This window comes from Enterobacter cloacae complex sp. 2024EL-00227 (assembly GCF_043945315.1).
In the GTDB taxonomy this organism is placed as follows: domain Bacteria; phylum Pseudomonadota; class Gammaproteobacteria; order Enterobacterales; family Enterobacteriaceae; genus Enterobacter; species Enterobacter roggenkampii.
Genome location: NZ_JBIMQP010000009.1, coordinates 167,145 through 222,605, shown reverse-complemented (window position 1 = coordinate 222,605; position 55,461 = coordinate 167,145). Strand labels below are relative to the sequence as shown.

Annotated in this window: 58 protein-coding genes (2 of these 58 running past the window's edge); 22 read left to right on the top strand and 36 right to left on the bottom strand. The window is 57.0% G+C overall.

Annotated elements, in window-relative coordinates:
* From ACHH0Z_RS17075 to sad, 6 genes are all read right to left on the bottom strand, one after another.
* A protein-coding gene (locus ACHH0Z_RS17075; RefSeq protein WP_021242497.1) for a sensor domain-containing diguanylate cyclase crosses the window boundary here: on the bottom strand, positions 1-336 show its beginning. The gene continues 630 nt to the left of window position 1, outside the view; 336 of the gene's 966 nt are visible here — the first part of the coding sequence; the start codon lies at positions 334-336; its stop codon lies beyond the left edge, outside the window.
* Positions 337-446: 110 nt separating this feature from the next.
* A complete protein-coding gene (locus tag ACHH0Z_RS17070) occupies positions 447-1,895 on the bottom strand; it encodes a GGDEF domain-containing protein (protein WP_045410166.1) in 1,449 nt (482 codons plus the stop codon).
* Positions 1,896-2,008: 113 nt separating this feature from the next.
* Entirely contained in the window at positions 2,009-2,365 is a 357-nt protein-coding gene (locus ACHH0Z_RS17065) for a DUF4186 domain-containing protein (RefSeq protein ID WP_047722627.1), read from the bottom strand.
* The gene (gene glsB, locus ACHH0Z_RS17060) at positions 2,365-3,291 is read right to left on the bottom strand and encodes a glutaminase B (RefSeq protein ID WP_008503201.1); all 927 of its coding nucleotides are present in this window, start codon (positions 3,289-3,291) and stop codon (positions 2,365-2,367) included. Before glsB ends, ACHH0Z_RS17065 begins: the two co-directional genes overlap by 1 nt.
* Positions 3,292-3,353: 62 nt before the next feature.
* On the bottom strand, positions 3,354-4,943 hold the full coding sequence (locus ACHH0Z_RS17055; RefSeq protein ID WP_045410161.1) for a methyl-accepting chemotaxis protein: 1,590 nt from the start codon (positions 4,941-4,943) through the stop codon (positions 3,354-3,356).
* A gap of 112 nt (positions 4,944-5,055) precedes the next feature.
* Positions 5,056-6,444: a succinate-semialdehyde dehydrogenase gene (gene sad / locus ACHH0Z_RS17050; RefSeq protein WP_045410160.1), complete on the bottom strand. Its 1,389-nt coding sequence runs from the start codon at positions 6,442-6,444 to the stop codon at positions 5,056-5,058.
* A gap of 98 nt (positions 6,445-6,542) precedes the next feature.
* Between sad and ACHH0Z_RS17045 the strand changes: the two genes are divergently transcribed.
* On the top strand, positions 6,543-7,421 hold the full coding sequence (locus ACHH0Z_RS17045; protein WP_021242502.1) for a LysR family transcriptional regulator: 879 nt from the start codon (positions 6,543-6,545) through the stop codon (positions 7,419-7,421).
* Here ACHH0Z_RS17045 and ACHH0Z_RS17040 read toward each other — a convergent pair.
* From ACHH0Z_RS17040 to ACHH0Z_RS17030, 3 genes are all read right to left on the bottom strand, one after another.
* On the bottom strand, positions 7,375-7,857 hold the full coding sequence (locus ACHH0Z_RS17040) for a GNAT family N-acetyltransferase (RefSeq protein WP_023292427.1): 483 nt from the start codon (positions 7,855-7,857) through the stop codon (positions 7,375-7,377). The two genes, ACHH0Z_RS17045 and ACHH0Z_RS17040, sit on opposite strands and share 47 nt — an antisense overlap.
* A 92-nt stretch (positions 7,858-7,949) precedes the next feature.
* Complete coding sequence (locus ACHH0Z_RS17035; protein ID WP_021242504.1) at positions 7,950-8,741, bottom strand: PhzF family phenazine biosynthesis protein; 792 nt, start codon at positions 8,739-8,741, stop codon at positions 7,950-7,952.
* 27 nt (positions 8,742-8,768) lie between these two features.
* On the bottom strand, positions 8,769-9,557 hold the full coding sequence (locus ACHH0Z_RS17030) for a PhzF family phenazine biosynthesis protein (RefSeq protein ID WP_023327464.1): 789 nt from the start codon (positions 9,555-9,557) through the stop codon (positions 8,769-8,771).
* Positions 9,558-9,734: 177 nt separating this feature from the next.
* Between ACHH0Z_RS17030 and ACHH0Z_RS17025 the strand changes: the two genes are divergently transcribed.
* Positions 9,735-10,931, top strand: coding sequence for a sugar transporter (locus ACHH0Z_RS17025; protein WP_023327463.1), 1,197 nt, complete (start codon positions 9,735-9,737; stop codon positions 10,929-10,931).
* 79 nt (positions 10,932-11,010) lie between these two features.
* On the opposite strand, the gene ACHH0Z_RS17020 is transcribed toward ACHH0Z_RS17025, so the two are convergent.
* Both ACHH0Z_RS17020 and ACHH0Z_RS17015 read right to left on the bottom strand, forming a co-directional pair.
* Entirely contained in the window at positions 11,011-11,853 is an 843-nt protein-coding gene (locus tag ACHH0Z_RS17020; protein ID WP_045410157.1) for a lysozyme inhibitor LprI family protein, read from the bottom strand.
* Between the two features lie 178 nt (positions 11,854-12,031).
* Positions 12,032-12,697: a MarC family NAAT transporter gene (locus tag ACHH0Z_RS17015; RefSeq protein WP_008502235.1), complete on the bottom strand. Its 666-nt coding sequence runs from the start codon at positions 12,695-12,697 to the stop codon at positions 12,032-12,034.
* A 255-nt stretch (positions 12,698-12,952) separates the two neighbouring features.
* Between ACHH0Z_RS17015 and marR the strand changes: the two genes are divergently transcribed.
* From marR to marB, 3 genes are read left to right on the top strand one after another with little or no spacing between them, the layout of a single operon-like run.
* The gene (gene marR, locus ACHH0Z_RS17010; protein ID WP_008502236.1) at positions 12,953-13,387 is read left to right on the top strand and encodes a multiple antibiotic resistance transcriptional regulator MarR; all 435 of its coding nucleotides are present in this window, start codon (positions 12,953-12,955) and stop codon (positions 13,385-13,387) included.
* Positions 13,388-13,408: 21 nt separating this feature from the next.
* Positions 13,409-13,789, top strand: coding sequence for an MDR efflux pump AcrAB transcriptional activator MarA (gene marA, locus ACHH0Z_RS17005; RefSeq protein ID WP_008502237.1), 381 nt, complete (start codon positions 13,409-13,411; stop codon positions 13,787-13,789).
* Between the two features lie 33 nt (positions 13,790-13,822).
* Positions 13,823-14,041: a multiple antibiotic resistance protein MarB gene (marB, locus tag ACHH0Z_RS17000; protein WP_008502238.1), complete on the top strand. Its 219-nt coding sequence runs from the start codon at positions 13,823-13,825 to the stop codon at positions 14,039-14,041.
* Positions 14,042-14,073: 32 nt separating this feature from the next.
* Here marB and eamA read toward each other — a convergent pair whose 3' ends face one another.
* Positions 14,074-14,979, bottom strand: a complete 906-nt coding sequence (gene eamA, locus ACHH0Z_RS16995; RefSeq protein WP_045410154.1) for an O-acetylserine/cysteine exporter — start codon at positions 14,977-14,979, stop codon at positions 14,074-14,076.
* A 194-nt stretch (positions 14,980-15,173) separates the two neighbouring features.
* Here eamA and ydeE point away from each other — a divergent pair, with 194 nt between their 5' ends.
* The gene (gene ydeE / locus ACHH0Z_RS16990; RefSeq protein ID WP_023292430.1) at positions 15,174-16,367 is read left to right on the top strand and encodes an efflux MFS transporter YdeE; all 1,194 of its coding nucleotides are present in this window, start codon (positions 15,174-15,176) and stop codon (positions 16,365-16,367) included.
* Between the two features lie 49 nt (positions 16,368-16,416).
* Here ydeE and zinT read toward each other — a convergent pair whose 3' ends face one another.
* From zinT to ACHH0Z_RS16950, 8 genes are all read right to left on the bottom strand, one after another.
* Positions 16,417-17,058, bottom strand: coding sequence for a metal-binding protein ZinT (zinT, locus tag ACHH0Z_RS16985; RefSeq protein WP_008502241.1), 642 nt, complete (start codon positions 17,056-17,058; stop codon positions 16,417-16,419).
* A 52-nt stretch (positions 17,059-17,110) separates the two neighbouring features.
* A complete protein-coding gene (urtE, locus tag ACHH0Z_RS16980; protein WP_045410151.1) occupies positions 17,111-17,809 on the bottom strand; it encodes an urea ABC transporter ATP-binding subunit UrtE in 699 nt (232 codons plus the stop codon).
* A gap of 9 nt (positions 17,810-17,818) precedes the next feature.
* Positions 17,819-18,616, bottom strand: a complete 798-nt coding sequence (gene urtD, locus ACHH0Z_RS16975) for an urea ABC transporter ATP-binding protein UrtD (RefSeq protein WP_045335791.1) — start codon at positions 18,614-18,616, stop codon at positions 17,819-17,821.
* Positions 18,616-19,689 (bottom strand): urea ABC transporter permease subunit UrtC, encoded by a 1,074-nt coding sequence (urtC, locus tag ACHH0Z_RS16970; RefSeq protein ID WP_023327457.1) that lies wholly within the window; start codon positions 19,687-19,689, stop codon positions 18,616-18,618. Before urtC ends, urtD begins: the two co-directional genes overlap by 1 nt.
* The gene (gene urtB / locus ACHH0Z_RS16965) at positions 19,689-21,263 is read right to left on the bottom strand and encodes an urea ABC transporter permease subunit UrtB (protein WP_045410147.1); all 1,575 of its coding nucleotides are present in this window, start codon (positions 21,261-21,263) and stop codon (positions 19,689-19,691) included. Before urtB ends, urtC begins: the two co-directional genes overlap by 1 nt.
* Positions 21,264-21,287: 24 nt before the next feature.
* Positions 21,288-22,559 (bottom strand): urea ABC transporter substrate-binding protein, encoded by a 1,272-nt coding sequence (urtA, locus tag ACHH0Z_RS16960; RefSeq protein ID WP_008502246.1) that lies wholly within the window; start codon positions 22,557-22,559, stop codon positions 21,288-21,290.
* Positions 22,560-22,759: 200 nt separating this feature from the next.
* A complete protein-coding gene (locus tag ACHH0Z_RS16955) occupies positions 22,760-23,863 on the bottom strand; it encodes a cobalamin-independent methionine synthase II family protein (RefSeq protein ID WP_023327455.1) in 1,104 nt (367 codons plus the stop codon).
* 156 nt (positions 23,864-24,019) lie between these two features.
* A complete protein-coding gene (locus ACHH0Z_RS16950) occupies positions 24,020-24,433 on the bottom strand; it encodes a rhodanese-like domain-containing protein (RefSeq protein WP_008502248.1) in 414 nt (137 codons plus the stop codon).
* 73 nt (positions 24,434-24,506) lie between these two features.
* Between ACHH0Z_RS16950 and ftrA the strand changes: the two genes are divergently transcribed.
* Positions 24,507-25,514: a transcriptional regulator FtrA gene (gene ftrA / locus ACHH0Z_RS16945; RefSeq protein WP_021242516.1), complete on the top strand. Its 1,008-nt coding sequence runs from the start codon at positions 24,507-24,509 to the stop codon at positions 25,512-25,514.
* A 40-nt stretch (positions 25,515-25,554) separates the two neighbouring features.
* Positions 25,555-26,091, top strand: a complete 537-nt coding sequence (locus tag ACHH0Z_RS16940) for a dihydrofolate reductase family protein (RefSeq protein WP_023344127.1) — start codon at positions 25,555-25,557, stop codon at positions 26,089-26,091.
* 172 nt (positions 26,092-26,263) lie between these two features.
* On the opposite strand, the gene ACHH0Z_RS16935 is transcribed toward ACHH0Z_RS16940, so the two are convergent.
* Positions 26,264-26,626, bottom strand: a complete 363-nt coding sequence (locus ACHH0Z_RS16935; protein WP_025911162.1) for a hypothetical protein — start codon at positions 26,624-26,626, stop codon at positions 26,264-26,266.
* A 245-nt stretch (positions 26,627-26,871) separates the two neighbouring features.
* Here ACHH0Z_RS16935 and ACHH0Z_RS16930 point away from each other — a divergent pair, with 245 nt between their 5' ends.
* Positions 26,872-27,102, top strand: coding sequence for a DUF2554 family protein (locus ACHH0Z_RS16930; protein ID WP_008502251.1), 231 nt, complete (start codon positions 26,872-26,874; stop codon positions 27,100-27,102).
* Here ACHH0Z_RS16930 and ACHH0Z_RS16925 read toward each other — a convergent pair whose 3' ends face one another.
* Together ACHH0Z_RS16925 and ACHH0Z_RS16920 are read right to left on the bottom strand one after the other, a co-directional pair.
* Positions 27,103-29,067 (bottom strand): U32 family peptidase, encoded by a 1,965-nt coding sequence (locus ACHH0Z_RS16925; protein WP_021242519.1) that lies wholly within the window; start codon positions 29,065-29,067, stop codon positions 27,103-27,105.
* Between the two features lie 80 nt (positions 29,068-29,147).
* Positions 29,148-29,675: a helix-turn-helix domain-containing protein gene (locus ACHH0Z_RS16920; protein ID WP_008502254.1), complete on the bottom strand. Its 528-nt coding sequence runs from the start codon at positions 29,673-29,675 to the stop codon at positions 29,148-29,150.
* A 68-nt stretch (positions 29,676-29,743) separates the two neighbouring features.
* Between ACHH0Z_RS16920 and ACHH0Z_RS16915 the strand changes: the two genes are divergently transcribed.
* Complete coding sequence (locus ACHH0Z_RS16915) at positions 29,744-30,931, top strand: benzoate/H(+) symporter BenE family transporter (RefSeq protein ID WP_261307758.1); 1,188 nt, start codon at positions 29,744-29,746, stop codon at positions 30,929-30,931.
* On the opposite strand, the gene ACHH0Z_RS16910 is transcribed toward ACHH0Z_RS16915, so the two are convergent.
* A complete protein-coding gene (locus ACHH0Z_RS16910; protein ID WP_045410141.1) occupies positions 30,911-31,783 on the bottom strand; it encodes a helix-turn-helix transcriptional regulator in 873 nt (290 codons plus the stop codon). The two genes, ACHH0Z_RS16915 and ACHH0Z_RS16910, sit on opposite strands and share 21 nt — an antisense overlap.
* A 173-nt stretch (positions 31,784-31,956) precedes the next feature.
* On the opposite strand from ACHH0Z_RS16910, the gene ACHH0Z_RS16905 reads away from it, so the two are divergent.
* Entirely contained in the window at positions 31,957-32,853 is an 897-nt protein-coding gene (locus ACHH0Z_RS16905) for a DMT family transporter (RefSeq protein WP_008502257.1), read from the top strand.
* Between the two features lie 34 nt (positions 32,854-32,887).
* On the opposite strand, the gene ACHH0Z_RS16900 is transcribed toward ACHH0Z_RS16905, so the two are convergent.
* A complete protein-coding gene (locus tag ACHH0Z_RS16900) occupies positions 32,888-33,562 on the bottom strand; it encodes a DUF3313 domain-containing protein (RefSeq protein WP_008502258.1) in 675 nt (224 codons plus the stop codon).
* A gap of 135 nt (positions 33,563-33,697) precedes the next feature.
* Entirely contained in the window at positions 33,698-35,293 is a 1,596-nt protein-coding gene (locus tag ACHH0Z_RS16895; RefSeq protein WP_045410138.1) for an ABC transporter substrate-binding protein, read from the bottom strand.
* Between the two features lie 111 nt (positions 35,294-35,404).
* On the opposite strand from ACHH0Z_RS16895, the gene pepT reads away from it, so the two are divergent.
* Entirely contained in the window at positions 35,405-36,634 is a 1,230-nt protein-coding gene (gene pepT / locus ACHH0Z_RS16890; RefSeq protein ID WP_045410135.1) for a peptidase T, read from the top strand.
* On the opposite strand, the gene tehB is transcribed toward pepT, so the two are convergent.
* On the bottom strand, positions 36,631-37,224 hold the full coding sequence (gene tehB, locus ACHH0Z_RS16885) for a tellurite resistance methyltransferase TehB (protein WP_045410132.1): 594 nt from the start codon (positions 37,222-37,224) through the stop codon (positions 36,631-36,633). The two genes, pepT and tehB, sit on opposite strands and share 4 nt — an antisense overlap.
* A gap of 135 nt (positions 37,225-37,359) precedes the next feature.
* On the opposite strand from tehB, the gene ydcK reads away from it, so the two are divergent.
* On the top strand, positions 37,360-38,340 hold the full coding sequence (ydcK, locus tag ACHH0Z_RS16880; protein WP_045410129.1) for a YdcK family protein: 981 nt from the start codon (positions 37,360-37,362) through the stop codon (positions 38,338-38,340).
* On the opposite strand, the gene rimL is transcribed toward ydcK, so the two are convergent.
* The 4 genes from rimL to ACHH0Z_RS16860 all read right to left on the bottom strand — a co-directional run bounded on the left by rimL (position 38,335) and on the right by ACHH0Z_RS16860 (position 42,974).
* A complete protein-coding gene (gene rimL / locus ACHH0Z_RS16875) occupies positions 38,335-38,874 on the bottom strand; it encodes a 50S ribosomal protein L7/L12-serine acetyltransferase (protein ID WP_045410126.1) in 540 nt (179 codons plus the stop codon). The two genes, ydcK and rimL, sit on opposite strands and share 6 nt — an antisense overlap.
* Before the next feature lie 103 nt (positions 38,875-38,977).
* Positions 38,978-40,633 carry a glucan biosynthesis protein D gene (locus ACHH0Z_RS16870; RefSeq protein ID WP_021242530.1) on the bottom strand — a complete coding sequence of 552 codons (1,656 nt, stop codon included), beginning with the start codon at positions 40,631-40,633 and terminating at the stop codon, positions 38,978-38,980.
* A 242-nt stretch (positions 40,634-40,875) separates the two neighbouring features.
* Positions 40,876-41,649 (bottom strand): transporter substrate-binding domain-containing protein, encoded by a 774-nt coding sequence (locus tag ACHH0Z_RS16865; RefSeq protein ID WP_045410124.1) that lies wholly within the window; start codon positions 41,647-41,649, stop codon positions 40,876-40,878.
* 155 nt (positions 41,650-41,804) lie between these two features.
* Positions 41,805-42,974, bottom strand: coding sequence for a pyridoxal phosphate-dependent aminotransferase (locus ACHH0Z_RS16860; RefSeq protein WP_045410121.1), 1,170 nt, complete (start codon positions 42,972-42,974; stop codon positions 41,805-41,807).
* A 114-nt stretch (positions 42,975-43,088) separates the two neighbouring features.
* Between ACHH0Z_RS16860 and ACHH0Z_RS16855 the strand changes: the two genes are divergently transcribed.
* A complete protein-coding gene (locus ACHH0Z_RS16855) occupies positions 43,089-43,931 on the top strand; it encodes a LysR family transcriptional regulator (protein ID WP_008502268.1) in 843 nt (280 codons plus the stop codon).
* Here ACHH0Z_RS16855 and ACHH0Z_RS16850 read toward each other — a convergent pair.
* Positions 43,918-45,423, bottom strand: a complete 1,506-nt coding sequence (locus tag ACHH0Z_RS16850; RefSeq protein WP_045410119.1) for a carboxylesterase/lipase family protein — start codon at positions 45,421-45,423, stop codon at positions 43,918-43,920. The two genes, ACHH0Z_RS16855 and ACHH0Z_RS16850, sit on opposite strands and share 14 nt — an antisense overlap.
* 43 nt (positions 45,424-45,466) lie before the next feature.
* Complete coding sequence (locus ACHH0Z_RS16845) at positions 45,467-46,810, bottom strand: VOC family protein (protein WP_045410116.1); 1,344 nt, start codon at positions 46,808-46,810, stop codon at positions 45,467-45,469.
* A gap of 528 nt (positions 46,811-47,338) precedes the next feature.
* Here ACHH0Z_RS16845 and ACHH0Z_RS16840 point away from each other — a divergent pair.
* The 8 genes from ACHH0Z_RS16840 to ACHH0Z_RS16805 all read left to right on the top strand — a co-directional run bounded on the left by ACHH0Z_RS16840 (position 47,339) and on the right by ACHH0Z_RS16805 (position 53,877).
* The gene (locus ACHH0Z_RS16840) at positions 47,339-47,524 is read left to right on the top strand and encodes a general stress protein (protein ID WP_004150795.1); all 186 of its coding nucleotides are present in this window, start codon (positions 47,339-47,341) and stop codon (positions 47,522-47,524) included.
* A 94-nt stretch (positions 47,525-47,618) separates the two neighbouring features.
* Complete coding sequence (locus tag ACHH0Z_RS16835) at positions 47,619-48,113, top strand: ferritin-like domain-containing protein (protein ID WP_008502272.1); 495 nt, start codon at positions 47,619-47,621, stop codon at positions 48,111-48,113.
* Between the two features lie 23 nt (positions 48,114-48,136).
* Positions 48,137-48,340, top strand: coding sequence for a hypothetical protein (locus ACHH0Z_RS16830; RefSeq protein WP_008502273.1), 204 nt, complete (start codon positions 48,137-48,139; stop codon positions 48,338-48,340).
* A 25-nt stretch (positions 48,341-48,365) separates the two neighbouring features.
* A complete protein-coding gene (locus tag ACHH0Z_RS16825; protein ID WP_014883791.1) occupies positions 48,366-48,872 on the top strand; it encodes a ferritin-like domain-containing protein in 507 nt (168 codons plus the stop codon).
* Between the two features lie 17 nt (positions 48,873-48,889).
* Positions 48,890-49,762: a manganese catalase family protein gene (locus tag ACHH0Z_RS16820; protein WP_008502274.1), complete on the top strand. Its 873-nt coding sequence runs from the start codon at positions 48,890-48,892 to the stop codon at positions 49,760-49,762.
* Between the two features lie 67 nt (positions 49,763-49,829).
* Entirely contained in the window at positions 49,830-51,233 is a 1,404-nt protein-coding gene (locus ACHH0Z_RS16815) for a cytochrome ubiquinol oxidase subunit I (RefSeq protein WP_021242535.1), read from the top strand.
* Positions 51,233-52,243 carry a cytochrome d ubiquinol oxidase subunit II gene (gene cydB, locus ACHH0Z_RS16810; protein WP_032651830.1) on the top strand — a complete coding sequence of 337 codons (1,011 nt, stop codon included), beginning with the start codon at positions 51,233-51,235 and terminating at the stop codon, positions 52,241-52,243. The genes ACHH0Z_RS16815 and cydB overlap by 1 nt, the downstream gene beginning before the upstream one ends.
* An 8-nt stretch (positions 52,244-52,251) precedes the next feature.
* A complete protein-coding gene (locus tag ACHH0Z_RS16805) occupies positions 52,252-53,877 on the top strand; it encodes an alpha-amylase family protein (RefSeq protein ID WP_045410114.1) in 1,626 nt (541 codons plus the stop codon).
* On the opposite strand, the gene ACHH0Z_RS16800 is transcribed toward ACHH0Z_RS16805, so the two are convergent.
* The 3 genes in view from ACHH0Z_RS16800 to ACHH0Z_RS16790 are tightly spaced (at most 17 nt apart) and all read right to left on the bottom strand, a layout consistent with a single transcriptional unit that may run on beyond the window.
* The gene (locus ACHH0Z_RS16800) at positions 53,878-54,864 is read right to left on the bottom strand and encodes an SDR family oxidoreductase (protein ID WP_023327440.1); all 987 of its coding nucleotides are present in this window, start codon (positions 54,862-54,864) and stop codon (positions 53,878-53,880) included. It abuts the gene before it with no gap.
* 17 nt (positions 54,865-54,881) lie between these two features.
* Entirely contained in the window at positions 54,882-55,400 is a 519-nt protein-coding gene (locus ACHH0Z_RS16795) for a 2-oxo-tetronate isomerase (protein ID WP_045410111.1), read from the bottom strand.
* 11 nt (positions 55,401-55,411) lie between these two features.
* Positions 55,412-55,461 carry the 3' end of a DUF421 domain-containing protein gene (locus ACHH0Z_RS16790; protein WP_023327438.1) on the bottom strand. Its footprint extends 397 nt past the window's final position, so 50 of the gene's 447 nt are visible here — the last part of the coding sequence; the start codon falls outside the window, past its right edge; its stop codon occupies positions 55,412-55,414.

The window sequence follows — 55,461 nt, the reverse complement described above, 5'->3', positions numbered from 1 at the left end:
AAAACGCACGCGAGGTTCACCCGCCACCAGCGGATTATCCGCAAAACGATCGTCCTGCAGCATATCCCCTACCACCAGCGGTGCTTCGGTGAGGATCGTATGGCCACAAAACGAGATATTACGCGGAACGGTGTCAGGCGCCTTGCCATCGGCCGACTTCACGATCAGCGAGTGCTCATCAATGAGGTTGACCATTGCCAGCGGCACCTGGAAGAAGCGCTTCGCCAGACGCGTAAGCCGGTCAAACGCCGGGGAACTGTCGATCTCAAGCAGACCTGATTCGCGCAGCGAGTTCAGTCTGTCTGTTTCATTTTCAGGGGTTGCAGGTGCTTTCATAATGTCTCCTGACGTAAAGCGTTACTCAAAGCGTAGCTTAAACAGTGACATTGTCAGTGTTCTGACAGTCTGTTAAGCCACTTGCTATTCACGTCAATGCCTTATGACGATTAACGCAGCTCTGTTTCATGCCCGGTGGCGGCAGTAATATGCTCGTCCGTGACCCGGGCGCTGGTACGATTTCGACCCGCTTTTTTTGAACGATAGAGGTGATCGTCCGCTTCGGTCATGAGTTTGTTGAAGACCTCGGTCAACTGCCATGCCTCCGCCTTCCCGCTTCCAAGGCCAATACTGACCGTCAGAGAGAGCGTTTGCTGACGCCATGTAAAAGGATGGTTAGCGACGGTAGTTCTGATACGTTCCGCCAGTTCATAACCGTGTCGAGCGTCGCCAGAGTTGACCACCACCGCGAACTCTTCCCCGCCCATACGCGCGACCATCCCGTCTTCACCGACCACCTGCTGAACCTGCCGGGCGAATGACGCCAGCACGCGGTCGCCACACTCGTGGCCGTAGTTATCGTTGATGCTTTTGAAGTAATCGATATCCAGCAGCATAACGGTCAGGAAACGCGAATGGCGGTGCGTCTCTTCGTGTTTTAACGCCTCATAAAGCCCGGAACGCGAATAAACCTGCGTTAAAAAGTCATAATCCGCCCGCAGGGAAACCTGACGGATCAGGGAATTAATGGCTGCCATGCTGACGGAGACCAGCACCGGACAGATCGCCATCGTGGCAATACCCAGCCGGGCAGAAAACATCATTGGGGTGGTCAGCGGTGTCGCCACGGCAATATTAATCACCGAGTTGGCGACCAGAATAATTTCAATGGCGCCCGTGACAAACGTCAGCAAGCAGGTCACAGGCAATGGGTAGCGTACCGCACACCAGATAAGCGCAGGCAGTGGAAAAGAGAGGCTCCCCGCGCCGCCAATCACGACTGACGCGACCACCGAGACGATCAGCGCAATAACCGGTAATAGCTGCTCCAGACGTAACCTGAATTCGCGCACGGGCATGCCTATCGTGAGCATACACGGCACAACAAGCACGCCGGTTGAGAACTGCTCGCTAAACCAGTCGGCAAAGAGCGGCCAGAAGGTGTGGCTGTCAATCCCGACCGACCCCACCGCGCCGAGCAGTGCGCACAGCAGCGCAGCAATCAGGCAGTAGTTGAACAGGCGTAATGCGTTAAGCGGATCCGGGGTTTTCTTCATCAGCCGCCTGTCACGCTGAATCAGCACGGCGACCACGACGATAAAGACCATGTTAGACAGGTTAATCACCACGGAGGCTATCCCCCAGTTGGTCGTCACCGCGTCGTACATCAGCATGGCGACATACGATACCGCGTAGTAATGCAGGCGATTCAGAAAAACATAGCGGGCAAAGATCCCTGCCATCACGCCGTTGAGGGGCCAGAACAGCGACAAGGCCTCCACGAGACGTAATTCCGCACCCACAAAATAGAACAAAGTGGTGAGGATAAAGATCGTCGATGCATTTCGCAGCGGCGTGTCAGGCTGGAACGGCCTGAAAGCGGTAAGAGCAGAACGCATTAAATTTCATTCCATATGAAAGCTTATGGCAGTTATTGCGGTCGTCAGCACGATCGGCGCTCACTTAGGATGAATCTATAACACAAATATAACGGGATCATAACTCGTCAAATTTAGGCGTTCATCTGGAGCACCAGCCAGTGGTGAATCACGCTGACGATATACTGCTGCTGCTGCGTGGTGAGCTGAACACCGTGAGGAATATTATGCCATTTCGCCAGACAGCCCCGGCAACAGGTGGCGGTGGCATGCTGGGCGATAAATACCGGGTGACCGCGCATGGGCGTCTGTTTGCCGTCATTCGCGGGTTGTGCAGGGGCAAGGCGCTTTTCGACAAAATCAGCGGCATGCTGATCAATGGTATCGGGGCCTTTGTCCCAGCAATACTGCCGTTCCTTATCGCCTAAGCGGAAGCGCGAGCGAAACGTCGATCGCGCCAGACGGGAAAAAAGGGGATCCAGGTCAGACATCAGTAAACGGAACGTCCCATACGCTGGGTCAGTTTCTCCAGAACCGCGACACCGGCAAGCGAATTTCCGGTTTCATCCAGCTCCGGGCTCCAGACCGCAATCGCCATTTCATGCGGTACAATCGCCACCACTCCGCCGCCCACGCCCGACTTGGCCGGGAGACCAACGCGCCAGGCAAACTCGCCGGCGTTTTGATACATCCCGCTGGTTGCCATCAGCGCGTTGACCTGGCGCGCCTGGAGAGGAGAAACCACCTCCTGGTCGAGGTGCGGCGCATGCCCCTGATGCGCAAGGAACAGGAACGTCTGAGCCAGCTCAACGCAGCTCATTTTCAGGGCGCAGTAGTGGAAATAGTTTTGCAGGACGGTCGCCACGTCGTTATGGAAGTTGCCGAAGGATTTCATCAGCCACGCGATGGCCGCGTTACGGGCAGAGTGTTCGAACTCCGAGCGGGCCACCACCGGATCGTAGGCAATGTCGTCAACCCCCGAGAGCTGGCGTACTATCTCCAGCATTCGCTGACGCGGCGCGCTGAGGCGGCTCTGCAGCATATCGCAGACCACCAGCGCCCCGGCGTTGATAAAGGGATTTCGCGGTTTACCCTGCTCGATTTCAAGCTGAAGCAGCGAGTTAAAAGGCTGGCCGGACGGATCTTTACCCACGCGCTGCCAGATTTCGTCTTCTTCATACTGGCGCATCGCCGCAACCAGACTGAGCACTTTCGAAATGGACTGAATGGAAAAACGTTCTGTTGCATCCCCTGCCTGGAATCGCTGTCCGTCAATGGTGCAGATAGCAATACCCAGCTTATTCCCGCTGACCGAGGCAAGGGCCGGAATATAGTCGGCAACCTTCCCCTTTCCAATTAACGGACGAACCTGCGCCAGAATCTCGTCCAACATCTCATTATGGATGACCGCAGCCACACTTTGCTCCTTGCCCTCAGGCTAAAACGGGCTGCGAGTATAACAGAGGCTTATGTATTGCGTCAGGCGCTAAGACGAAAACGCGAAACGGCCTGCAATAAAAGATCGGATTGCTTTTGCAGACGTTCAGAAGCATCCGAGGCGTCAGAGACCAGCAAATCCGTCTGACGGGAGACCTGGTTCAGCGCCTGAAGCTGACGCGTCATCTGGTGAATACGCTCTCCCTGACTGAGCGTGGCGCTGGAGATCTCATTCAGCAAACTGCTCAAATTGCCCACCAGACCGGTGACCTGCTGCAAATTCTCTTCCATCAGGGTGACGGCACGGGAACCGTCTTCGATACCCTGCAGTGAACGGTTGATCAGCTCCTGAATGGTCTGCGTCGAGTGGCTGCTCTTTCTGGCCAGCAGTCCAACCTCGCGGGCGACGACGGCAAACCCGCGCCCCTGATTTCCGGCATGGGCGGCCTCAATGGCGGCATTCAGCGCCAGGATGTTCGTCTGAAACGCCACGCTGTCGATCATCGCCACGATCCCGCGCATCTCAGACGATCGGTCGACGATCGCCTGCATAGACGCGTTTACGGTCGACATCATCTGGTCGCCGCCCACGGCTGCCTGGCGTGCTTCATCGGCCCGGGAGCTGGCGAGTCTGGCATAGCCGGTATTCCCTTCCACGTGGCTTTCCAGCGCCGCAATATGCGCCGTCACATCCTCAAGCTCTTTCGCCTGACGTGCCGACTGCTGATACAGCTTCTGGTTACCCTGTGCCAGAGAGTCAATGTTCTCCACCATGGTAGCCGTGGCGTGGCTGACCTGCGTCACCAGCTGCTGCAGGCCGTGCTGCATCGTGGCAATGCTGTCGCTAAGCTGCCCTATCTCCCGGTTGAAGCGCATGACGTTCGGCGGCGTGCCGGAGAGATCCCCTGCTGCCAGCCGGTTGATATGCGCGATGAGCCGACGCAGCGGCGTAATCACCCATCGGGACATACCGAACCAGACGACAGCGGCAATGGCGACTAACAGCAACGGGGCAAACAGGAATAACGTTTGCAGGTCAGAAAGCTGCGCCATGAGGCTCTGACGCCCCTGCATGGCCTGCTTCTCGCTTGCCTGCTGGTAGCGCGCATAGTTGTCGTTAAAATCAGTCTGAAAAGCCTGCGCCGGGACGGCAAAAAAAGCGTCGATGGTATTGGTTTTGACCAGACCTTCCGCCTGCTCTTTGATCGCGCCGTAGAAGAGCTGATAGCTGTTCACCAGGGCGTCGTCTTTCGGTGGATTCAGCGCCAGCCAGGCCTTCCACGCCTGCTGAGACACCGTCAGCGCCTTTTGCGCGTCATCCATCAGGCTGTGCCAGCTTCCGTCGGATCCGGTCTCTTTATCCTGCATAAACCACACCCCGGAGCGGTTAAGGAGATCGCTTGCCGCCAGCAGAGAGACGCGGGCCAGATCCAGCTTGCTCTGCTGCTGCCACGCCAGCAGGTTTTGCTGCTCGTTGCGCTGGGCTTCGTTCAGGGAGGCGTTAAGCAGGAATGACGAGGAGAGCTGCAGCGCGGAGAAAAGGCCAATAATGCAAAAGATCCCTGTCAGCAGGCCAAAGTGACGGGGAGTGAGACGCTGCGCAATACGGCGAAAAATTTGCGTTAGGTTCATAATTAGCTTCATTTACAAGGCGTTAGACGCGAGCGAGTCTACGAAATGAAAATGACAGAACCATTGCAGATTAATGACAACGGCCCTCGCGATGAGGGCCGACATCGCGGGATTACACGCGATCCTTCCACACCGTCTGCACGTTGCAGAACTCGTGCAACCCAAAGTGGGAAAGTTCGCGGCCAAAGCCACTTTTCTTCACGCCGCCAAAGGCCACGCGCGCATCGCTGGCGCTAAAGCCGTTGATAAACACCCCGCCGCACTCCAGCTCGCGGGAGAAGGTCTCTGCCAGCGCATCACTGGCGGTAAAGACCGTGGCAGACAGGCCAAAATCGCTGTCGTTGGCAAGCATCAGGGCATGCTCCGCGTCTTTCGCGATAGTAATGGCCGCGACCGGACCAAACAGCTCCTGCCGGAAGGCCGTCATCGCCGGGGTGACGTTCGCCAGCACGGTTGGGGCGTAATAATTCCCCTCACCGCTGATTTTCTCACCGCCCAGCAGCAGCGTTGCACCTTCCGCCAGCGTCGCCTGCACCTGCTGATGGAGTTCATCGCGCAGGTCAAAACGCGCCATCGGGCCAATATAGTTTTCTTCCTGATCCGGCGCGCCCAGCTTCAGCGCAGCAACCGCATCGACAAAGCGCTGGGTAAAGGTCTTCGCAATCCCCTCTTCCACAATGAAGCGTTTGGCCGCTGCGCACACCTGCCCGGTATTCTGGTAGCGGCCTGCTACCGCCGCCTTCACGGCAAGATCCAGGTCGGCATCGTTGAGGACGATGAACGGGTCAGAGCCGCCCAGCTCGAGAACACATTTTTTCAGCGCGGCCCCCGCCTGAGCACCAATGGCAGCCCCGGCACGCACGCTGCCGGTGACGGTCACCGCCGCAATACGTCGATCGTTAATCGCCTGGCTGACGCCGTCATTGGTGGCGTTTACCCAGCCGAACACGCCTTCAGGGAAACCGGCATCCGCAAAGATCTGCGCGATAAGCTCCGCCGAGCCGAGGACGTTGGGCGCGTGTTTGAGCAGATAGCTGTTACCTGCCAGCAGAATTGGCACCGCGCCGCGCAGCACCTGCCAGAGCGGGAAGTTCCACGGCATGACCGCGAGGATCGGCCCCAGCGGACGGTATTCAATGACCGCATTCTGGTTTTCGACCAGCGTCGGTTCCGCGTGCAGCATCGCCGGGCCGTGCTCGGCGTACCAGTCGCACAGGCCGGCGGATTTCGCCACTTCGGCCCGCGCCTGCTGAATGGGTTTGCCCATTTCACGGGAGATCGTCTGCGCCATCTCTTCAGCGCGATGACGCAGCGCGGCGCCAAGATCGCGCAGCTTGTGCGCCCGGTGGGAGACGCTTTCGCGACGCCACTGGCGATAGCCCGCGTCGGACTGAGAAATCGCGCGGTCAACCTGTTCCGACGTCGCCCACGGATACGCGGCGAGGGTTTCACCCGTGGCCGGGTTGACAGAGAAGGCATGTGTTGCAGAGGAATAAGTCATGGTGTTCTCCACGTTTTTCGGTTGATTAATTGTGGCTCACTCTGCTATTTCTTAAAAATGAATAATACTAACCACCTTATTCACGAAACGAGAACGCTATGGATTTAACCCAGCTTGAGATGTTTAACGCCGTCGCGCTGACGGGCAGTATCACCCAGGCGGCGCAAAAGGTGCATCGCGTGCCGTCTAACCTGACGACCCGCATCCGCCAGCTGGAAGCCGATCTGGGCGTTGAGCTGTTTATTCGTGAGAACCAGCGTTTGCGTTTATCCCCGGCCGGGCATAACTTCCTGCGCTACAGCAAGCAGATCCTCGCCCTGGTGGATGAAGCGCGCATGGTCGTCGCGGGGGATGAGCCGCAGGGGTTATTTGCCCTCGGCGCGCTGGAAAGTACCGCCGCCGTGCGCATTCCTGAAACGCTGGCACAGTTTAACCAGCGCTATCCGCGCATTCAGTTTGCCCTTTCTACCGGGCCATCCGGGACGATGATTGATGGCGTACTGGAGGGAACCCTGAGCGCCGCCTTTGTCGACGGGCCACTCTCGCACCCGGAGCTGGAAGGAATGCCGGTCTACCGGGAAGAGATGATGCTGGTCACGCCTGCCGGGCAGGCGGAAATCTCACGCGCCGCGCAGGTGAGCGGCAGCGACGTTTATGCCTTTCGCGCCAACTGCTCTTATCGCCGGCACCTGGAGAGCTGGTTTCACGCTGACCGCGCCGCGCCCGGCCGCATTCACGAGATGGAGTCCTATCACGGCATGCTCGCCTGCGTCATTGCGGGCGCGGGCATCGCGCTGATGCCGCGCTCGATGCTGGAGAGTATGCCCGGGCATCATCAGGTTGAAGCCTGGCCGCTGGCAGAAAACTGGCGCTGGCTCACCACCTGGCTGGTGTGGCGACGCGGGGCAATGACCCGCCAGCTGGAGGCCTTTATAGCGCTGCTAAACGAACGTCTTCAACCAGCGCCTTCTCCATAAACAGGCTGAGCGGATCGTCAACGTACGGGGGAAACGCCGGACGCAAATCGTATCCGCACTGTTCATAAAGACGCACCGCGGCGCGCTGCTTGATGCCCGTCTCCAGCCGTACCGTATGGCAATGACGGCTCAGGGCCTCATCTTCCAGGGCGGCCAATAGCGTCTCCCCAAGGTGCTGCCCACGATGGGCCGGATCGATATAGACCCGCTTCATCTCCCCCGTACCGTCGCCGTTGAGCACGATGGCGCCACAACCAACGGCCTGAAGCTGCTGGTCGCGAATGACCATCAGGATCAGCGACGTTTCCGGCAGCGCAGCCAGATCGATCAGATGATTGCTTTCGGCGGGATAGAGTTCGCTCTGATAGCGGTCCAGCGCCGCGATCAGGCTGAGAATGTCCGGGTGACGTGCAGATTCAGAGGTAATGGAATACATGGCAGGCTCCTTGCTTTTTTTGTGAGGCTAAATGTCAACATAGCGCAGGCCTGCCAGGGTGCTTCATACAATTAACTTATCGTACCGCTCCGTTAGCGCAAAAAGATTTTCCCTTTCAGGTACAGGGTGGCCTGACCGCCAATCAGCACGCGGTCGCCCTTCATTTCGCAGCGCAGATCCCCGCCACGGTGCGCCCCCTGGTGGGCATAAAGTGACGTTTTACCCAGCTTTTCGCTCCAGTATGGGATCAGCATGCTGTGGGCGGATCCGGTAACCGGATCTTCCGGCACCCCTTCCCCCGGGCAGAAGAAGCGGCTGACGAAGTCATATTTTTCGCCCGGCGCCGTCACGCAGACCATTTTATCCAGCGGGATCATCGCCCCAATATCCGGCGTTAACGCTTCCACCTGCTGCTGGCTCTCCAGCACCACCAGGTAATCACGTCCGACGCGCACCTCTTTTGCGTCTGGGATGCCCAGCGCGCTAAACAGCAGCGCAGGTGGGTTCTCGACCACCTCCGTTGACCACGCGGGGAAGTTCAGCGTCAGCCAGTCGCCGCTGCGTTTGACCGTCAGCTCGCCCACGAAGCGCGTGGTGAAGGTAATTTCAGTGTGCGGATAGTCAAGGTATTCGAAAATAACGTGCGATGCGGCAAGCGTAGCATGGCCGCACAGGTTAATTTCATCGAGCGTGGTAAACCAGCGCAGTTCAAACCCACCGTCGGTGCGTACAAAAAAGGCGGTCTCAGACTGGTTATGCTGCTGCGCCATTTTGAGCAGCGTCTCGTCCGGCAGCCACGCTTCCAGAGGACATACCGCTGCCGCGTTGCCGCCAAAGGTTTTGTCGCTGAAGGCATCCACCAGATAAAAATCAATTTCCTGCATTGTCTCTTCCTCTCTTGTTATGGGTATTTAGCGCAGAAAAACTGTGCCTTTCAGATAAAGTGAAGCCTGTCCGCTCATCAGCACGCGCGAGCCTTTCAGCTCACAGCGCACGTCGCCGCCGCGCGCGGAAACCTGACGGGCAAGCATGGCTGTTTTCCCCAACTGTTCACCCCAGTACGGGATCAGCATCGTGTGCGCGGAGCCGGTGACCGGGTCTTCCGGAACGGATACCCCGGGGGAGAAAAAGCGGCTGACAAAATCGTATTCCCCCTCACCCCGTGCCGTCACGCTCACCTTATGCTCGCCCGGCGTCATCGCCGAAAAGCGTGGCGCGAGTGCTTCAACCTGCTGGCGATTGTCCAGCACGATCAGCCAGGCGCGCCCTTTGCGTGCTGCAACGTAATGACGGATACCGAGCGCCGAGAGCATCTCCGGCGGCGGCGTCTCTTCATGGGTTGGACATGCCGGGAAGTCCAGCGTCATCCACTCCCCCTCCCGGCTGACCGTCAGGCGGCCAGAGGCGGTATCAAAGTGGATCCGCGAGTCGGGGTAATCCAGTTCATTAAACAGAACGTACGCGGCGGCAAGGGTGGCGTGGCCGCAGAGATTGACTTCGGTAAGCGTGGTAAACCAGCGTAGCTCAATGCCTCCTTTAGTGCAGACGAAAAAGGCCGTTTCCGACTGATTATGCTGCTGTGCCATTTTCAGCAAGGTCTCATCGGGTAACCATTCCTTGAGCGGACAAACGGCGGCCGGGTTGCCGCCAAACGTGGTATTGCTGAACGCATCGACCAGATAAAAATCAATCTCCTGCATTGTCTTACCGCCTGTTTTTATTGTGTTGTTCTTTTATATTCAATGAAAACAGCGCTCCCGGCTACCGCTTTCATAAGGTAAATATTGAGATCTGCGTCACATAATGGTTGAGTTTTCGCCATTCAACGTTTTAAGATCGTCTCCTCTTCTTTTCAGCAACGAATCTCCGACATCCCTATGACAACGAACACAGTTTCCCGCAGGGTTGCGTGGCTACGCGTGGTCACGCTGGCCATTGCCGCGTTTATTTTTAACACCACAGAATTTGTGCCGGTTGGGCTGTTGTCTGACATCGCCAACAGTTTCCAGATGGAAACGGCGCAGGTGGGCATTATGTTGACCATTTACGCCTGGGTGGTGGCGCTGATGTCCCTGCCGTTCATGCTGCTGACCAGCCAGATAGAGCGGCGCAGGCTGCTGATCGGTCTGTTTGTCTTATTCATCGCGAGCCACGTGCTGTCGTTTATGGCGTGGAATTTTACGGTGCTGGTCATCAGCCGCGTCGGTATCGCCTTTGCCCATGCGGTGTTCTGGTCGATCACCGCGTCGCTGGCGATTCGCCTCGCACCGGCGGGTAAACGCGCGCAGGCGCTAAGCCTGATTGCTACCGGTACCGCACTGGCGATGGTGCTGGGCCTGCCGATTGGCCGCATCGTGGGGCAATACTTCGGCTGGCGTACCACCTTCTTCGCCATCGGCATGGGCGCGCTGGTGACGCTGGTGTGTCTGATTAAGCTGCTGCCCGCGCTGCCGAGCGAGCATTCCGGCTCGCTGAAAAGCCTGCCGCTGCTGATGCGTCGCCCTGCGCTGCTGAGCATCTACCTGCTGACCGCCATCGTGGTAACGGCCCATTACACCGCATATAGCTACATTGAACCGTTTGTGCAGGTGGTAGCAGGCTTTAGCGCCAACTTTGCCACCGTCTTACTGCTGATCCTCGGCGGCGCGGGGATTATTGGCAGCGTGCTGTTCGGCAAGCTGGGTAACCGGCACGCCTCCTCGCTGGTAAGCAGCGCTATCGGCCTGCTGCTGGCCTGTCTGCTGTTGCTGATGTCCGCCGCGGGCAGTGAAAGCCATCTGGCGATCCTCAGCCTGTTCTGGGGCGTGGCGATCATGATTATTGGCCTGGGCATGCAGGTGAAGGTGCTGGCCCTGGCGCCGGATGCGACGGACGTCGCCATGTCGCTGTTCTCGGGAATTTTCAATCTGGGGATTGGCGCGGGTGCGCTGGTGGGAAACCAGGTCATCCTGCACGTGTCGATGTCGGCGATTGGCTATCTGGGTGCCATTCCGGCCCTGATGGCGCTGATCTGGTCCGTGCTTATCTTCCGTAAGTGGCCGGTGGCGCTGGAGGAACAAGGGCAGCACGGGTGAGGTTTGTTTGTGCCGGGTGGCGGCTACGCCTTACCCGGCCTACAAGATCAGCAGGTCGGATTGACCCACAGCATGTGCATTAATACTGTCGTTCTTCATCTCCACCCAGATAGATAAATCTTTCAAAGGTTCTTTCAGACTGGCACTGATAGATCTTGATTCTTGTCTCAACAGGCGTGGCAGTAGAAGACGCATCACTGATCTTCCCGCATCTTTTAGCCTTCTCGTTAATCCAGAGATTCTGTTCTTTTTTCATAGAGGCTCTGACAGACTCTGGAAGCGATTTCCAGAGATTATTTAACTGACCATCGTTTTCTGAATAGGCAAATATGGCATTGTTTAATTTGTTATCGAGATCGGCTTTCTCAAGTTCGGATTTATTCATTGCCAGCATAGTCATAGCGGCCAGCGACTGAGAAATATAATCCCTACCAGAATATTCATAGGATGCAGAAATATCTTTGCCATTGTCTGCCAGAGATAATAAATAAACAAACTTCTCCCATTGAACACTATTGTTAAGCACCTTGCCGCCCCCTTGATTTATCCCACCTAACTTCTGAGGATAGGATGCAATAAACCCAAGAATTTCCGTTGGCATGGTGAGGGTCACCTTAGCGGTACAACTGCGGTTTGAATCATTTTTATCAAACGGTGTCGTTGTGACATTTTCCAAATGAATAGTTATTTGCTGTGCTTTTTCCAGGTAAGATTTAAGCGGTTTTCCATAAAATTGCGAAGGCGTTGCCAGATACGTTTCCTGCAATTTACTCATCGCATCATCTCTGATTTTAGATTGCATAGCAGCAATGGCATCCTCACGACCACATTTAAATTCGGGCGCAGAATCGAACAAACCGGCAGTGGCATTAAATGAAAACAGCAACGTACTCAGTACGAGAAAACAGTGTTTTGCACGCATGACAATATCCTTAAGTGAAATGAGTGCAGTACATTACTTTAAGAGCTAACAAGCAACAAGCTTGGTGGTGCTTATTTGACCCAGATTAAATTAAAAAGTTATTTTTTCAGAATTGATTTATATTCATCTAATAAATGTTTTATATGCCGGGTAAGCGCAGCGCCACCCGGCAATGAACTTAATGATAGGTCTTAATAATCTCCAGCACGCCGTTAATAATAAACTGCACGCCCATACAGACCAGTAAGAAGCCCATCAGACGGGAAATCGCCTCGATACCGCCCTTGCCTACCCAGCGCATGATGGCGCCGGAGCTGCGCAGCGATGCCCACACGATAATCCCGATAATCGCAAAAATCAGCGGCGGTGCCACCGTCAGCACCCAGTCCGGGAAGGTTGCGCTGTCACGCACCGTCGACGCGGAGCTGATGATCATCGCGATGGTCCCCGGCCCCGCCGTGCTCGGCATGGCAATCGGCACGAAGGCGATATTCGCGCTCGGTTCGGTTTCAAGCTCTTCCGATTTGCTGGTCGCTTCCGGCGACTCATGCGCTTTTTGCGCCGGGAACAGCATGCGGAAACCGATAAAGGCCACGATCAGCCCCCCGGCGATGCGCAGGCCAGGGATGGAAATCCCGAAGGTATTCATCACCAGTTGCCCGGCGTAGTAAGCCACCATCATGATGGCAAACACATACACCGAGGCCATCATCGACTGATGATTGCGCTCGGCGCTGTTCATGTTCCCTGCCAGCCCGAGGAAAAGCGCCACCGTCGTTAACGGGTTAGCCAACGGCAGCAAGACCACCAGCCCGAGGCTGATTGCTTTAATCAAATCCAACATAGTGCGTTGTCGTCCTTATCCATATTTAACACAGCAATTATAGGGGGAAAGTGTGACATTCAGCCATGGGCGCAACGTAACGATTATTTTCCTTCTGAAAAGATAACAGGAAGTTATCCCTATGATTTGAAACACCTTAAAAAAAGTTCATGAAACGTTTTAGCAATTCGTGGCATCGGCTGATTCATTCAGTTGACTTATACTTGCCTGAGCAATAATATCTGCCGTGACTAATTACTTGCCAGGGCAACCATTGTGAAAAGCACCAGTGATATCTTTAACGACGTTGTTCCGCTGGGTCGTCTTATTCATATGGTCAATCAGAAAAAAGATCGCCTGCTCAATGACTATCTGTCACCGCTGGATATCACCGCAACACAGTTCAAAGTGCTGTGTTCCATTCGCTGCGAAGTGTGTATCACGCCGGTTGAGCTGAAAAAGGTGCTCTCTGTCGATCTGGGTGCGTTAACCCGCATGCTCGATCGTCTCGTCTGCAAAGGATGGATAGAACGAAGCCCTAACCCGAATGACAAACGCGGCGTACTGGTGAAGCTGACCAGCGATGGCGCGGCCATGTGCGAGCAATGTCATCAATTAGTAGGACAAACACTGCATCAGGAACTAACAAAAAACTTAACGGCAGATGAAGTGGCAACCCTTGAGCTTTTGCTGAAGAAAATCCTGCCGTAAACAGAAAAAAGAGGTATGACGATGTCCAGACGCAATACTGACGCTATCACCATTCATAGCATTTTGGACTGGATCGAGGATAACCTGGAATCGCCGCTCTCCCTTGAAAAAGTGTCAGAGCGTTCGGGTTACTCCAAATGGCACCTGCAACGGATGTTCAAAAAAGAGACCGGCCATTCATTAGGTCAATATATTCGCAGCCGCAAGCTGACGGAGATTGCCCAGAAATTGAAAGAAAGCAATGAGCCGATCCTTTATCTGGCGGAGCGTTACGGATTTGAATCGCAGCAAACCCTGACGCGTACGTTCAAGAACTATTTTGACGTGCCGCCTCATAAGTACCGAATCACCAGCGTGCCGGGCGAATCCCGATACCTGTATCCGTTAAAACACTGTAGTTAATCATCGCCTGTCACAGACGTAACCGAGGAAATCATGAAAGTTATCGCCTCCGCCGCCCTCGCCTTGCTGGTGCTGTTCTCCAGCCAGACCTTCGCGGAGCAAACCCCTCGTGCAACGCAGCAAAATAATCCTGATACGATGATTTTGCCGTCCGCACATGACCAGTCGCCCTATGATTTCAACCACATGGGTGCTGGTAGCGACAAATCCGACGAATTAGGCGTGCCTTATTATAATCAGCACGGCTTCTGATTCGTTTTTGCCCCGCAGACGCGGGGCTTTTTTTATGCCTTTTCGCTTACCCGCGTCGTCCGACGAACCCGCAGACCAAACACGTTAATGTACAGCCCGGCCATGATCAGCACGGCGCCAAACAGCTGCAGCGCGCTTAGCGTTTCATCCAGCAATATCGCCGCACTGGCAAGCCCTACCACCGGCACCAGCAGAGATAACGGCGCGACGCGCCAGGTCTCATAACGCCCCAGCAGCGATCCCCAGATCCCGTAGCCCACAATGGTGGCGACAAAGGCCAGATAGACGAGAGACAGGATCGTGGTCATAGCGATGTCGACCAGACTGTTCAGCATCACCGCCGGACCGTCCAGAATACTCGACGCCAGCAGAAACGGGATAACCGGGATCAGTGCGCTCCACACCACCAGCGACATCACCGCCGGGCGCGCCTCGTGCTGCATGATCAGCTTGTTGAAGATATTTCCGCAGGCCCAGCTCAGCCCCGCCGCCAGCGTCAGCATAAACCCGAGCAGCGCCACGTGCTGACCATTCAGGCTGGCCTCGATCAGCACCAGTACGCCAAACACCGCCAGCGTGATCCCCGCCAGCTGTTTGCCCTGCAGGCGCTCGCCAAACACAAACGCCCCGAGAATAATGGTAAAGAACGCCTGCGCCTGTAACACCAGCGAGGCCAGACCGGCCGGCATACCGAACTTGATGGCGCAAAAGAGAAACGCGAACTGGCCAAAGCTGATGGTCAGACCGTAGCCCAGCAGCAGTTTAAAGGGGATCTTTGGACGCGCCACAAAGAAGATGGCCGGGAAAGCGACCAGCATAAAACGTAAGCCGGCCAGCATCAGCGGCGGCATGTTGTGCAGCCCCAGCTTGATGACCACAAAATTGAGCCCCCATACTACGACCACCAGCAGTGCCAGCAGCCCGTCTTTCCGCGTCATATCCCGCCCCTGAATTATTAATAATTTGTTAACACTTCAAGGTAACAGAAAAAAGTGCGTCACGAGAAGATCATTATTTCTGGCAGGCAGCTGAAGCACTTAGGGATAAATCGGGTGCTATACAAGCCCCTTATGTCATGGTAATCCTGTTAACACACATCGAATAAAAGCATAAGCAACAGTCGGGCAGGAATATGAAACCATCTCTCAGGCGCTCAACCGCAGCGCTGCTGGCATCGTCATTGTTATTAACCATCGGTCGAGGGGCAACGCTGCCGTTTATGACCATCTATCTCACGCGCGTCTACAGCATGAGCGTCGAGAATATTGGTTATGCCCTGACCGTGGCGCTGACCATTGGCGTGGTGTTCAGCCTGGGATTTGGCATTCTGGCCGATAAGTTTGATAAAAAACGCTACATGCTCATCGCCATCGTAGCCTTTATCGCCGGATTTGTGGCGATCCCGCTGGTCAATAACGTCACGCTGGTGGTGCTGTTCTTTGCGCTGATCAACTGCGCCTACTCCGTCTTTTCGACGGTGCTGAAAGCCTGGTTCTCCGACGTGCTCACCTCCAGCCAGAAGGCGCGGGTCTTCTCGCTGAACTACAGCTTCCTGAACATTGGCTGGACGGTCGGCCCGCCGATTGGCACCTTGCTGGTGATGTACAGCCTGCAGCTGCCGTTCTGGCTGGCAGCCTTCTGTGCCGCCCTGCCGCTGGGCTTTATCCACTTCTTTGTGCAGAAAAGCGTGGCGTTAGATACCGCCGAGGAGAAGACGCCGTGGCAGCCGTCGGTCTTGCTGAAAGACCGCGCGCTGTTCTGGTACACGCTCTCTGGCCTGCTGGCGTCGTACGTGGGCGGATCGTTCGCGAGCTGTATTTCGCAATACGTTCTGGCCGCACATGCGGACAGTGATTTCGCCGAAAAGGTGGTCGCCGTGGTGCTGCCCGTCAACGCCGCCGTGGTGGTAACGCTGCAATATGCGCTGGGCCGAAAGATCTCAGCCAGCAATATCCGCCCGCTGATGTCCCTCGCCACCCTGTTTTTTATCGTGGGGCTGGGCGGCTTTATGCTCTCCGGGGAAAACCTGGTTTACTGGGGCATCGCTGCCGCCATCTTTACGCTGGGTGAGATTATCTATGCCCCGGGTGAATACATGCTGATTGACAACATTGCGCCACCGGGAATGAAGGCGAGCTATTTCTCCGCGCAGGCGCTGGGCTGGCTCGGCGCGGCGGCAAACCCGATGATCACCGGCATCATCCTGACCAACCTGCCGCACTGGTCGCTGTTTGTGATTATGATGGCCGCGATTATTGTGGCGTGGCTGATGATTTTGCGCGGGATGAGCGTGAAGGCATGGTGCGAGTCACCCAAAGCGGCGTAGCAAATGTAGGCCGGGCAAGGCGAAGCCGCCACCCGGCAAAAGCAAAAACCTAGTGGTGCAACATCTCCTCCACCACCTGCTCTTTATACATCTCGTTCGGATAATAGGTCGGCCAGTTATCCATCTCTTTCAGCAGCGCCTCGTGGGAGGTATTGCCCATGAAAATATGGAAGTGCGAAGAGGCCTTCGGTCCGATGGTATGGTCGCTGAACTGGACAAACTTCGGCGCCTTGCTGCTGGCGTCCTTGCACTCAAAGAGATAGCGCACGCCTTTCTTGCCTGACGCGTAGGTCAGAATTTTGTAGCCACTGTAATCATACTGGCAGCGGCTGACCGCTTTCCCCTGATGGAATTCCATCACGTTATTTTCGATACCGATGGCATCCACGTCCGTCGCATAACCCGTGCGGTAGTAGGCTTTCACCTCATCAAAAGATTTGCTTTTATCCTTCTGCGCTTTCTGCTTAAAGACCGGATCCAGCGAACCATCGAGCAGGAACGGATAGACCGACTGCCAGGTGCCGTCCCAGTCAGACAGCGCTCTGTCCTTCACGTCTTTATCCTCAAACACGCCGTTCGCCGCTTTCTGTTCTGCTTCGGTCATCTGGTGGCCGTGCGAGTGAGCAAACAGCTGGCCGCTGACCAGCAGCGCCCCCAGAGTCATGGCAAATTTCCCAATATGTGCAGCCAAAGTAACGCCCTCATTCCGTTTTATAAGAATGAAGATGTTATATTATAACATTTCAGATCGCAACCAGGCCGCGAACGCCCTCCTGCTCCATGTTTTCACCCCGCCCGCGCTGAATAATGGTGCCGCGGGACATCAGCAAATAGCTGTCGGCCAGCTCGGCGGCAAAGTCGTAAAACTGCTCAACAAGCAGGATCGCCATGTCGCCTCTGTTTGCCAGGGTGCGGATCACGTGGCCGATCTCTTTAATAACGGAAGGCTGTATGCCTTCGGTCGGTTCATCCAGGATAAGCAGCCGCGGACGACTCGCCAGCGCGCGACCAATCGCCAGCTGCTGCTGCTGACCACCCGAGAGATCGCCCCCGCGACGGTACTTCATCTCTTTGAGCACCGGGAACAGCTGCCAGATCTCCTCCGGCACCTGCTTCGCCTCGCGGGCGGAAAACCGCGATAGCCCCAGCAGGAGGTTCTCCTCCACGGTCAGGCGCGGAAAAATCTCGCGTCCCTGCGGGACATACGCCACGCCAGACTGCACCCGCTGGTGCGGTTTGCTGTGGGTAAGCGTTTTCCCCTGCCAGATGACCTCCCCGGTTTTCGCCGGGATCAGCCCCATCAGACACTTCAGCAGCGTGGTTTTCCCCACGCCGTTGCGCCCCAGCAGGCAGGTGACTTCGCCGGTGACGGCCTCAAAGCTCACGCCGCGCAGGATATGGCTGCCGCCGTAATACTGATTCAGTTCGTTGACCTGTAGCATTCCCTCTCCTTAACGTCCCAGATAGACCTCAATCACCTGCTCGTTGGCCTGCACGTCGCGAAGCGACCCTTCCGCCAACACCCGCCCCTGATGCAGCACCGTCACGTGGTCGGCAATCGTTTCAACAAAGCCCATATCGTGCTCCACCACCATCAGGGAGTGTTTGCCCGCCAGCGTTCTGAACAGCTCTGCGGTGTATTCCGTTTCCGCGTCGGTCATTCCGGCGGCGGGTTCATCCAGCAGCAGCAGATGCGGGTCCTGCACCAGCAGCATGCCGATCTCCAGGAACTGTTTCTGTCCGTGGGAAAGCAGCCCGGCCCGTCGGTCGCGCTCCGCGCTAAGGCGCAGCAAAACCAGCATCTCGTCAATGCGGTCACGCTGCTCGCCGTTGAGTTTTGCCCGCAGGCTCGCCCAGACGGATTTATCGGTTTTCATGGCGATCTCCAGGTTTTCCCACACCGTCAGCGCTTCAAAAACCGTGGGCTTCTGGAATTTACGCCCGATGCCCTGGCGGGCGATGGCCGCAGGCTCCAGCGCGGTCAGGTCGATGGACTGATCGTAAATCGCCCTGCCGCTCTTTGGCCGCGTTTTGCCGGTGATGACGTCCATCAGCGTGGTTTTACCCGCACCGTTGGGGCCAATCACGCAGCGCAGCTCGCCCACGCCGATATTCAGCGAGAGATCGGTCAGGGCCTGAAAACCATCAAAATTGACGTTAATGGATTCAAGCTGAAGCACCGGGTCAGTCTGGTCCCGGTAGCGATCGCCGGGCAGCTGGCGGGTAAATAATCCTTCCGTTGGCTGCATTATTTCTCTCCCTTACGCAACAGACCGTAGACGCCGCGCGGCAAGAACAGCGTGACGGCGATAAAAATCAGCCCCAGAAACAGCTGCCAGTACTCCGGCATCGCGACGGTGAAGAAACTCTTCGCCCCGTTCACCAGCGCCGCGCCAATCACCGGCCCCACCAGCGTGCCGCGCCCGCCCAGCGCCACCCAGATGGCGGCCTCTATCGAGTTCGTTGGTGACATTTCACCGGGGTTGATAATGCCCACCTGCGGCACGTACAGCGCCCCGGCCAGACCGCACAGCACGGCAGAAAGCGTCCACACCAGCAGCTTGAACCCGCGCGGATCGTAGCCGCAAAAGGTCAGGCGGTTTTCGGCGTCGCGCACGGCGGTCAGGATGCGGCCAAACTTGCTTTTCGCCAGCGCAAACCCGGTGCCCAGGGCCAGAAGCAGCAACAGCACGGTCGCCAGGAACAGCGCGATGCGGGTGGTCGTTTCCGTTACCGAAAACCCGAGCAGCGTGGTAAAACCGGTAAAGCCGTTATTGCCGCCAAACCCGGTTTCGTTGCGAAAGAACAGCAGCATCCCGGCATAGGTCAGCGCCTGGGTCATAATCGAGAAATAGACCCCTTTGATCTTCGAGCGGAAGGCAAACCAGCCGAATACCAGCGCCAGCAGCCCCGGCACCAGCACAATCAGCACCAGCGCCCAGGCAAAGTGCTGCGTGCCCCACCAGAACCAGGGCAGCTCGCTCCAGGAGAGAAACGACATAAACGCGGGCAGACCGTCACCTGCCGCCTGGCGCATCAGGTACATGCCCATCGCATAGCCGCCCAGGGCGAAGAAGAGGCCGTGCCCAAGGGACAGCATACCGGCGTATCCCCACACCAGATCCAGCGCCACCGCCACGATGGCATAGCAGAGGATCTTGCCAATCAGCGTCAGCATCCAGGTCGACAGCGCCAGCGGATGCGTCGCAGGCAGCAAGGCGAAAAACGGCAGTATCAGCAAACACACCACCAGCAGGCTGCCCGCTATCTGCGTGGTGCGTGGCGCTTTGCGCGCCAGCGTTAAGGTCAGCGGCTGGCTCATCAGTCAATCACCCTCCCTTTCAGCGCAAACAACCCCTGCGGGCGTTTCTGAATAAACAGCACGATCGCCACCAGAATCACGATCTTGCCCAGAACCGCCCCCATCTGGGGTTCAAGGATTTTATTAAAGATCCCCAGCCCAAACGCCGCGGCCACGCTGCCTGCCAGCTGGCCTACGCCTCCGAGCACCACCACAAGGAAGGAGTCGATGATATAGCCCTGGCCCAGTTCAGGCCCGACGTTACCGAGCTGCGATAGCGCCACGCCGCCTAACCCCGCAATCCCGGAGCCAAGCCCGAACGCCAGCATATCGACGCGCCCTGTCGGTACCCCGCAGCAGGCGGCCATGCTGCGGTTTTGCGTCACCGCCCGCACGTTAAGCCCCAGACGGGTTTTATTCAGAATGAGCCAGGTAAAGAACAGCACCAGCAGCACGAAGCCCAGCACCACGATGCGGTTCCACGGCAGCGTCAGGTTGGCAAAAACCTGCACCCCGCCGGAGAGCCATGCCGGGTTCGCCACCTCCAGGTTCTGGGCGCCAAAGGTCATGCGCACCAGCTGGATAAGCATCAGGCTGATGCCCCACGTCGCCAGCAGCGTTTCCAGCGGACGACCGTACAGATGACGGATCACCGTGCGCTCCAGCACCATTCCAATGCCCGCCGTCAGGCAGAACGCGACCGGCAAGGCGATAACGGGATAGAGTGCCAGCCACTGGGGCGCAAGCCCGGCCATCGCCTGCTGCACCATCCAGGTCGCATATGCCCCCAGCATCAGCATCTCGCCGTGGGCCATGTTAATCACGCCCAGCAGGCCGTAGGTGATAGCCAGCCCCAGCGCGGCCAGCAGCAGCACCGACCCAAGGGACAGCCCCATAAACGCCTGGCCCAGCAGGTCGCCCCACATCAGGCGGTGCTGGATCTGGCTAAGACTCTCTTCTGCGGCCGCGCGCACCGCGCTATCCGGCTCCGTCTGTGGCAGGGTAAACGGGGTAAGCCTGGACTGCACGTCCGGATCGTCTGACTGGCCTAACAATTCGACGGCCTTGCGGCGCACTTCCGGCTGCGGGCTGGCCAGCTGGAGATTCGCGACCGCCAGCAGCAGCGCCTGACGCGCCACGGCGTCCGTCTCATCGTTCACACGCGTTTCCAGAAAAGCGAGCATCCCGGGCTGGGCATCGCGCTGCAGCTGACGCGCCGCCGCCCGCCTTTCGGTGACACTGTCACTTACCAGCTGATGCGTGGCGATGGCGGTTGCTGCCAGCACGCGCAGCCGGTTCGTCAGGCGCACGGCTTTGGTTGGGCCCTCTGCCGTATGACTGTCCCCCAGCGGGATGACGTTGCCATCGCGTTGTGCAAAGGCGTGCTTTTGCGTATCGACGTAGAGATTTTCCTTTTGTAGCGCCTCAAGGAGCGGCAGTCTTGACGCATCCGGCGCGGCGGCCCACTGCGTCAACAAATCCGCCTGCTGGCTGCGGCTGGCGGCAACAAAACGATCGGCATCCGATGCCTGCACCATCCCTGGCAGCAGTCCGGAAAGCCATACAAGAGCGATGAACAGGCGCATGGCGTTCATGACGTTTCTCCCTGCGGTGATGGCTTAGTTGCTGGCGGTTTTCATCGGCTGGTCGGGTTTTTTATCATTCCCGGCGATGAACGGGCTCCACGGCTGGGCGCGTACCGGCTGTTCGGTCTGCCACACCACGTTAAACTGACCGTTGCCTTCGATTTCACCGATCATGACCGGCTTGTGCAGATGATGGTTGGTGGCATCCATGGTGAGCGTAAAGCCTGACGGCGCCTTAAAGGACTGACCGGCCATCGCCGCACGCACTTTGTCCACATCGGTAGTGCCCGCTTTTTCCACCGCCTGCGCCCACATGTGAATACCTACGTAGGTGGCTTCCATCGGATCGTTAGTTACGACGGTATCGGCGTTCGGCAGCTTGTGTGCCTTCGCATAGGCTTTGTAATCCGCTACAAACGCCTGGTTAGTCGGGTTATCCACGGACTCAAAGTAGTTCCAGGCTGCCAGGTTACCCACCAGCGGTTTGGTGTCGATCCCGCGCAGCTCTTCTTCACCCACGGAGAACGCCACCACCGGCACGTCCGTCGCCTTCAGCCCCTGGTTAGCCAGCTCTTTATAGAACGGCACGTTGGAGTCGCCGTTGATGGTCGACACCACGGCAGTTTTGCCGCCCGCGGAGAATTTTTTGATGTTGGCGACGATGGTCTGGTAGTCGCTATGGCCAAACGGGGTATAAACCTCTTCGATGTCCTTATCCTCCACCCCTTTCGAATGCAGGAACGCGCGCAGGATCTTATTGGTGGTGCGCGGGTAAACGTAATCGGTGCCCAGCAGGAAGAAGCGCTTCGCCGCGCCGCCGTCTTCACTCATCAGGTATTCCACCGCCGGGATGGCCTGCTGGTTCGGCGCCGCGCCGGTATAGAAGACGTTTGGCGACATCTCTTCGCCTTCATACTGCACCGGATAGAACAGCAGGCCGTTCAGCTCCTCAAAGACCGGCAGTACGGATTTGCGCGACACCGACGTCCAGCAGCCGAATACCACCGCCACTTTATCCTGGCTCAGCAGCTGACGCGCCTTCTCGGCAAACAGCGGCCAGTTTGAGGCCGGATCCACCACCACCGGCTCCAGTTTCTTGCCCAGCACGCCGCCTTTGGCGTTGATCTCATCGATGGTCATCAGCGCGACGTCTTTCAGCGGGGTTTCAGAGATGGCCATGGTGCCGGACAGCGAATGCATGATCCCCACCTTGATGGTATCGGCCGCCTGCGCGCCAAAACTCATCCCCATCGCCACGACGGACGCGGATAACGCAAAAGCTTTTAATAAGGTACGACGCTGCATATTTTCACTCCTGAAAAAGAACGCTGTGCGAAAACGTCCGGTACGGCGTGGACGCGGAAAAAAAGTGTCAGCGAAGCAGGAGCAAAAAGAGTGCCAGAATGGAGATAGCGCTATTTCTGGGAGGGGAACGCCGGATGTAAAGAGAACGACTCAGAATGGTACAGCGCTGCACTTTTATAATGCAGCGCCGTATAACGGGGTTACCAGACTTCGCTGGCGATCTGCGTGACCAGCCGGACTTTGTCCCACTGCTGGGCTTCGCTCAGGCTGTTGCCCTCTTCGGTCGAGGCAAAGCCGCACTGCGGGCTAAGGCAAATCTGCTCTTTCGCCACGTATTTCGCCGCCTCTTCAAGACGGGCTTTAATTCCCTCCGGATTCTCCAGCTCGCCGTTTTTTGTAGTGATAAGACCCAACACCACCTGCTGTTTGCCCGGGCGAACAAAGCGCAGGGGCGCGAAATCCCCGCTGCGGTCGTTATCATATTCGAGGAAGAAGGCGTCCACGTTAACCGTTCCGAACAGCACTTCCGCTACCGGCTCGTAGCCGCCTTCGGAAATCCAGGTGGAACGGAAATTGCCGCGACAGACGTGCAGTCCGATGGTCAGATCGTCCGGCTTGCCCTCCAGCGCCTTGTTCAGCACGCGGGCATAGATGCGCGCCAGCTCATCGGCGTCGTCGCCGCGCTCGCGGATCTGACGGCGCTGGTCGTCCGAACAGAGATAGGCCCAGACGGTGTCATCCAGCTGCAGATAACGGCAGCCCGCGTCGTAGAAGGCCCGGATGGCATCGCGCCACGTGGTCGCCAGGTCATCGAAATAGACGTCAAGGTCCGGATACACGGTCGCATCAATGTCTTTGCGACCGCCGCGGAAATGGAGCACGCTTGGGCTCGGAATGGTCATTTTTGGCTGGGCGTTACCGCTGATGCTTTTCAGATAGCGGAAATCGTCCAGCATCGGGTGCTCGCCAAAGCCCAGCTTGCCGGTGACGCGCACGCCGTGGGCTTTGGTTTGCACGCCGTTAAACTGGATGCCCTGCTGCGAATCGTAACGCTCAACGCCCTGAAGACCGTCGAAGAAGTCGAAGTGCCACCAGGCACGGCGAAACTCACCGTCGGTAACCACATGCAGGCCGCACGCACACTGCTGCTCGACGACGTGGCGAATGGCCTCGTCCTCCACCGCGCGAAGCTGCCCGGCATCAATCTCACCGCTGGCAAATTTCAGGCGAGCCTGCTTGATGGCATCCGGGCGTAAAAAACTGCCGACTACGTCGGCGCGGTACGGGGCGTGGTGTCGTTGCATGGAAATCTCCTCAGTCTGCCGGCGATAATTGCCCGCAGTGATAATTCATTACTTGAAGTTTTAGACTTCTGGATGTCTAAATGTCCAAAAACAATGTCATACCTCACCGGTGCCGGCAAACGAGAAAATTTCACGTATGTTGAAAAAAATTCATCTTCACAGCGCGGCGACGGACGCCTCGCTGGCAAACGCGTAGCGTTCATCTTCCCAGCCGGTGATCCCACCGAGCATGATTTTGACCGGCAGCCCGAGACGCGCCAGCTTCAGCGCCGCCCTGTCCGCGCCGTTACAGTGCGGCCCTGCGCAGTAGACGACAAACAGCGTCCCTTCAGGCCATTGGGCCATGCGCTCAGCGGTCATCTGGCTCCACGGCATATGCAGAGCGCCCGGCACATGGCGACGGGCAAACTGCTCCGGGCTCCCCACCACGTGCAGCAAAACAAAGTCCTGCTCATTATGCGTGATGGCATGATGCACATCGGCGCAGTCGGTTTCGACGCTCAGGCGACGCAGAAAATGGGTAACGGCTTCCTGCGGTTCGGCAGCCGGAAATTCAGTAACATAGCTCATGATCCTTCCTCATCTTTGGCGTTTGTGTTAACACTACTCTATCCACAAATTCAGCTTATTAATGCGCTCGCTTATGCCAGAAAACAGCAAAAAGATGACAACGTTAAGACAGATTGCCCGCCCGAAGGTGGTGGTGCTGGCGTATGACGGTCTGTGTACCTTTGAGTTTGGGGTGGCGGTGGAAATCTTCGGCCTGCCGCGCCCCGAGCTGGGCGACGACTGGTATCGTTTTGCCGTGGCAAGCGTTGATAACGGTGAGCTTCGGGCGACAGGCGGGATCCGCATCATTACCGATGGCGATCTCTCCCTGCTTGCGTCTGCCGATCTGATCGTGGTGCCGGGCTGGCGGGGGGTGGACTCGCCGGTCCCGGACGCGCTCTGCAACGCATTACGTCAGGCCAGCGCGCGGGGCTGTCAGCTACTCTCCATCTGCTCGGGCGTGTTTGTGCTGGCCGCCTCCGGTCTGCTCAACGGACGCAAAGCCACGACGCACTGGCGCTACATTGAGACGCTTAAAGCCCGCTACCCTGACATCGACGTGGTCGAGGATGTGCTCTACCAGGACGAAGGTGAGATCCTGACTTCCGCAGGCAGCGCGGCGGGGATCGATCTCTGTCTGCACGTCGTGCGTCGGGATTTCGGGATGGAAACCGCCAACAGCGTGGCGAGGCGGCTTGTCATTCCCCCTCACCGGGATGGATCTCAGCCGCAACAGCTGAGCCGCCCGGTGGCGCAGCTGCGGGAAAGCCAGCGCCTCGGTCAGCTGTTTGATTTTCTGCACACGCATCTCACCGAGCCGCACAGCGTCGACTCGCTGGCGCGTCGTGTCGGTATGAGTCAGCGCACGTTTCTGCGTCGCTTCGAAGCGGCAACGGGAACGACGCCTGCCCGCTGGTTACTCAATGAGCGCCTGCTGCGGGCGAAAGATTATCTGGAAAGCAGTCGTTTAAGCATCGACAGCATCGCTGAACAGACCGGGTTTGGTCAGGCATCGACGCTGCGTCATCATTTTCGCCAGCAGTTCGCGATTTCCCCGGCCCAGTACCGTAAACAATTTTCTCATGCCGGTACTGCCCGCTGAGGCGTCAGTCTTTTGGTTTCGCTGGAATACGGAGAACCTGATGGTCACCACACACGTTTTTATCGCAACCAGTCTTGATGGCTACATCGCCCGACACAATGATGATATCGACTGGCTGCTGCAGCGCGATGACCCGAATGAGGATCATGGCTACACGGCTTTCATCGCGGACAAAGACTGGATCGTGATGGGCCGGGGGAGCTATGAGAAGGTGCGGACCTTTGAGACATGGCCTTATGACCGGCCCGTGCTGGTGCTCTCCCGACAGCTGGTCGACACGCCCGTACCCGACGCGCTGAGGGGCAAAGTACAGTTTTCCGGCCGCACGCCAAAGGAGGTGCTCGACGATCTGGCGAGGCAGAACGCCCGTCGCGTCTATCTCGATGGTGGGCAAGTCATACAGTCGTTCCTGCGAGAAGGACTGGTGGCCGATATGGTGATCACAACCGTTCCTGTCCTGCTCGGTTCGGGAAAATCGCTGTTTGGCGCCCTTCCCGGGGATATCGATTTGACGCTGGTCTCCAGCCGCAGCTTTCCTTCGGGTCTGGTGCAGTCGCACTATCGGGTGACGCCATAACCCCACGGCCAACACCGCTACGTTATGCGCAAAAAAAAACCGCCAAAAATGGCGGTAAATGCTTGCATGGATAGATTTGTATTTTGGTCTCTACGTCCCGACACTCCATGGCCGGGCTGCGGATCCCATACAACCTAACACTCGTTGTCTTAACGAAGGTTAAACAGTTTTATTAACCTGCATGGGTATTGATCTGCAAATAACGCATAAGCCCCTGTTCAGCGCTCTGTTTTGCTTCATGATTAATGGCTTCAAGATAAAAGGATCGCGCTACGCCATAAGGTGCCTTTTCAGAAGGAAACACCGCAAACTGGAATGTTTTTCCTCCCTCTTGATGAGTACAATCTAATTCCCAGCGCAGATCGTTAACTTTTTTGCTGCCGCAGGCAACAAGGCCATAGTCGCTGGTTAAATAAGAACCAACGCGAATCTCTGCTGATTGAATATATTCTGGTTCGTCATTAGCTGCATAACGAATTCCCACAACAGCCCCGATCGCAACCGCCAGAAGCGCAAGCGCTATTATTTTTTTCATTTAATAATGACCCATTCCTTAGCCAGGGATTCTCTATTATATAGGATTTGTCCTTAATGCAAATATCCAACTCTGGACCAGAAATGGGACGTTTACCATACGTATATGTACTTTAGGAAAAGTCTTAATCCTTATTATGAACGTACATTATTTGACATTCTCTTTGCGCTAGTTTGAATAGTTGAATAATAACAATAATAAATAATCGGCATCATTAAGCCGCAATGTTATTCGGCGGTGACCTCATGGTTAAAAAAGGTTTATCTCTCGTGATGCTTATCTGTGCCCTCTTTTCAGGCCAGCTTATGGCCGGGCACAAAGGACATGAATATCTGTGGGTAAAGAATGTGGATCATCAGCTGCGTCATGAAGCCGATAGCGATGAATTGCGAAGCGCGGCGGAGGAGTCGGCGGAGGGTTTGCGCGAACACCACCTGTGGCAGAAATCGCGCAAACCGGACACGCACGTTCGGTAGTTAGCTGCCCTTGCGTTTTGGCAGGGTTTTCATCAGATCGTCCGGGCTGACGGACGCCACAATACTGCCGGGCTGCGGCATTTTGAAGATGTGGTTTTTCATCTTGCCAATCACATGCATTTCGCAGGGACGGCAGTCAAATTTGAGGGTCAGCACTTCGTCACCGTTTACGAGCTGCATAGGCGTGGCCTTCCAGCTCTTGATGTTGCCTTTCGCCTGCTTAGGACACAGGTTAAACGCGAAACGAAGGCAGTGTTTGGTGATCATCACCGGCACATCGCCCTTCTCCTCATGCGCTTCATAGGCCGCGTCGATCAGCTGCACGCCGTGGCGATGATAGAATTCACGCGCTTTATGGTTGTAGACGTTGGCGAGGAAGGATAAATGCGTATCCGGGTAGACGGGCGCAGGAACGGTTTCCGCTTTACGGCTAGCGCGCGGGTAGTTCGCCAGGCGCGCGTCATCCAGCATCTCGGCGGTTTCACGGCGGAACTGGTTGAGCAAACTGTTCGGCACAAAGAGGGCATCCGGCAGGTTGACCTCAACGTTGCGGGCGTAGTAAATCGTCTGCCCCAGCTTCGCGACGCCATCCTTCAGGCTGTTGAGCGCTTTCTCCGCGTTGTTTGCCACCTCGAACAGGCCATCAAGCGTATGCGTTACGCTGATGCCGTCTTCACAGGTCATGGTCAGAATCAGCTGCTCTTCCCAGCCGCCCAGTTCAATATCCACCGCAATACGACGTTCGCTGGAGGTTTTCAGCAGCGCCTGCTGCCAGTTATGATCGAGGTTACGGTTAAGCGCCGCGTTCGGCCGTGCCTTGTAGAGATCGGCCGGCATTTCGTTCGGCCATACGCGGTAGCGGTTCTCACCGGTTTTCTCCACCGTGTTGGCGCGGAAGCCCACGACCTCACGCTTAATCATCACGTTAAGGCCATCGCCGTTCGCCAGCGGCTCCGTCACCGCAACATCAAGGTGATCTTTCGCCACTTTCAGCACTTCACCCACCGGCAAACCGATAAACTTCGGTGAGTCAAACGCGCCGATATCCCCTTTACGGGCATTCACGAAATAGTCCGTGCTGCCGCGGTGGAACGTTTTGTCCGTCGACGGAATAAAGAAATGCTCGGTACGACCGGCCGACGCGCGCGCCAGGTCACCGCGATCTTCGATGATGGCGTCCAGCATCTGGCGATAGTGCGCGGTGATGTTCTTCACGTAGCTCATATCTTTATAGCGCCCTTCAATCTTGAAGGAACGCACGCCCGCGTCGATCAGCGCGCCCAGGTTGGCGGTCTGGTCGTTATCCTTCATCGAGAGCAGGTGTTTTTCAAATGCCACCACGCGGCCCTGATCGTCTTTCAGGGTATACGGCAGACGGCAGGCCTGAGAGCAGTCGCCGCGGTTGGCGCTGCGGCCCGTCTGCGCGTGGGAAATGTTGCACTGGCCGGAATAGGCCACGCACAGCGCGCCGTGGATGAAGAATTCAATCGTCGCGTCTGTCGCCTGGTGAATATCGCGGATTTGATTCAGGTTCAGCTCGCGGGCCAGAACGATCTGCGAAAAGCCGACGTCAGAGAGAAACTTCGCCTTCTCTACCGTGCGGATATCACACTGGGTACTGGCGTGCAGCTCAATGGGCGGAATATCCAGCTCCAGCACGCCCATATCCTGAACGATCAGGGCATCCACCCCGGCCTGATAGAGATCGGTAATCAGACGTTGCGCAGGCTCCAGCTCATCATCATGAAGAATGGTGTTCAGGGTGACGAACACCTTCGCCCCGAAACGGTGGGCGAACGGCACCAGCTCAGCAATATCGCTCAGGCTGTTGCTGGCGTTATGGCGGGCACCGAAGCCCGGGCCGCCAATGTAGACGGCGTCTGCGCCATGAAGGATCGCTTCACGGGCAATGGCGGCGTCACGGGCCGGGCTTAAAAGTTCAAGATGATGGGATTGCAGGCGCATACTTCGTCGTTATCCGTTATGGTCAAAATGGCGGCTATTGTAGTCAGAAGTCTGCGTCAGCGAAACAGTTTTGCGTAGCCTCAGCGGGGATAATGAATGAGGGAGTGAAAATGCACCGTCCGGTCGCTGCTGTTGCGGTAGGCGTGCGGTTTATCGCCGGCAAAACGGACGCCGGAATCGGCTGAAATCGTCTGCCACTTGCCCTCGAGCTTCATCTCCAGCTCGCCGCTGACCACCACCACATGTTCAATCACCCCCGCCTCATGCGGCGTGGATTCACTCAGGGCGCCGGGGGCCAGGGTAATGGAGAAATAATCAAACCGGAGCGCCTCGTCCCACGGAAAGAGCGGCTTGACGACCATCGCCTGCTGCTGCGGGTCAAACACCGCCTGCCGGTCCGCCTCCGGTGTGATGAAGGCGGAAAACGGCACGTTCAGTCCCGTGGCAATTTTCCACAGCGTCGACACCGTGGGGCTGGATTCATTTCGCTCGATTTGCCCGAGCATGGCCTTTGATACGCCGGTTTCGTCCGCCAGCTTCGACAGGCTCCAGCCCCGTGCCTGGCGTAATGTTTTCAGTGTTGCTGCAAGGTGTTGTGTGATGTCCATATTTCCTCCTGACGACGAGCATACCACTTGTACGCTATAACGCACAGTGTTACCTTACTCCGGACGCTATAACGCACAACGGAGTTTTCATGCGCCCTTCCTCTCATCTTGTTCCGGTCGTACTGGCTGGATTTGTCGCCGTTCTGGTGGGTTACGCCAGCTCGGCCGCCATCATCTGGCAGGCCGCCGCCGCGGCTGGCGCCAGCGCGCAGCAGATCGCAGGCTGGATGACCGCGCTGGGGATTGGGATGGGCGTCAGCACGCTGGCGCTCTCCTGGTGGTACAAAGCGCCCGTGCTGACCGCCTGGTCAACGCCCGGCGCGGCGCTGCTCGCCACCAGCCTGCACGGCGTCACGCTGGCGGAAACCATTGGCGTGTTCATCTTTGCGAACGCGCTTATTTTGCTCTGCGGCGTTACCGGGCTTTTCGCCCGTCTGATGACGCTGATCCCCCATTCGCTTGCTGCCGCCATGCTCGCCGGGGTACTGCTGCAGTTTGGCCTGCACGCGTTTGCGCATCTTGAGGGGCACTTTCTGCTGTGCGGCAGCATGATTGCGGCATGGCTGATCGCAAAAGCGCTGTCGCCGCGCTATGCCATCGTGGTCACGCTGCTGGTGGGCGGTATCGTGGCCTGGGCCGGTGGTGACGTTGTCACGGATAAGCTCACCCTTTCTCTGGTGATGCCCGAATTTATTGCGCCTGACTTCACCTTCACCAGCCTGGTGAGTATTGGCTTGCCCTTCTTCCTTGTGACCATGGCCTCGCAAAATGCGCCGGGGTTCGCCACCATGAAAGCCTCCGGCTACCCGCTGGCGGCCTCACCGCTCATCATCGTGACGGGAGGACTGGCGCTGCTGTTTTCTCCGTTTGGCGTCTTTTCTATCTGCATTGCGGCCATTACCGCCGCCATTTGTCAAAGCCCGGATGCACACCCGGACGCGGAAAAACGCTGGCTGGCGGCCATCGCAGCCGGCGGGTTTTATCTGCTGGCGGGAATTTTCGGTGGCTCCATTACCGGCCTTATGGCCGCCCTGCCGCTCAGCTGGATCCAGACGCTCGCCGGTCTGGCGCTGCTGGGCACCATCAGCGGGAGTTTATATCAGGCGCTAAGTCACGAAGCGGAGCGCGACGCGGCCATCGTCACGTTTCTGACGACCGCAAGCGGCGTCACGATCCTGGGCATCGGTTCGGCGTTCTGGGGGCTGGTGCTGGGCGGGGTATGTTACGCCCTGTTTTCACGCGCTCGCCGCGCGTAGCTGCGACGGCGTTATGCCCGTCGCGCTGCGAAAGCGGTTGCTGAAGTGGCTGGCGGAGTTAAACCCGCAGGCCAGCGCAATGTCCGTCAGTGGCATGGAGGTATGCTGCACCAGCTCTTTCGCTTTGACCATACGCCTGTGCATCACGTACTGATGCGGTGCCAGCCCCGTCGACTGGCGGAACATGCGGGCAAAATGGTATTCGCTGAGGGCGGCCTGCGCCGCAAGCTCGGCCAGCGTCAGGGGCTGCCCGAGGTTCTCTTCGATAAAGGCGAGGACGTTGCGCAGCACGAACGGGGACAACCCTCCCGTAACGACCGGCAGCTTCCACTGCACGTTTGAGTAGTTTTGCAGCAGATGGGTCAGCAGCAGCGTGGAGGCCGTGCTCAGGGTGAGCTGGTTGGCGTGCTGCTGCCAGTCGCAGCCCAGTAAAAACTGGCGATACAGCGTGGTGATCTTCGGGTCGCTGCCAAAAATACGCTCGTCCAGGGTCAGCGAAAGCGGCCGCTTATCCCAGATTTTTTCTCCCACGTCGCGCAGGTGTTCATCGGTGCAGTAGAGATGCACAAACGACAGGTCATCTCGGATATCCCACGTCGATTCGCTCTCTTTGGGCATCAGGCAGAAACGGTCCGGCCCCCCGCCGTTCTTCCAGCCTCCCGGCGTTTTTTGATAGCTTTCGTAGCCGTCCGCCACGTACAGGCTGAGGGTATGATGGTTGCTCTTTACGGTGATCGTGTCGTGCTTGTTGTACCACGCGGCCAGCTGAATACCCGAATTCAGCGAGACGGTTTCCCGCAGGACTGCATTCTGTTGGCAAAGCGTTTCAAAGGTATCGTAAGCGTGAGACATAACCGTTAGCGCGTGAAGAATCGGAATATCAGTCTAAGAAGAGTTGTCGCCCGTTGCCAGTCCCTCCAGAAGAAAAAAGCGCAAGATTTTGCAAGTCTGCCGCAAGCGGGTGAAAGCCCGTTACGCATCTCAGCGTCATACTGCGGGCTTCCGCGGTTTAAGAAGAGACAACTATGAACGCATTATTATACGGACTCGTGGTCATTATCTGGGGAACCACCTGGATTGCGATTTTCCTGCAGCAGGGCCCCGTCGCGGCGCCGGTGTCGATTTTCTGGCGCTTCGCCGTCGCCAGCCTCACCATGATGGTGGTGTTACTCGCCCTGCGTCGCCTGCGCACGCTGGCGCTCCGGGATCATCTTTTTTGCCTGCTTCAGGGATGCTGTGTTTTCTGCTTTAACTTCTGGTGTTTTTACACGGCAGCGGCACATATCAATACCGGGCTGGAGTCGGTGATCTTCTCCATGGCGGTACTCTATAACGCCATTAACAGCTTTATTTTCTTCGGCCAGCGCCCGCCCGCGCGTTTCTGGACGGCGGCGGCGCTGGGGCTGGTCGGGATTGTCACCCTCTTCTGGGACGATCTGCTGGCCAGCGGCTGGAGCGCGTCACTCCTGACGGGCATTGGCCTTTCCGCACTCGGCACGTATGGGTTCTCTCTGGGTAATATGATCAGCATGCGCCATCAGCGCAGAGGCCTGGAAACCATGACCACCAACGCCTGGGCGATGCTCTATGGCACGCTGGTGATGGGCTGCATTGCGCTGTTCAGAGGCGATAGCTTTGTACCGGAATGGACGGTGAGCTATCTCGGCGCGCTGGTGTATCTGGCCCTGTTTGGCTCGGTGATTGCGTTTGGCGCCTACTTCACGCTGGTGGGACGTATTGGCCCGGGCAAAGCGGCCTACAGCACGCTGCTCTTCCCGCTGGTGGCGCTCTCCATCTCCACGGTGTATGAAGGCTACGTCTGGCATGTCAACGGTATCGTGGGATTAGTGCTGATTCTGGGAGGAAATATGGTGATGTTTACCAAACCGGAAACCTGGTTCAGACGCTTACGAATGGCATAAATAAAAAGGCCTGCATTACGCAGGCCGTTTTATTTTATTTCGCGGTCTTTTTCACATCAAACATGGTGGCGTCCGTCGCCATGTCATCAACAACCTGCTTCAGCGTCGCAAAGGTCATTGGTGTGTTTTCGTTATTCAGCTCTTTACCTTCGCCTTTACGTACCACCTTCATGACCGGTTTATTAGTGGCCGCATCGATCAGCTCGCCTTCAAAGAAGAGATGCGTATCCATGGTGCGGTGTCCGGTTGCCATCTGCGTCCCGGCAACCACCAGCGCAACAGGCACCACTTCATAGAACTGCAGCCCCTCTTTCTGCGAACTCACCCCGGTAATCGCGCCACGGAAAATCAGGCTGTGTTTACCCGGCGTGGTGACAACTGGCTTACGCGTACCAATCGCCGTTTTCATTTTGTTATTGGTGTAATTCAACAACTCATCAAGCGTTTTTTGCCCAATTTGCGTGGTGGGTTTTGGCGTTGGATAATAGGTAATTGGCGTCCAGAGAATGCTGTCGTAATTGGCTTCGTTATACGAAGGATCGACCCAACGCAGCGTTGGTTTTCCCGTCGCCGAGGTCGTTTGCTGTAAGCCTGAATAATCTTTTAAAAAGCCGGAGTATTGTTCCGGAGCGGCGACTTTTGAAGAACAGCCCGCCAACGCCAACAGACCAGTAAGCACTGCAACTTTAAAAAAAGTTTGAGTACGCATGATAGTTTTCCATGTTATCTGCAAGTATGCATTTGAAGTTATAGCAAAAGTCTGGCGGGTTTGTTGTGACAAAAAATGATGCCGGGAGCACAAATTGCAAAAAGATTGCCCGGACGCATGCCGGGCAGTGAAAAATTACTGATTTATATCCACTTGCCAGAACAGATGTTTGCCAAACGGGTCGATTTCATAGCCCTTCACCTCCTTGCGCACCGGTTCGAAAATCGTTGAATGCGCAATCATCACCGCAGGCATCTGGTCATGCATCATCTGCTGAGCCTGTTTATACAGCGCCACCCGTTTGTCATGATCGGTTATCGATTTGGCTTCAGCAACGATCTTATCAAACGGCTTATAGCACCATTTCGCCGAATTTGAGCCACCGTTCGCCGAGGTGCAGGTAAACAGCGGACCAAAGAAGTTGTCAGGATCGCCCGTTGCGGTCGTCCAGCCCATCAGCGCAGCCTGATGTTCCCCGCCCTTCACACGCTTAAGGTATTCGCCCCACTCGTAGGTAACGATTTTGATCTGTACGCCAATTTTCGCCCAGTCCGCCTGAATCATCTCCGCCATGCGTTTCGCATTCGGGTTATAGGGCCGCTGGACCGGCATCGCCCATAAATCGATGCTGACGCCGCTGGCAAAGCCGGCCTCTTTCAGCAGCGCTTTGGCTTTTTCAGGATCGTAGTCGTAATCCTTAAGCTCGCTGTCGGCGCTCCAGACGCCCGGCGGCAGCAGATTCTTCGCCACGGTGCCGGTACCGTGGAACACCGCGTCAATAATGGCCGGTTTGTTGATGGCCATCGCCAGCGCCTGACGGACCTTCACGTTATCCAGCGGCGGCTTCTGCGTGTTGAACGCCAGGAAGCCGGTATTCAGTCCGGCTTTGCTCATCAGGTTGATATCTTTATTGGCCTTCATGCGCGGCAGATCGGCCGGGTTCGGGAACGGCATCACCTGACATTCGTTCTTCTCAATTTTGGCAAAACGCACGGAGGCATCCGGGGTGATGCTAAACACCAGTCGGTCCAGCTTCGATTTCCCCTGCCAGTAGTCGGCAAACGCCGTGAACAGGATCCGGGAATCCTTCTGATACTGCGCCAGCTTAAACGGCCCGGTGCCGATGGGATCCATATCCACCTTCTCCGGCGTGCCCGCTTTCAGCATCGCGTCGGCATACTCCGCCGAAAGGATTGAGGCAAAATACCAGGCCAGATCGGCGACAAACGGCGCTTCCGGGTGCGCCAGGGTAAAGCGCACGGTGTGGTCATCGACTTTATCAATGGCGGTTATCAGGCTGCCGAACTCCAGGCTTTCGAAGTTGGAGTAGCTGCCGTTAGAGACGTTGTGGTAGGGATGATTCACGTCTTTCTGGCGCATAAACGAGAAAATCACGTCGTCGGCGTTAAAGTCGCGGGTTGGCGTGAAGGATTTATTGCTCTGGAACTTCACGCCCTGGCGTAGATGGAAGGTGTAAACCTTGCCGTCGTCGCTCACCTCCCAGCGCTCCGCCAGGCTCGGCACCAGCTCCGTGGTGCCGGGTTTGAAATCGACCAGACGGTTATAGACCGGCGCGGCGCTGGCATCGACGCTGGTTCCCGAGGTGTAAAGCTGAGGGTTAAAGTTTTCCGGCGATCCTTCGGAGCAATACACCAGCGTTTTTGCGGCGACGGCGGAACTGACCGTGAGTGCCGCGAGCGCCAATGTGAAAGTTGTGAGTTTGCTTGTCATCATTTATTCCTGTCTTTTTAATTCGACGGCTAATTAATTCTTTTGCCATTTCATAAATAACATTAAAGTGAAGTGGCAAACACCCGAAAAATAAATAAGGAACAAATCACTATGGGCTCGCCGCTTTCCAGACAATTAACGCACCGTTTTTTCCGCTATCTCGCGATCACCAGCCAGAGCGATCCCAGAGTCAAAACTCTGCCCTCAACGCCGGGCCAGCACGACATGGCGCGCGAGCTGGCGCAGGAGCTGGCACAGCTGGGGTTAGACGACATTGTGATTGATGAATTTGCCACGGTAACGGCGGTAAAAAAAGGCAACGTGCCCGGTGCGCCGCGCATCGGCTTTATTACCCATATTGATACCGTCGACGTGGGACTTTCACCGGATATTCATCCACAAATATTAACGTTTACCGGTGAAGATCTCTGTCTGAATAAAGAGAAAGACATCTGGCTGCGGGTAGAGGAGCACCCTGAAATTCTGGCTTATCCGAACGAGGAGATTATTTTCAGCGACGGAACCAGCGTATTGGGTGCCGATAATAAATCGGCGGTCACGGTGGTCATGACGGTGCTGGAAAACCTGACGGCGGAACATCAGCATGGGGATATCGTCGTGGCGTTTGTGCCTGACGAAGAGATCGGCCTGAACGGTGCCAAGGCGCTCGATCTTAAGCGCTTTGACGTCGACTTCGCCTGGACTATCGACTGCTGCGAGCTGGGTGAGATTGTCTACGAAAACTTTAATGCGGCAGCCGCTGAAATCCGCTTTACCGGCGTGACGGCGCATCCGATGTCCGCGAAAGGCGTGCTGGTGAATCCCCTGCTGATGGCGACTGACTACATCAGCCATTTTGACCGCCAGCAAACGCCCGAGTGCACCGAGGGACGTGAAGGCTATATCTGGTTTAACGGCATTCAGGCCGGACAGAACGAGGCCGTTCTTAAGGCCAATATCCGCGACTTTGACAAGGAGCGCTTTGCCGCGCGCAAGCAGCAGATTGCCGACGTGGCCGCGCTGATTGCCGCCCAATATCCGACGGCCAAAGTGGACTATCGCATTGAAGAGACCTACAGCAATATCAGCAATGCGATTGGCGAAGACCGACGCGCCATCGATCTGATGTTCGAGGCGATGGAATCGCTCGGCATCACGCCGAAACCGACGCCGATGCGCGGCGGCACCGACGGCGCGGCGCTCTCGGCTAAAGGGCTACTCACCCCGAACTTCTTCACCGGGGCGCATAACTTCCACTCGAAGTTTGAATTCCTGCCGCTGTCGTCGTTTGAGGCATCTTATAAGACTGCCCTGCAGATCTGCCTTCTGGCCGCCTGTTAGGCGGGCTTGCGTGCCAGCATCGTGGCAAAGCGCAGCTTGATGCGGTTGCCGTTTTCATCGGTGCGGTGCAGTTCGCCAACGTCTTCGTTGTATTTGAGCAATTGCCAGCCTTCATAGTAGTTGCTCAGCTCACCGCTCCTGAACGCAAACGGGAAGCCGACCGTGCAGGGGTAGTCTGCCGTATCCATGGCGGCAACGATCAGGTTGTAACCGCCCGGCGTCGTGCAGCGCTGCATATTGGCGATAAGGTCCGGGATGGTTTTTGCCTCCAGGAACATCAGCACCACGGTAGAGAGAATAAAATCGTACTGGCCGTCAAAGCTCAGGTTGTTCAGATCCTTAATCGCGGTATGCAGATTAGCGATCCCTTCTTCCGCCTTGATGCGCTCAATATTGTCGATGCTCATCGGGTTCTTGTCCCACGCGGTGACTTCGTAGCCGTTGGCTGCAAGATAAAGGCTGTTGCGGCCGTTGCCGCAGCCCAGATCCAGCGTTTTACCGGGCTTCACGATCTCCGCGCTGTACAGCACTTCTGAATGGGTACGCGTTAAGCCATATTTCTCAGTGAAGTAATTCTCATCGACGGTCATTGTTTTTCCTGCGTTCGCATAAAGTGAAAGTGCATTTTACATGCCATTTTAAGGCGTATACCGTCTGGTTGCCAAGCCGCTCGAAATGCGAAAACTTTGCTACGTTTAGTGAAGACGCTTATCAGAGATATTAAGATGAACAAATATCGCCTTAGCGACGAGACCCGCCTCTGGCAATGGAAAAACGGCGAAACCACCCACGCCGCCACGCTGCGGCAGATCATCGCCACGGCGGACTTTAACGACGTGACGGTCGGCACGAGAGGCGGCTGGATTGACGATGAGCGCGCCCTCGCACAGGACGGCGACTGCTGGATCTACGATGAAAACAGCGTGGTGTTCGCCGGGGCAACCGTATCCGGCAACGCGCGTCTTACCCTTACATGCATCATTAGCCATGACGCGCATATCGGCGACAGCTGCTGGCTGGACGGCGCGGAGGTCAGTCACGGGGCGCGAATAAGTGACAACGTCACCATTCAGCAATCCTGCGTACGGGGCGAGTGCCATATCTACGGCGACGCGCGCGTGCTGCATCACAGCGTGGTCATTGCCGCCAAAGGGCTGACGCCGGATCATGAACAGATCCTCCAAATCTACGATAAGGCGACGGTGAGCCAGTCGCGCATTGTGCACCAGGCGCAAATCTACGGCGAGGCGATGGTTAATTTTGCCTTCGTTGAACACCGGGCCGAAGTCTTCGACAACGCGATCCTGGAGGGTAACGAACTCAACAACGTCTGGGTGTGCGACTGCGCGAAAGTCTACGGCAACGCCCGCGTGATAGCCGGTTTCGACGACGATGCCATCCCGACGGTGCGCTACAGCTCGCAGATTGCGGAGAATGCCGTGGTTGAAGGCAACTGCGTCATCAAGCATCACGTCCTGATTGGCGGTCAGGCATGGCTGCGCGGCGGGCCGATCATGCTGGATGATAAAGTGGTGATCCAGGGGCGCGCGCGAATCAGCGGGGATGTGCTTATCGAGCATCGGGTTGAAATCACCGACGATGCGGTCATAGAAGCGTTTGCTGGCGAGAGCATTCATCTGCGCGGCGAAAAAGTGATAAACGGCGACCAGCGCATCACCCGCACGCCGCTGCTGGGTGCGTTATAGGGTATAAATCCTGCCGTAGATATTCACGTCGTCAAAGCGGCCATTCAGGTATTCCGCTTCCCGCAGGCACCCTTCCAGCGTAAAACCGTTGCGCACGGCAACGCTGTTGCTGTGCTGATTCGCCACCCGACACTTGATCACAAAACGACGGATCTCACCGCGTTCAGCGTAGTAGCGCATAAACGCCTGCAGTGACTGAGAGAGAATGCCCTGCCCCTGGTGGGCTTCATCCAGCCAGTAGCCGATGTAGCCGGCTTTGTTCGTCGGTTCAATAGTGTTGAACGACAGGATGCCAACTAACGCATCATCCTTGAAAATCAAAAACATTTTGGCGTAGCCGCGCTGATGCAGCATCTGGTTGCTCTGCACGTTGCGGCGGGTATCCTCTTCGCTGCCCACGTGCTGCGCCCAGTCAAAGGCGGTTTGCAGAAAGGCTCTGTTTTTAACAACGAGATTGTGCAGGTCGGCGGTGTAGCGCTCTTCGACGGCGCGAAGTTCGATATCCTGGGTGACGGGGATGAGTTCTGAAGACATGGTGCCTCTCAATTGCCGGGTGGCGCTAACGCTTACCCGGCCTACGTTTCGAAACTGTAGGCCGGGTAAGGCGAAGCCGCCACCCGGCACAATCCCACAAGTGTTAACGCATTACCCTGTCGTCAACGTACTGACGTTTATCCGGCGCCGGTGGGAAATACTGGTACAGCCAGGTTTCACTGATGGCGTCGCCCTGACAGCGCAGGAACAGGCGCATATCCACCGGCTCCGTCGAATCCGACGTCGGGTACCAGTCAAACAGAATGCGATAGCCGTCAAACGGCTCAACGTAGAGGATCTCTACCTGCTTCGCTTCACCGCTTGAGAGCGTAATCACCGGCTCGATGCCTTTTGGCGCAGCGGCCTTCAGGTCGCCACCGACGAAGTCAATCGCAAAGCGACGGGCCCACACTTTCGGGTAGTTTTCCCCTGGAGCCCAGCCTTCCGGGAAGCCGCCCATGCCGGTGCGGGTCGCATAAACGTTCGCCAGCGGGGAGCGCACCGGCGGCATCGCGCTCCAGTAGAGACGATATTTGAAGTCCAGCTCGTCGCCTGCTTTGACGGCTTTTTCCGGCTGCCAGAAGCAGACCACGTTATCCAGCGTTTCACCGGTGGTCGGGATCTCCATCAGGCCAACCGCGCCTTTACCCCAGTCGTTACGCGGTTCCACCCAGAGGCTTGGGCGCTTGTTGTACCACCCCATCACGTCCTGATAGTGCGAGAAATCGCGATCGAGCTGCAGCAGCCCGAACCCTTTCGGGTTTTTATCCATATAGGCGTTGAACTGCAGCTTCTGCGGGTTGTTCAGCGGACGACAAATCCACTCCCCGTTGCCGCGCCACATCGCCAGGCGGTCGGAGTCGTGAATTTGCGGGTGAATGGTGTCGCACATGCGGCGTTCGTTATTGCCGCAGCTGAACATGCTGGTCATCGGCGCAATGCCGAGCTGCTTGATGTCCTTACGCGCATAGAGGTGGTTTTCCACCTCCATGATCACCTGGCTCTTCTCGCAGTGGATCACGAACTTATAGGCGCCGGTGATGCTCGGGCTATCCAGCAGCGTATAGACGGTAAAGGTGGTGTCGCCGGGCTTGACGGTTTCAAACCAGAAGGCGGTAAAGTCCGGGAACTCTTCCGGCGTGTCGGTAAAGGTGTCTACCGCCAGACCGCGGGCGGAAAGGCCGTACTGGTAGGTGTCGTCCACCGCGCGGAAATAGCTGGCCCCCAGGAAAGAGACGATATCGCGACGCGCCAGCTCCGGCGCCTTAAACGCGCGGAAGCCCGCAAAGCCGAGATCGCTTTGCCCTTCCAGCTGTTTGGTATCCACGCCCGTTTCACCGTAGCTGAACAGCTCAGGACGGAAGTGGATCTCGCGCGCCATAGAGGTCGACTGGTCCAGCGAGAACATCCGCACGCGGCGGCGGAATCCCATTCCCATGTGGAAGAACTGCACGTCCAGCTGACGCCCTTCAATGTTGTTCCACAGAGACTGCTTTTCGTCGTAGCGAATGGCGTTGTACGCCTGCGGCGTCATGGTTGCCAGCGTCTCCGGCAGCGGACGCGGCGCGCCACCCCACGGGGTTTTCGCCAGGTCATGCGCCATGGATTGCAGTACGGAGAAGTCAAAACGACGGCTCTGGCCGTCAGCAATGTCAGAGTCGGCAGCGTATGCCGCTTTGGAAAACAGGGAAGCAAGGCCGGATGTGCCGCTCAGGGCTGCCACTGCCAGCGAGCCTTTTAGAAAACGTCTGCGATTCATGCCTGGAAAAACGTCCTTATGGTCGTGTGAATGTGTTCCGCGCTCGGCGAAATGACGGCAAGAAAGAACGCACAGCCTAAACAAAAATGGTTAAGAATCCAATTGTTGGCCGCTGATTATATGAACAAAGTGAGAAATATTTTCTGTCGACCAGAACGGCCCGAAAGTGGTGTAAAGAAAGCCTGGAAAATGTGTATAAAAATGCCCCGTCAGGACATCAGCTGACGGGGCCAATGAGGCGGTTATTTTACGCTGACATCGATACCCGGGAAGTACTTATCAGCGAGTTTGGCGATCGTGCCGTCGGCACGTACCTTATCAATTGCGGCATCAAGCTGCTTTTTGGTGGCCTCGTCACCTTTACGCAACCCAAAACCGATCCCGCTGCCGAGGATGGTGTCGTCAGACACCGGTTTGCCGATGAAGCCAAACCCTTTTCCCTGCGGCTTGCTGAGGAAACCTGCCTGCCCGGCCGCGGACATGACCAGCGAGGCGTCGATACGGCCATTCAGCAGATCGCCCCAGGCCATATTCTGATCTTTATACGACACCACGGTGACACCCTGCTTTTCCCAGTGCTCTTTGGCATAGGTTTCCTGAATGGAGCCCTGCAGCACGCCGATGGTTTTCCCCTTCAGCCCTTCAGGCGTCGCCTCGACCGCCGTCCCGGCCTTGCCGACCAGCTGCGACGGAATACGGTAGATCGGCTGGGTAAAATCAATGCTCTTGCGGCGCTGCTCGGTGATATTCATCGCCGAGTTGATGGCGTCGAATTTCTTCGCCACCAGCCCCGGGATCAGCGCATCAAACGAGGTTTCCACCCAGCTGCACTTCAGCGCTGCCGCTTTGCAGATGGCATTCCCCAGCTCAACGTCAAATCCTTCCAGTTTGCCTGCCGCATTGCGGCTTTCAAACGGCGGATATTCGGCTTCCAGACCGTAACGCAGCTCGGACGCTGCGAAGGAGGAAAAGGTACACAGCAATCCCATGCCGACAACTAGCGCGCGTAATTTCATCTCAAACTCCTCAGAGCCTATCCCAGTAGGCGTAATTGTTGAAGACAGTTTGGTACCGGACAGCGCACAGAAACCGGAACGTACATGTAGTACGTGAGGATTTCGAGCACTGCCCGGTGCCAAAATGGCGAATAAAATAGCCTAATGGGATAGGCTCAGCGTGGTTTAACCTGACACAGGGCTTGAGCACCTGCCCGTAACGTCGCCTCATCTTTCGCAAAAGAGAGACGAATCAATTTATTATCCGTACCGTCCGCATAAAACGCCGACAGCGGAATGGTGGCAACACCGTACTCAACGATCAGCCGTTTCACCAGCTCGCTGTCGCGCTCGTCGCTGAACTGGCTGTAGTCCGCCAGCATGAAGAACGAGCCGGCGCTTGGCAGCAGCGTAAACGGAGAATCGGCCAGCAGACTGTGCAGCAGATCGCGTTTGCGCTGGTAAAACGCCGACAGCGACAGCCAGGTTTGCGGGTCGACCATATGTTCAGCAAACGCGTGCTGCATTGGCGTATCGGCAGAGAACATTAAAAATTGATGGACTTTACAAATCTCGTCCATCAGTACCGCCGGTGCAACACAGTAACCCACGCGCCAGCCGGTGACGTGATACGTTTTTCCGAAAGAAGAAATAATCACGCTACGCTCCGCCAGCTGCGGGTGCGTAGCCATCCCGTGGTGCGGCTCACCGTCAAACACCACGTGTTCGTACACTTCGTCAGACAAAATAATGATGTCAGTATTGCGGGTCAGCGCCGCCAGCTGCTGCAGATCGTCGGCGGAAAAGACCTGACCGCTCGGGTTGTGCGGCGTATTGATGATGATCATGCGCGTGCGCGGGGTGATCGCGGCGCGAACCTCGTCCCAGTTGACGGCAAAATCCGGCACGGTGAGCTTGATGGCAACCGGCGTTGCCCCCTGCAGGCGGACAATCGGCGCGTAGCTGTCAAATGACGGCTCAAAATAGATCACCTCATCGCCCGGATGCACCAGCCCGCTGATTGCCGAGTAGAGCCCTTCGCTGGCGCTGGCGGTCACCAGCACCTCGCGGCCCGGGTCATACTGCGTGCCGTAAAGCGTGGCAATTTTATCGGCAATGCGCTCTTTGAGCGTCTGCAGGCCGGTCATCGACGCGTACTGGTTATGCCCTGCCTCCATCGCGCGGGTGACGCCCGCAACAAGCTTCGGGTCGCAGGAAAAATTCGGTGCGCCCTGAGAAAGGTTTATCGCGTTATGCTGCGCTGAGAGCTGGCCGATAACGGTAAAGATCGTGGTGCCCACATCGGGCAGTTTGGAGCGCGTTTGCACAGGCGTTTGTAAAGTCATCCTCTTTCCCTTCTCATGGACATTGCATAACTATTCAAACAACATCTCTGTTGTCGGGACAATCGAATTGTTGTCATAATAGCCATGAGAAAAATGCATAGCTGAGGTGTTTTCATGTCGCGCCGTTCGCTCCCGCTCAATGCCATCGACGCATTTTTAGTCACCGCGCGTCACCTGAATCTCACCCATGCTGCCGCAGAGCTTTGTCTGACGCAGGGGGCCGTGAGCCGCAAGATAGCCTCCCTCGAGGCCTGGTTTGGCTTTCCGCTTTTTGAACGCCACGCGCGCGGCCTGCGCCTCTCTTCACAGGGCTGCGCCCTGCTCCCGGAACTGCAGTCTGCGTTCGAACACTTGCTGACCGTGGCCGACCAGGCCCGCAGCCAGCAAACCGTGATCCGGCTCAAGGCGCCCACCTGCGCCATGCGCTGGCTGGTGCCGCGCCTGCTGGAGGTGGAGCGTGAGCAGCCGGATCTGCAGATCGCCCTGACCACCACCACCGATCATAACGTCAATTTCAAAACCGAATCTTACGACGCGGCCATCGTGTTCGGCACGCACATGAGCGCAGGCGACCTGCTGTTCGAAGAGGCGCTCACCCCGGTGATAAGCCCGGTGCGGGCGGGTGCAGCGCTGGGATCGCTGACGTTCCTGCACCCGACAAGGGATAAGACAGACTGGTCGCTGTGGCTGACGAAACAGGAAGGTCCGGGCTTTGCCATGCACAAAAATCAACACTTCGACACGATGGATCTCGCCATCACGGCCGCCATTCAGGGGCTGGGCGTTGCCATTGCCGACGAAACGCTGGTGGCCGAAGATGTTCGCGCGGGAAGACTGATGCGGCCTTATGAAACCAGCATAAAAACCGGCGCGAGCTACCGGCTGGTGCTGCGCGAAACGCCAGGGGAGGAAAATGGGCTGGCGGCGTTTCGCGCCTGTTTGCTTAATCGAGGCTGACGTGGTGCTTCATCACCCGTTTGAAGAGGCTCATCCGGGCGCGCATAAAGCGGTTTTCAAGCCTGAAACCTGCATGTTTATTCACGCCAATGCGTAATAATACGTCCCGCCCTTTACGGCATGCGGGCCAGTGCGTCGGCCCGGGCAGGATCTCACGAGGTCCTGCGTCTCGCGCAAAGCTCACCCAGTAATCGGCCACCTGAGCAGCAAACTGCACATCCCGTTCGTTGACATACTGGCGTGTAGGCTCCACCTGGCCGAGGGTATCAAAGACGTAAGGCACTTCATTGCCGTGCCACGCGCCGTTGATATAGGTGGCATGTTCCGCTTCCGCAACATAGTCAAACCAGTAACGCCAGCACAATCCGCCGACGCGCTGCTGCGCCTGCATCACGACGTAGCCCATCGTGGTGAACGCCATGTCGCGGCACACCTGCCTGCCCAGCTCCTCATCGCCTTTGACGCCCGGATAGAGCAGCTTAATCAGCCCCAGCCCGAAGCGTCGCTCCCGGCGAAGCTTCTGGATTTGCCCGGCGAGATCGATGCCAAACACCGCCATCACGCTGGCCTCATCGCTGTTCGAGCCGATCATTACCGGCACGGGGTGCTGGCGAGCGGCGAAAAAGACGTCCAGCATCGCTTCAGGCAGAACGCAATCCCCGACGATGGGGGCCGGAGCAATGTTCAGCGGCGCGGTGAGCGGCCAGAACGCCTCCGGCGGAATGTCGCGCAGCTGCTCGGCTGTCGCCTTTTCCAGGCCAAAATAGGCAGCCAGCGCCTTCCCTTTTTGCAACGCCTGCTCTCGCGGCGTGTCCGGCAAGGTGTACCCGCTTTGCACAATCGCCTTATGGAACAATCCTTCTGCAAGCGGAGAGGCCAGCAGAGAGAGCACGCTGCGCGCGCCCGCGGATTCACCAAACAGGGTCACGTTAGCGGGGTCGCCACCAAATGCGGCGATATTGTCCCTTACCCATTCGAGGGCGGCGATCTGATCCAGCAGGGCAAAATTATGCACCACGCGATCTTCCTCGCCTTCCAGCGCGGGATGGGCAAAAAAGCCAAGATGACCGAGACGGTAGTTGATCGTCACCACAACCACGCCGCGCGTGGCCAGCGCTTTGCCGTTATAGGGCGGTAAGCCACCCGCACCGATGGTAAAGCCGCCGCCGTGCAGCCAGACCATAACCGGAAGCGGCCCGGCGCGCTCTGTGGGAGACCAGACGTTCAGATAGAGGCAGTCTTCCGAGAACTGACCGGGATCGCCCCCGCCCAGCTCCTGGCAATATTCGCTGCTTTGCCAGCTTGAGGCCGAAAAAGCGGTAGCCTCGCGAACGCCATCCCACGGCTCAGGATGCCGCGGGGAGCGCCAGCGCCACTCGCCAACGGGCGGTGCGGCATAAGGAATACCGCACCAGACGTGGACATTTTCATCGGTTAAACCAGACAGTGCGCCCTGGCGCGTTTCAACCACAGGGGCGGAAGGATTTTGCATAACGACCTTATTTTTTCCATCACCCCCCAGCAGAGTAACGCTTTCAGAGCAAACCGCAACGCTGTTTGCTGCGCGTTTCAGCCTCCTCATAGAGGGTAAATTCGTCATACACCGGGCAGCCGAGGGCCGCTTCAAACGCATCGCGGCTGGCGTTACCGTGGCTGCGGGCCTGGGTTTCATTCCCGAGATTGGACTGGAAAATCCCCGCGGCGCTGACCGGGAGGAAATCTTCGTAGGTGATCGGCTGTGCGATGACCCATCCGCGCTCGATCAGCGGCTGCGGATCGTCGCCAGGCCGGAACGCATGGCGATGCGCTTCACCCGCTGGCGTCAGACGGTAGCGGAAATACGCCAGCTCCTGACGGCGCATTAACAGTTCGCTGTCAGGGAAGGCGCTAAAGATCTCCTGCAGATGCAGCTGGTGCGTCAGGTTATCTTTGCCGGTGCCGGCCTGGGCAAGGAGGCTATCGTACAGTTCCCGGCCTTTCGGGGTCAGCGCCACGCCGCGCTGCTCAATCTCACCGAAGCGCGCGGTGTGGGTGCCTTTGTGTTCACCGGCAAACAGCACCGGCTCTTCCAGCGCCTTGAAACTGGTTTGACGCAGCAGGACGGGCACCTCGCGACGCGGCGGCCCTTCAATCAAAATTTTCGGCTCAATACCGTACTTCGGCATCAGCTCCTGCACCCGGTCAATATCCAGCGTGCGCGGCGTCAGGTGGTTAATATGACAGCCCGGGAAGCAGACCACATCGGCGATCAGCCGGTGCTCGTTATGCAGCGCGAGATAGGTCTCCTGATCGACCGTCGCATGGCGGTGCCAGCGGAAGGTTTCCAGCGCTTCCTGCACAAACTCCTGCGCCTGCTCGACGGTAAACTGCCCTTCCGATTCATACAGATCGAGAAGCGCCAGACAGCGCGGGGTGAAGATGTTTCGGTGAGACAGAATTTCCGCCGCACGTTCGCGCAGCGCGACGTTTTCAATCAGCTCAAGGCGCAGCAGCGAAGTAAAGATGCGGAACGGATTACGGCACAGCGCCGCATCATCAATCGGCCGAAATGCCGTTGAATGGACCGGCACCCCCGCCTGGGAGAGGTCGTAATAGCTGACCGGGTACATCCCCATAATGGCAAACATACGGCGCAGGGTTGAAAGTTCTTGCGCACTGCCGACGCGGATGGCCCCGTGACGCTCGACGTTCAGACGCGCAAGCTCATCGGCGTTTGCCAGTTGTTCATGTAATAGTGGATCATTTTCCAGCACCGCCAGGTTTACGTCCGCTACCAGTTCAAGCAAGGTGCCGTACTGCGGAACTTCCTGCTGGTACATCGCCGACATAGCCTGCGAAAAGTGTTCCCGAATGTCATCAGCCGTGATGGTGTTCGCCATGATGTCATGCCTCCAGTGAATATTACCTGGAGTGTAGAGAAACCCGTTCCTTCCGGGGGGAAAGATTTCTGATTTGTGATCTTAAGACGACAGTGGTCAAACCGTGTGCGACTGGCCTCTGAACAAGCCTTAACGAAACCGCCCTTTCGCGCCTGGCGCTTTTTATCCAGGATTTTCCTTATAATTATTTATGGTTTCGCTTTCTAGCTATAAAGGAGTATTTTTTATTTTCCCCTGGCTGCAAATCAACCAATTTGAGTGCGTCATTATTTTTATCCTCAGCTTTCAAATTTTTAGCTCAAAGTTAGGAATAATCTGAACAGTTGTTTACAAGTCCTTCCTGTCTATCCATATTTCCAACGCAAGCGAAGCGCAAATTTACAAATATTTAAAAATAACGCAACCGCAAATAGCAAAACGCATTTGACGGATCGCACACAGCGACTAGAGTTATTACTCGAACGACGAGTGATACGGAATATTTCCGTATCGTACTGACATAACCAATATATGACTATGAGGTTTAATATGGCAGAGCATCGTGGTGGTTCCGGTAATTTCGCTGAAGACCGTGAAAAAGCATCAGAAGCTGGACGTAAAGGTGGCCAGCACAGCGGTGGTAATTTTAAAAACGATCCGCAACGCGCATCTGAAGCGGGTAAGAAAGGGGGACAGAACAGTCACGGCGGAGGCCGTAAATCTGATAACTCCTGATCTTATTTAGTACTCTTTTAATAAAACCAGAGAGCATGCTGCGGGCTGAAAAGCTCGCAGTACCCTTTCTTTATTTTACCGGAGCGTAATAATTATGAATATGAAAAGTGTAGAGGATGTATTTATTCATCTTCTGTCGGATACCTACAGCGCAGAAAAGCAGCTTACCCGAGCGTTAAGCAAACTTGCCCGCGCCGCCTCCAGCGAGAAGCTGAGCGCCGCCTTTACCGCACACCTTGAAGAGACGCAAGGTCAGATCGAACGTATCGACCAGATCGTGGAACAGGAAGACGGCATCAAGCTCAAGCGCATGAAATGCGTCGCAATGGAAGGCTTAATTGAAGAAGCTAATGAAGTCATCGAAAGCACGGAAAAAAATGAAGTCCGTGATGCCGCATTAATTGCCGCTGCGCAAAAAGTAGAGCATTACGAAATAGCCAGCTACGGTACCCTTGCCACTCTGGCAGAACAGCTCGGCTATAAAAAAGCCGTTAAGCTTCTTGCCGAAACGCTGGAAGAAGAGAAAGAGACCGACCTTAAACTCACCGACCTGGCCGTTGGCAATATTAACCAAAAAGCGCAGAAATGACGCGATAATACAGGTTAAATAAAATGAGCATCAGTCCCAGGACAATTAAACGGTGCCATTTAGCGGCAGCGATAATATGGTTCATTCTCGCTATCCCTTCCGTCATCTGGTGGAAGAACAGCGTGCTATGGGTCATTATCATCAGTATTTATGCCAATATTGTCGGCCATTTATCTGGCTACAGTGCCGCACGTGCCGATCAGGCTGCTGAAAGTGAGACCAAATAAGCGAACCCCTAATGAGGATACAATGATGAATCACGTAGAACACTACCATGACTGGCTACGCGATGCCCATGCAATGGAAAAGCAAGCCGAATCTATGCTGGAATCCATGGCCAGCCGTATCGATAATTATCCTGATGTTCGCGCCAGAATTGAGCAACATATTAATGAGACAAAACGGCAAATCACATTGCTGGAGGAAATCCTCGACCGTAATGATATTTCTCGTTCGGTCTTAAAAGACTCGATGAGCAAAATGGCGGCGCTGGGACAATCCATCGGCGGCATGTTCCCTTCTGACGAAATCGTGAAGGGCTCGATCAGCGGCTATGTTTTCGAACAGTTTGAAATCGCCTGCTATACCTCCCTGCTGGCGGCGGCCAAAAAAGCGGGTGACACCGCCTCGATACCCGCTATTGAGACGATCCTCGCCGAAGAGCGCGAAATGGCCGACTGGCTGATTCGTCATATCCCGCAAACGACGGAACAGTTCCTGCTGCGTTCAGACGCGTCGGGTGTCGAAGCGAAAAAATAACCCACAGGAGAGTGAGCATGTTTCGACACGTCAAACAGCTGCAATACACGGTTCGCGTCGCCGAACCGAATCCCGGCCTGGCCAACCTTTTACTGGAACAATTTGGCGGACCGCAGGGTGAACTGGCCGCCGCCTGCCGTTACTTTACGCAAGGGTTGAGCGATGACGATCCGGGCCGTAAAGACATGCTGATGGATATCGCGACCGAGGAGTTAAGCCACCTCGAAATTATCGGCACTCTGGTCGGTATGCTGAATAAAGGTGCCAAGGGCGCGCTGGCGGAAGGGGTGGAAAATGAGGCCGAGCTGTATCGCTCCATGACCGAAAACGGGAATGACAGCCACATCACCTCCCTGCTCTACGGCGGCGGAACCCCGCTAACCAACTCAGCGGGCGTACCCTGGACGGCGGCCTACGTCGACACCATTGGCGAGCCGACGGCGGATCTGCGTTCGAACGTGGCGGCCGAGGCCAGAGCCAAAATCATCTATGAACGGCTGATCAACGTGACTGACGATCCCGGCGTTAAAGATGCCCTGGCGTTTCTGATGACGCGTGAGGCGGCGCATCAGCTCTCCTTTGAGAAGGCGCTACAGTCCATCCGTAATAATTTCCCGCCGGGAAAACTGCCGCCAATCGAGGAATTCACCAACAAGTACTACAATATGTCTGAAGGTGGAGAGGTTCGCGGAAGCTGGAACAGCGATAAACATTTCGATTACGTTGAGTCCCCCCAGCCTGCGGTGGATGGCGGCGATGGCAGTGCCAGCGTGACGCTCACAACCGAGCAGGCAACCCTGGTTAAGGCGATGTCTGCCCGCACGAAGTCCGATCCACATTCCGACCCGCTGACCGGTGCCGAGCTGGGTGCCGGTAAGACTAAACCGTAATCGGTTTGCCGGGCAGGCCTGACCTGCCCGGCAAGTCGCGTGCCCCATCGTCTCAGAGGTACGGACCATGTTCGAACTCGATGCGTTTCATCTGGCCAGAATTCAGTTCGCTTTTACCGTCTCGTTCCACATCCTGTTTCCTGCGATCACCATCGGTCTCGCCAGCTACCTGGTGGTGCTGGAGGGCATGTGGCTGCGCACCAAAAACGACGTCTGGCGATCGTTGTACCACTTCTGGCTAAAGATATTTGCCGTTAACTTCGGCATGGGCGTCGTTTCCGGGCTGGTGATGGCGTACCAGTTTGGCACCAACTGGAGCGGGTTCTCCCAGTTCGCGGGCAGCATTACCGGCCCGCTTTTGACTTATGAGGTGTTAACCGCTTTCTTCCTGGAGGCCGGATTCCTCGGCGTTATGATGTTCGGCTGGAACAAGGTCGGCCCGGGGCTGCACTTCTTTTCGACCTGCATGGTGGCGCTCGGCACGCTGATGTCGACCTTCTGGATCCTCGCCTCCAACAGCTGGATGCATACGCCGCAGGGTTTCACTATCGAAAACGGGCAGGTTATCCCGCAGGACTGGCTGGCCATCGTCTTTAACCCCTCCTTCCCGTACCGTCTTATTCATATGGCTATCGCCGCGTTCCTGAGCAGCGCGCTGTTTGTCGGCGCGTCGGCCGCCTGGCATCTGCTGCGCGGTAACGATACGCCCGCCGTTCGCACCATGTTTTCGATGGCGATGTGGATGGCGCTGCTGGTCGCCCCTATCCAGGCGGTGGTGGGCGATATGCACGGCCTGAACACGCTTGAGCATCAGCCAGCCAAAATCGCCGCTATTGAGGGTCACTGGGAAAATCCGCCCGGCGAGGCCACCCCGCTGCTGCTGTTTGGCCTGCCGGATATGGAGGAAGAGCGCACCAAATACGGCCTGGAGATCCCCGCGCTCGGCAGCCTGATTCTGACGCACAGCCTGGATAAACAGGTCCCGGCCCTGAAAGACTTCCCGAAAGAGGATCGCCCCAACTCGACCATCGTTTTCTGGTCGTTCCGCATTATGGTGGGGATGGGGCTGCTGATGATTACCCTCGGTCTGCTCAGCCTCTGGCTACGCTATCGCCACCGACTTTACCACTCGCGTCCGTTCCAGTGGTTTGCCCTCTGCATGGGGCCTGCGGGGCTGGTCGCGCTGCTTGCCGGCTGGGTGACCACCGAAGTGGGCCGTCAGCCGTGGGTTGTCTATGGCTACCTGCGCACCATCGACGCGGTATCGCTGCACAGCACCCTGCAGATGAGCATTAGCCTGCTGGCGTTCTTCGTCGTCTACTCATCCGTATTTGGCGTGGGCTATGTTTATCTCATCCGGCTGATTAAGAAAGGTCCTCAGCCCGTTGATACGCTGACGTCAAACACCTCGGGCACGCCTGCCCGTCCGCTGTCAGCCGCGGAGTCTGTTCCGGAAGAGGAGAGAATCTGATGGGCGTCGATATCTCAGTGATTTGGTTTGCCATCATCGTGTTTGCCACGCTGATGTATATCATTATGGATGGCTTCGATCTGGGGATTGGCCTGCTGTTTAACTTCGTGGGCGATGCCAAAGAGCGCGATGTGATGGTCAATAGCGTGGCGCCCGTCTGGGACGGAAACGAGACCTGGCTGGTGCTCGGCGGCGCGGGGCTGTTCGGCGCGTTTCCGCTGGCCTATGCGGTGATCATTGATGCGCTGACCATCCCCCTCACCGCGATGCTGATCGGCCTCATCTTTCGCGGCGTTGCCTTTGAGTTCCGCTTCAAAGCCACCCCTTCACACCGCAAATTCTGGGACTACTCCTTTGCCGGCGGCTCCCTGCTCGCCACCTTCAGCCAGGGCGTGGTGGTGGGCGCCGTGATCAACGGCTTTGACGTGGAGGGCCGACGTTTTGTCGGCTCTTCGCTGGACTGGCTCACGCCTTTCAACCTCTTCTGCGGCATCGGTCTGGTCGTTGCCTACACGCTGCTGGGCACCACCTGGCTCATCATGAAAAGCGAAGGCGCGCTGCAACAACGCATGCGCGAACTGACCCGCCACGTGCTGCTGGCGCTGATGGTGGTTATCGCGGTGGTCAGCGTCTGGACGCCGCTCGGCTGGCAGTACGTCGCCGACCGCTGGTTTACCCTGCCCAACTTCTTCTGGTTCCTGCCGGTTCCGCTGCTGGTCGGGATCTTCAGCGTGCTGATCTGGCGCCTGACCCGCAATCCGGACAGCCACGCGCGCCCTTTCCTGCTGACGCTGGGGCTGATTTTCCTCGGGTTCAGCGGTCTGGGTATCAGCCTCTGGCCGAACATTATTCCGCCGCGTATCACTCTGTGGGAGGCCGCGGCCCCGCCTGCCAGCCAGCTGTTTATGCTGGTCGGGACGTTACTGATTATTCCGGTGATCCTGGTGTACACCGCCTGGAGCTATTACGTGTTCCGGGGCAAGGTTTCGGATACTGAAGGCTATCACTGAGGCACGCTATGACGGACTGGCATACACGGGCCATTATTTACCAGATTGATACCGCACTCTTTTATGATTTGAACGGCGATGGCTGCGGGGACATCGCCGGGATAGCTGCCAAGCTGCGGTACATTCGCCGCATGGGGGCGACGGTTATCTGGATCACCCCGTTTTACCTCACGCCCTTTCTCGATGAAGGCTATGACGTCAGCGACCATCTCCAGGTGGATCCCCGCTTCGGAAAGCTGGCCGATATCATCGCCTTTATTGAACAGGCCCGCGAGCTGGGCATGCAGGTCATTATTGAACTGCTGATCCAGCACACCTCTGACGCGCATCCCTGGTTCCAGCAGGCCCGCCGTAACCCGGCGTCACCCTATCGGGATTACTACCTCTGGTCAGATAGTGACGACGACGATACGCCCCCCATGTTTCCCGGCGTGGAGGAGAGCATCTGGACCTGGGATGACGAAGCGGGACAATACTACCGGCACATGTTCTATCGCCACGAACCGGACCTGAACCTGACCTCGCCCGCGGTGCTGAAAGAGATCGAGAACATCATCCTCTTCTGGCTCAAGCTGGGCGTGTCGGGGTTCCGCCTGGATGCCGCCTCCCACCTGACCACGCAGGCGGGAAACGGTGATGAAAAAAAGGGCCTGTGGATCCTCGAACACATGCGCCGTCTGATTGAGGAGCATAATCCGGACGCGATCCTGCTGGGTGAAGTGGACGTCGAGGTGGAGGCCTATCAGGACTACTTTGGCAATAATGACCGCCTGAATCTGGTGCTCAATTTCTGGCTCAACAAGTATTTTTACGTTAGCCTGGCCCGCAAAAGCGCCCGTCCGCTGCGCAACGCGGTGAAGAAGATGATCGTCCCGCCCGATTCATGCTGTTTTGCCAACTGGCTGCGCAATCACGACGAGCTGGATCTGGAGGGCATCAGCCAGAAAGACAAACAGTTTGTCCTCGATACCTTCGCCCCTGATGAGGAGATGAACGTCTATCAGCGCGGGATCCGCCGCCGCCTGGCGCCGATGTTGAACGGCGATCTGAAGCGGCTGGCGTTCTGCCACGCGGTACTCTTTTCCCTGCCCGGCGTTCCGGTGATGCGCTATGGCGATGAGATCGGCATGGGGGATGACCTCGATCTGGAGGAGCGCTACGCCGTGCGCACCCCCATGCAGTGGGCGGGATCGCAAGGCGGCGGTTTTTCGGCAGCCGACCCGGAAAAATTTATCGCGCCGATTATCGACCGCGGTCCTTACCGCTATCAAAAAATCAACGTCGCTGATTCGCTGCTCCACCGCAACTCGCTCCTGCACCGCATCATTGATATCGCCAATACCCGCTCGGAGTTCCCCGAAATTGCCGTTGCGCCCTTTCGGCTCCTCACGATCGATAGTGACGCGGTGCTGGGGATCTATTACGAGACCGAAGAACGCAGCATCCTGACCTTTGTTAACTTCAGTGAGCAGCCGGTGCAGTTCACCGTGAAGGGGATCCGCAACACGACCTGGACCGCCTGTCTCGCGGACAAACGCTACGATGACGCGCTGGTTTGCGGTAAAACCGTCGAGCTCAGCCTTGGCGGCTACGGCTATCGCTGGTTCTGGACGCACCGCAGCGCGCTGCGCTGATTACGGTTTCCGGCGGATTATCAAACGCGTCAACACAATACCCGCCACCGCAAGGGCCCCTAACGCCACTTTGCCCGGCATACCGGAGGTCACGGACGACGCGCGGGTTTTCGCTTCGTCAGTGAAACGGCCATGGATTTTGTGCAGGTCGTTAACCGGCTGGTCGAGATAATCCCGGCGGTCCGGCGCGTTCAGATCGTCGGTCATCTGACCTTCCCAGGCTTTCTTCACCATCAGCCTGTCCAGAAAACCCGGGAAGAGGAACTGCCCGACAATCGACTGAATGGTGCTGCTGCCAACCCACAGCTCGCGCACCGGCTTTTGCGCCACCCTGAAGATGGCGCTGGCGGCGACTTCAGGCTCGAACACCGGCGGTACCGGCCGCATTGCCCACGCGAACTTGTTCCTTGCCCATTCGAACTGCGGCGTATTGAGCCCCGGCATCTGCACCATCGAAAGCTGAACCCGGCTGTTCTCATGCATCAGCTCGGTGCGCACCGCATCGGTAAACCCGCGAATCGCCGCTTTGGCCCCGCAGTAGGCGGACTGCAGGGGAATGGAACGGTAGGCCAGCGCGGACCCTACCTGAATAATCACGCCCCTGTCGCGCGGAACCATAAGCTCAAGCGCCGCGCGGGTGCCGTTCACGTAGCCGAGGTATGTCACCTCGGTCACGCGCCGAAACTCGTCCGGCGTAAGGGTACGAAACGGTGCCAGCACGGCCCCCATGGCGTTGTTGACCCAGACATCAATCGCACCGAGGCGATACTCAATCTCGTTAGCCGCATCCACCACCGCCTGACTGTCGGCGACGTCCGCCTGCACGGCGTGCGCATTTACGCCGAAGCGGCGCAACTCTTCCTGGGTGGAGTGCAGGCTGGCTTCATCACGGGCGATGAGACCCACATCGTAACCTGCTTTTGCGAAGCGCAGCGCCGTGGCTTTTCCCACGCCCGCCGTCCCACCGGTAATCACTATGACAGCCATAGAACCTCCACGTGAACTCAACCGTTATTTCCGTCCGACAATGTTGTTACCAGCTCTGCCAGCGAAAAATGCACCGCTTTTTCCACCACGTCCTGACAGTCTCCGGAGAAAAGCACGGTACGGGTTTTCGTCTCGCCACGTATGTTCCACGCAAAACAGACCGTCCCCGCCGCCGTGCCGTCGTCGCCCCCTTCCGGGCCAGCGTATCCGCTGATGGCGATGCTGATATCCGCCTGGGCAATGTCGCGGATGCTGGCGGCCATCTCGGTCACCGTCTGTTCGCTGACGGCGGTATAGCGCGCCAGCGTTTCAGGCCGCACGCCGAGGATCCGCGCTTTCGCGGCATCGCTGAACACCACCAGCCCGACATCATAAAAATCGGCCGTGTTCTCTTCAGCGCAGAGCGCCACCGAGAGCTTTCCCCCGGTGCAGGATTCCGCCGTGGTTAAGCGCAGCCCGACATCGGTTAACTTGCTCGCCAGTTTTTTTGTCAGTTCACCGACGGTGTAATCGTTATCGTGCAAAAGATTGCTCATCTTGCCGCCTCTTATTTCTCAAAAGGAATGATTGAAATATGTCCATTGCGCTCAAGTATGG

Coding starts and splice junctions, on each gene's coding strand:
- ACHH0Z_RS17035 (WP_021242504.1), bottom strand. CDS start 8,741: ATGCAGGAAATTGATTTTTATCTGGTGGATGCCTTCAGCGACAAAACC.
- ACHH0Z_RS16865 (WP_045410124.1), bottom strand. CDS start 41,649: ATGAAATTACGCGCGCTAGTTGTCGGCATGGGATTGCTGTGTACCTTT.
- ACHH0Z_RS16795 (WP_045410111.1), bottom strand. CDS start 55,400: ATGAGCAATCTTTTGCACGATAACGATTACACCGTCGGTGAACTGACA.
- urtE (WP_045410151.1), bottom strand. CDS start 17,809: ATGCTACAGGTCAACGAACTGAATCAGTATTACGGCGGCAGCCATATC.
- ACHH0Z_RS16955 (WP_023327455.1), bottom strand. CDS start 23,863: ATGCAACGACACCACGCCCCGTACCGCGCCGACGTAGTCGGCAGTTTT.
- cydB (WP_032651830.1), top strand. CDS start 51,233: ATGGGCGTCGATATCTCAGTGATTTGGTTTGCCATCATCGTGTTTGCC.
- ftrA (WP_021242516.1), top strand. CDS start 24,507: ATGCCAGAAAACAGCAAAAAGATGACAACGTTAAGACAGATTGCCCGC.
- ACHH0Z_RS16950 (WP_008502248.1), bottom strand. CDS start 24,433: ATGAGCTATGTTACTGAATTTCCGGCTGCCGAACCGCAGGAAGCCGTT.
- ACHH0Z_RS16850 (WP_045410119.1), bottom strand. CDS start 45,423: ATGCAAAATCCTTCCGCCCCTGTGGTTGAAACGCGCCAGGGCGCACTG.
- tehB (WP_045410132.1), bottom strand. CDS start 37,224: ATGACCGTCGATGAGAATTACTTCACTGAGAAATATGGCTTAACGCGT.
- ACHH0Z_RS17040 (WP_023292427.1), bottom strand. CDS start 7,857: ATGTATTCCATTACCTCTGAATCTGCACGTCACCCGGACATTCTCAGC.
- ACHH0Z_RS16870 (WP_021242530.1), bottom strand. CDS start 40,633: ATGAATCGCAGACGTTTTCTAAAAGGCTCGCTGGCAGTGGCAGCCCTG.
- sad (WP_045410160.1), bottom strand. CDS start 6,444: ATGACTTATTCCTCTGCAACACATGCCTTCTCTGTCAACCCGGCCACG.
- ACHH0Z_RS16835 (WP_008502272.1), top strand. CDS start 47,619: ATGAATATGAAAAGTGTAGAGGATGTATTTATTCATCTTCTGTCGGAT.
- ACHH0Z_RS16800 (WP_023327440.1), bottom strand. CDS start 54,864: ATGGCTGTCATAGTGATTACCGGTGGGACGGCGGGCGTGGGAAAAGCC.
- urtA (WP_008502246.1), bottom strand. CDS start 22,559: ATGCAGCGTCGTACCTTATTAAAAGCTTTTGCGTTATCCGCGTCCGTC.
- ACHH0Z_RS16860 (WP_045410121.1), bottom strand. CDS start 42,974: ATGACTTTACAAACGCCTGTGCAAACGCGCTCCAAACTGCCCGATGTG.
- ACHH0Z_RS17045 (WP_021242502.1), top strand. CDS start 6,543: ATGGATTTAACCCAGCTTGAGATGTTTAACGCCGTCGCGCTGACGGGC.
- ACHH0Z_RS16905 (WP_008502257.1), top strand. CDS start 31,957: ATGAACGCATTATTATACGGACTCGTGGTCATTATCTGGGGAACCACC.
- ydeE (WP_023292430.1), top strand. CDS start 15,174: ATGAAACCATCTCTCAGGCGCTCAACCGCAGCGCTGCTGGCATCGTCA.
- marA (WP_008502237.1), top strand. CDS start 13,409: ATGTCCAGACGCAATACTGACGCTATCACCATTCATAGCATTTTGGAC.
- ACHH0Z_RS17025 (WP_023327463.1), top strand. CDS start 9,735: ATGACAACGAACACAGTTTCCCGCAGGGTTGCGTGGCTACGCGTGGTC.
- ACHH0Z_RS16920 (WP_008502254.1), bottom strand. CDS start 29,675: ATGGACATCACACAACACCTTGCAGCAACACTGAAAACATTACGCCAG.
- ACHH0Z_RS16925 (WP_021242519.1), bottom strand. CDS start 29,067: ATGCGCCTGCAATCCCATCATCTTGAACTTTTAAGCCCGGCCCGTGAC.
- ACHH0Z_RS16900 (WP_008502258.1), bottom strand. CDS start 33,562: ATGCGTACTCAAACTTTTTTTAAAGTTGCAGTGCTTACTGGTCTGTTG.
- ACHH0Z_RS17055 (WP_045410161.1), bottom strand. CDS start 4,943: ATGAACCTAACGCAAATTTTTCGCCGTATTGCGCAGCGTCTCACTCCC.
- ACHH0Z_RS16910 (WP_045410141.1), bottom strand. CDS start 31,783: ATGTCTCACGCTTACGATACCTTTGAAACGCTTTGCCAACAGAATGCA.
- ACHH0Z_RS16840 (WP_004150795.1), top strand. CDS start 47,339: ATGGCAGAGCATCGTGGTGGTTCCGGTAATTTCGCTGAAGACCGTGAA.
- rimL (WP_045410126.1), bottom strand. CDS start 38,874: ATGTCTTCAGAACTCATCCCCGTCACCCAGGATATCGAACTTCGCGCC.
- ACHH0Z_RS17030 (WP_023327464.1), bottom strand. CDS start 9,557: ATGCAGGAGATTGATTTTTATCTGGTCGATGCGTTCAGCAATACCACG.
- marB (WP_008502238.1), top strand. CDS start 13,823: ATGAAAGTTATCGCCTCCGCCGCCCTCGCCTTGCTGGTGCTGTTCTCC.
- eamA (WP_045410154.1), bottom strand. CDS start 14,979: ATGACGCGGAAAGACGGGCTGCTGGCACTGCTGGTGGTCGTAGTATGG.
- ACHH0Z_RS16935 (WP_025911162.1), bottom strand. CDS start 26,626: ATGAAAAAAATAATAGCGCTTGCGCTTCTGGCGGTTGCGATCGGGGCT.
- ACHH0Z_RS17020 (WP_045410157.1), bottom strand. CDS start 11,853: ATGCGTGCAAAACACTGTTTTCTCGTACTGAGTACGTTGCTGTTTTCA.
- ACHH0Z_RS16940 (WP_023344127.1), top strand. CDS start 25,555: ATGGTCACCACACACGTTTTTATCGCAACCAGTCTTGATGGCTACATC.
- urtD (WP_045335791.1), bottom strand. CDS start 18,616: ATGCAGCCAACGGAAGGATTATTTACCCGCCAGCTGCCCGGCGATCGC.
- ACHH0Z_RS17070 (WP_045410166.1), bottom strand. CDS start 1,895: ATGCGTTCTGCTCTTACCGCTTTCAGGCCGTTCCAGCCTGACACGCCG.
- ACHH0Z_RS16845 (WP_045410116.1), bottom strand. CDS start 46,810: ATGGCGAACACCATCACGGCTGATGACATTCGGGAACACTTTTCGCAG.
- ydcK (WP_045410129.1), top strand. CDS start 37,360: ATGAACAAATATCGCCTTAGCGACGAGACCCGCCTCTGGCAATGGAAA.
- urtB (WP_045410147.1), bottom strand. CDS start 21,263: ATGAACGCCATGCGCCTGTTCATCGCTCTTGTATGGCTTTCCGGACTG.
- ACHH0Z_RS16815 (WP_021242535.1), top strand. CDS start 49,830: ATGTTCGAACTCGATGCGTTTCATCTGGCCAGAATTCAGTTCGCTTTT.
- ACHH0Z_RS17065 (WP_047722627.1), bottom strand. CDS start 2,365: ATGTCTGACCTGGATCCCCTTTTTTCCCGTCTGGCGCGATCGACGTTT.
- ACHH0Z_RS16895 (WP_045410138.1), bottom strand. CDS start 35,293: ATGACAAGCAAACTCACAACTTTCACATTGGCGCTCGCGGCACTCACG.
- ACHH0Z_RS16820 (WP_008502274.1), top strand. CDS start 48,890: ATGTTTCGACACGTCAAACAGCTGCAATACACGGTTCGCGTCGCCGAA.
- urtC (WP_023327457.1), bottom strand. CDS start 19,689: ATGAGCCAGCCGCTGACCTTAACGCTGGCGCGCAAAGCGCCACGCACC.
- pepT (WP_045410135.1), top strand. CDS start 35,405: ATGGGCTCGCCGCTTTCCAGACAATTAACGCACCGTTTTTTCCGCTAT.
- ACHH0Z_RS16825 (WP_014883791.1), top strand. CDS start 48,366: ATGAATCACGTAGAACACTACCATGACTGGCTACGCGATGCCCATGCA.
- ACHH0Z_RS16830 (WP_008502273.1), top strand. CDS start 48,137: ATGAGCATCAGTCCCAGGACAATTAAACGGTGCCATTTAGCGGCAGCG.
- ACHH0Z_RS16930 (WP_008502251.1), top strand. CDS start 26,872: ATGGTTAAAAAAGGTTTATCTCTCGTGATGCTTATCTGTGCCCTCTTT.
- ACHH0Z_RS16855 (WP_008502268.1), top strand. CDS start 43,089: ATGTCGCGCCGTTCGCTCCCGCTCAATGCCATCGACGCATTTTTAGTC.
- ACHH0Z_RS16805 (WP_045410114.1), top strand. CDS start 52,252: ATGACGGACTGGCATACACGGGCCATTATTTACCAGATTGATACCGCA.
- ACHH0Z_RS17015 (WP_008502235.1), bottom strand. CDS start 12,697: ATGTTGGATTTGATTAAAGCAATCAGCCTCGGGCTGGTGGTCTTGCTG.